Origin of the sequence: Brevibacterium mcbrellneri ATCC 49030, assembly GCF_000178455.1 — a bacterium.
Lineage (GTDB): Bacteria > Actinomycetota > Actinomycetes > Actinomycetales > Brevibacteriaceae > Brevibacterium > Brevibacterium mcbrellneri.
The window spans coordinates 1-57479 of sequence record NZ_ADNU01000022.1 but is presented as its reverse complement, the minus strand read 5'-3'; the positions used below and the strand labels follow the sequence as shown (position 1 = coordinate 57479).

Sequence of the window (57479 nt, the reverse complement as noted above, 5' to 3'; positions counted from 1 at the left end):
ACACACACGCCACCGCACTCTGACGCACTGTGGATGGTGGACGCCGGAATCAACCCCGAAGGCATCCAACACGCACTCACCCGGGCAACCGAAGAGCTGGGTCACTTCCACGTGCTCGCAGGGCTCCCAGACGTCAAGGACGTAGACGCGTGCCTGGAAGTGCTGGAGCCATTTCCCGTCACATTTGTTGGTGCGGGCCGCGACTACCTGGACTACACCCACTTGGCGGCACACGGGCCGGTGCTCAAGGTTGAAGACGCCTGTGAACAAGCGTTGGCGTCAGGGAAGAACATTCTGGCAGTAGGCACCATGTCCGTCGCCGGGGCAGTGCTTGAGCTCTTGGACGCCCCCACCCATTTCTGGTGGTAGGGGGCGGGGGTGGGACGGCCTGTTTTTGACGCTGCGTGACACACTGTTGCACGCATGTGACACCAAAAGACGCGGTGTGACAACACCACCCGCTTATGCACCCTACTGAACTTAGCGTGGGCTCCACAGTCACTCACCTCAGACCAAGGAGCACGCAATGTCACTGTCCAGCCTCCCAATCCTCGACCTCTCCCAGGCCGACGACCCCCAACACGCAGACGACTTCCGCCGCCAACTCCGCGGCGTCACCCACACAGTAGGGTTCTTCTACCTCACCGGGCACGGCATCCCCGCCTCGGACTTCAGCGAACTCCTGGAAACCGCCCAACGGTTCTTCGCCCTGCCCGAGGAAGACAAACTCAGCATCGAAAACACCAACTCCCCGCACTTCCGCGGCTACACCCGCGTGGGCGGAGAACGCACGCTGGGCAACGTGGACTGGCGCGAACAGATCGACATCGGCCCTCACCGTGAACCCGTGACGGAGCCCCTGCACACCTACGACCGACTCACCGGCCCCAACTTGTACCCAGAGGCCTTGCCGGAACTCAAGACCGTCACCGACTCCTGGCACGAAAAACTCACCGCCGTAGGCGAACGTCTGCTGTCAGAATGGGCTCTGAGCTTGGGGCAGCCCGCAGACGTTTTCGGCCCGGCTTTCGCCCACGACCCAGAGTCGTTCATCAAGATCATCCGCTACCCAGCACCTACCGTGACGCCTGCTGAAGACAACTCAGGGGAGGAAGACGCGATCACGCAAGGTGTGGGTGCGCACCGTGACGGCGGTGTGCTCACCTTGCTGTACCCTCAACCGGGCACTACTGGTTTGCAGGTGAACTACCAGGATGAGTGGATCGACGTTGAACCGATCGAAAACACGTTTGTGGTCAACATTGGCAAACTCCTCGAGGTGGCCACCGGTGGGTACTTGCGCGCGACCGTCCACCGCGTGCTGCCCACGCCTCCGGGCCAAGACCGGATCTCTGTTCCGTTCTTCTACAACCCGTCACTGCGCGCGAGCCTGCCAGAGCTCACACTTCCTCAAGAGCTCGCGGCCCAGGCACGTGGTGTGAGCGCTGACGAACGTGACGCACTCTTTGCCGTGTACGGAGAAAACGCGCTACAATCCCGGCTCCGTTCCCACCCCAACGTCGCCGCTATCCACCACGCCGATCTCCTCGAAACCACCGCAGGTACCCAAGCGAGCTGAGGTACCTGTGACCACACTCTCTGCATCAGCACCCCTCGATACCCACACCTCGGGACCGGTCACTGACACGAGCGGAAGGCGGGAAGACGGCACGCTGGCCGAGACCTGGGAAACCGGTACCTTGGCAGCCGGAACCTCTGAGCGGGAGCCCGGCCACCAACCGGAATCACGGCTCGCCCTGTCCTTCGAAGTCATGCCACCCAGGAGCGCGCAACAACAGGAACAGTCAGGAGAACTCCTGGACCTCCTAGCGTCCTATGACCCCGACTATGTGGCGGTCACCTCGGCGGTGCGTACAGGCTGGTCAGCAGGAACAGCTGCGTTTATTTCGCAACTGTCAGCCACCACCCGCCTGCGCCCGCTGGCCCACCTGGCGTGCACTGCAGCGCCGCGTGACGAACTGGTCACCTGGATTGAACGCTACATTGACTCCGGTGTGCGCGGGTTCCTGGCAATCCGCGGCGACCTGGCACCAGGGGCCACTGCGCCTCCCGCCGGGCACCTGGCCCACGCGGACGCACTGGTCACGCTGTTGCGCTCAGTCGAACGCAACCAAGTGGCCCGCTTGTGCGCTGGCCGGTTTGCCATAGGGGTGGCCGCGTACCCCAGCGGGCACCCCGAATCGAAACGGCCAGAAGAAGACATCGACGTGTTGGCCGCCAAACAACGCAACGGCGCCGACTTCGCTATCACCCAACTGTTCTTCAACCCCGCCCAGATCACCACAATGTCCCGTCGAGCTGACTTAGCCGGCGTCACATTGCCGATCATCCCCGGCATCATGCCCATCACGGGAAGCGCCCGGCTCAAACGCATGTGCCAGCTGTCAGGCCTCACCCCACCGGCGTACATCGCGCAGGCTTTGGCTGCGGCGGGTAGCCCCGCTGAAGAGTACGAAATCGGGTTGAGCCTGACAGCTGATTTCGTCGAAGCGTTAGTGGCTGTGGGCGTTCCTGGCCTGCACTTCTACACCTTCAACGACCCAACAACCATCACCGAACTACTGTCACGCCTGAGCCCCCAAACCCGCGCCAGACTGACCACCACCCGAAAGGACACACCATGACCACCTCTTCCCAGACCCCATTCCCCCACGCAACAGTGACCGGGTTGCCGCGGATTGGTCCGCGCCGTGAACTCAAACGCGCGCTCGAAGCGCTGTGGGCTGGCACGATCGATGAGTCCGAATACGCTGAAGCCGCCCACAGTCTGCGCCTGTCCTCGTATGACCGGCAACGTGACCTGGGGCTTGTGGCCGACTACGCGATCCCCGGCGACTTCTCCGCCTACGACCAGGTGTTGGACGCGGCACTGGCCGCTGGGCTCGTGGGGGAGGACACCACCGGCACCGACTTGGGGGAGTACTTTGCGCTGGCCCGTGGCACGGTTGACCGGGCGCCGTTGGAAATGACCAAGTGGTTCGACACGAACTACCACTACCTAGTGCCCGAGGTCGTTGACGACCGTCCGTTCACCGCCCGCCCCCAGCGGATCCTGGAACTCGTTGACGAAGCCCGCCAGGCAGGGCACACCATTCGCCCCGTCCTGTTGGGGCCGGTGACCTTGTTGGCCCTGTCGAAACCAGCTGAAGGTGCTGGCAGGCAGCCGCTTGACCGGCTCGATGAACTGGTCGACACCTACGCTGAACTGCTCACTGCCTTGCACGCCGCTGGGGTGGAATGGGTGCAACTGGACGAACCTACCCTAGTGACCGACCTTGACGCGGTTTCTGATGAGGAACTCGCTCAGCGCGCGGGCCAGGCGCACGCACGGCTGTTGGCTACTGCGGACCGCCCGCAAGTTCTTATTACCGCACCTTACGGCTCGCTGCGTGCAGGGCTGGACGCCCTGTTAGGGGCTGGGCCCGAGGCGCTTGGCGTTGACCTTTCCGCTGCCACCCGCACCATTGACCCTGAGTGGTTGGGCCGGTTGAAGGCAGCGGACTTTGGGGGTACTCGTCTGGTCGCCGGCGTGATTGACGGGCGCAATATTTGGGCCGCTGACCTTGAAGCCGAGCTCGCTGTGCTGACGTCTTTGCAGAGTGGCGGCCGCGAGGTGTCCGTGTCCACCTCGACCTCCCTGCTGCACGTGCCATACACGGTGAGCGCTGAAAAGCGACTCCCCGTGGACGTGGCCGGCTGGTTGTCATTTGCTGAAGAAAAAGTCACGGAAGTTGAGGCGCTCGCCGCGGCTTTGGACGCTCATGGTGAGGGTGCCGCGGACCCGGTCAGTGTCCGTGAGGCCGCTTTCAGCCGCTCAGCCCGGGCGGTGCGCACGCGCGCAGAATCAGATCGTGTGGTTGATGAGCAGGTGCGGGCGCGGGTGGCTGCGATTGGTGAGCGCCGCACTCGCGTTGGCAGTGTTGAGGAGCGCCGTGAGGCTCAGGAGTCCCTTGGTCTGCCGTTGTTGCCCACCACTACGATTGGGTCGTTCCCGCAAACGCCCGAGGTGCGCCAAGCTCGCGCTGCCCTGCGTGGTGGCCGTATTTCGGAGGACGAATATACGGAGACCATGCGTGCTGAAATCGCTCAGGTTGTGAAGTTGCAGGAAGAACTTGGGTTCGACGTGATTGTTCACGGTGAACCGGAGCGCAACGACATGGTGCAGTACTTCGCTGAAAACCTGGCTGGTTTCGCGGTGACTGATCATGGCTGGGTGCAGTCCTATGGAAGTCGCTGTACCCGCCCGCCGATCCTGTTTGGTGACGTTCACCGGCCAGAACCCATCACGGTGCCCTGGTCCACGTATGCTGCAAGCCTGACCGATAAACCGGTCAAGGGGATGTTGACCGGGCCGGTGACGATCCTGTCGTGGTCGTTCGTGCGTGATGACGTGCCACTGTCCACGGTGGCTGAGCAGATCGGGTTGGCATTGTCTGATGAGGTCGCTGAACTGGAATCGGCTGGAGTGCGGATCATTCAGATTGATGAACCGGCACTCCGTGAGCTGCTACCACTGCGGGCCGATAACCGTGCGGATTACATTGCCTGGGCCGTGGATGCGTTCCGCTTGTCGAGCATCAGTGTAGACCCAGGCACGCAGATCCACACGCACTTGTGCTATTCGGAGTTTGGCCAGGTGATCGCCGCGATCGACGCCCTGGACGCGGACGTCACCAGTATTGAAGCTGCTCGGTCACGCATGGAGCTGCTGGCCAGCTTGGACCCGGAGGAGTTCGACCGGAGCGTGGGGCCGGGTGTCTACGACATTCACTCGCCACGTGTGCCCACAGTGGAAGAACTCACTGGTTTGCTCGAGGCTGCGATCACGCATGTGCCACGTGAGAGCCTGTGGGTGAACCCGGACTGTGGCCTCAAGACTCGTAAGTATGAAGAAGTGCGCCCGGCTCTGGCGAACCTGGTTGAGGCTCGCAACGAGGTGCGCGCCAAACTTACGGTGTGATGTTGGTCATCGTTCCCTTTTTCGTTTGATGTGTTGGGTACGTCAGGTGGTTTTCTCTACAGTCCTGAGCTGCTGTTCGTCAGCTGTGTAGAGTAATGCGCCGATTTTGGGCCGAAAACGTGAACAAAACGAACAAAAAGGGTGTTTACTCTACACTCTGGTTCGAGGAGTGTAGAGTAAACGGCTTTGCGCCGTTTCTAACGCGAACCCAACGATGGTGACGTGCACGTTAGCGGCTGATCCCTGGTGGGGTGTCGTCGTTGCCCGTGTCTTCTACGGTGCCTTCGATGACGTCACCGCGGCCGTCGTTGCTGGGGTTAGAGTATGCGCGTTCACGGTCTGCCAAGGCTTGAGCGCTCTTGCCGAACTTGAAGCCCAACGCCAAACATGTAGCGCCCACAAAGATCAGCACCGTAGCGACCACAGTGAGCAACGCCAGAGTGCTTTCACGTGGGAACACCACGATCATGACCGAACCGGCGAACGCCAACACACCACAGACCACAAAAGCGACCCACGTGCGGTTCCCGGTGGGTTTGATGACCAAACCTGTCGTCAGAAGTCCCATACCAATGAGGAACACAGCCAGGGACACGATCACTAGAATGATCGATGCGAAAACACCAGGCAACATCGCGATGATGACGCCCAAGATGATCTGGATAAGTCCTTTACCCATGGACAGTTGGGCGCCTGGCACACGCCGAGCGCGCAACCAGAGGAAGCATGAAAAGACACCGTCAGCGATCAACCAACCGGCAAAAATGTATGCCACGATCACAAAAGACTGTCCCGGCCACACCAGGATTGCCAGTCCAGCTAGTACTGCGAAAATACCTTGAGCTAAGAAAAAGTTACGAGCCTGACGATAGATCAGCGATAACATTGCACTCCTTTAAGCGTGTACCTGTATAGCGCTTTATGACTCTGATTTATTCCGGTTTGTCCCGCAATGCCAACAGCTCACGTCCAACAGCATACGCCTCTACCGCGGCGGGTAAGCTCCCCGGTTTGCCTGATAAAAACACGTGCGTGAGACGGCCGGTGGGAGACGCGGAATCTTGCGGAGAAGCGGAAACTTGGGGCGGCTGCGGGGCTTGCGGTGACAGCGGTGCTGGAACGACCTCGGCGGGGTCCTCAGAAACCACCTGCGCGGCCAGCCTGCGCGCCAACTGACGGGCAACCGCCTGGGGCGAATCAAACAGGGTGACGGGCCGGTCAAACGCGGCCTCAATGCGGTCCGCCACCAGCCCGTAGTGCGTGCACCCCAGCACAATGGACTGGGCTTCCCGAGGTGTCGCAGTGACGGCGGCGGAAAGGGCGATGTCGATGGTTTCCGGGTCGGCGGAGTCGATTGCCTGGGCCAGTCCGGCACACGCGACTGGGTACACGTTGATGTCGCCCGCGTACATGCTGATGAGCGAACGCTGATACGCGCTCCCCGTGGTCGCTGTTGTGGCCCACACCGCGAACGGAGCGCCTGTGGCCGCCGCGGGCTTCACCGCTGGGACAGTGCCAATCACCGGGACGAGAGGTTCGAACCGTTCACGCACCGCCGAAAGCGCGTGCACACTGGCCGTATTGCACGCGATCACCAGGGCGCGGGCCCCAGCGTCCACCAACGTGCGGGCGGAAGCCAAGGCGCGTTGCTCAATCTGCGCCGAGGTGAGTGCGCCGTAAGGGGCAAAATCGGGGTCCATCGCAAGGGCCAGATTGGCATGAGGGAGTTCGTGGTGCACGGCAACCGCGAACGGCACCAAGCCCAGGCCCGAGTCAAGAAGGCCCACTGTGGGGGTGGAGCTGGTGGGGGCGGCTCCTGCGGGCGCAGAGTTGGCGTGCGGCTGCCCAGCGGCCGCGTTACTCATTGGAGCTCTGAGCGGTAGGGGTGTCCGGATCCGGTCCTGCGTGCGGGGTGGGCTCCGGGCTGAACGTGGGTTGGGCCGTGTCACACTCGCGTTCAGCGTCGGAGTCGCTGTCTGCGTCATGCGCCCGGGCAACCACGAAGTCACTGGTGTTCATGGGCTCCGAACCGCTGGGGCGCGGGTACGAAAAGTCTTCAATCGACGTGACCTGCTCCTCGGTTAAGCCGTACTTAAACTCCGGTGCAATTAGCAGCATCCGGTTGCGATACGTCTTCTCGAAATACTCGCGCGTGTTCTCATGCGCCAAGTCATCATCGACCCACACCGCGCGCTTGCCGGGATTGTCAGCCAGCCACTGCTTCATGGCAAGGGACTTCCACCACTTGGTGTGATCCCCGGCGTGACGGTTATACGTGGCGTCCGGCATCTCGATAATGGGGTAGGAACGTTCAAACTTGAGCTTGGGCTCAATTTCGGTGCGACACAGCGCCGACCACGTTGACAGCCACACAATGTCAGCATCGCGAGTCTTCACGATCTTCTCTAACGCCTTAATGATCTTGGGCCGAAAATGCAGAATGTAGTTCCACGCCTGCACTTCTTTACGGCCCTCTTTTTTGAACCGCTTGCCCTTGACGGGAAAAGAGTTCAGCACACCGTCCACATCAAGAAAAATTGTGATGTGACGCGCCCTGCGACGGGCAGAATCCTTCATGTGCGACTCCGAGCGAATTTGGCAGGCTTAGCTTCCAGTGTACGGGGGTAGTGCTTGGGCGACGAACGGATGTGCCACACTACGAGTATGAGTGACCTACATTACATGGGCGTAAAAGAAGTTCTCCAGGCATATCAGCAAGGACTGTCACCCGTTGAGCTCATCACGCACCTCCTTGAACGTATCAAACACGTCAACCCGCGTATCAACTGTGTCGTTGATACTCTGCCTGACCTGGCGCTCGAAGAAGCCCGCCGCGCCGAGGCGGTGCTGCGCGGGCAACAGTCGGGCACCTCGGGCGCGGGGGAAGCGGGAGTGGGGGACACCTCGGCGGTCTTTGCCCACAAACCCCTGCTGGGCGTGCCGTTCCTTTTGAAGGAACAGCACGACCTGGCCGGACACTCAGCAACGCGCGGGTCCCAGACGCTGGCGGGCGCAGTGGCGGAGGTCGACCACCCGATCGTGGCGCGACTGCGGGCCGCTGGGGCGATCCCCTTGGGCCGCACCACCACGCCGGAGTTTTCCTGCGCCACGTTTAGCCACACGCGCGAATGGGGAGTCAGCCGCAACCCGTTTAACCTCGATAAAACCCCGGGCGGTTCGTCCGGTGGGTCGGGAGGTGCGGTGGCCGCCGGGTTCGCGCCATTTGCCACAGCGTCAGATATCGCGGGGTCCACGCGAATCCCGGCCGCGTTCAACGGGTTGCCTGGGTTTAAGTCGCCGTTTGGGTCTACGCCCGGGACGCATCCTTCGAATAATGACTGGTACCGTGGCGACCACGTTTTGGCGCGCAGTGTTGCCGACACAGCGTACGTGTTCAACGCGATCACCGGAGTTGATCCGTACGACAACGCGACCGTTCCGGTGGAGGACTACCCGCACGAATTTGGGGAAGTTGGACAGCTGCTTGCCGGGAAGCGCGTGGCGGTGAGTGCTGACCTGGGGGCGTACGCGCTCGACCCTGCTGTGGCGGCGGGAGTTGACCGAGTGGCACAGGCGCTCGCGGGTGCGGGTGCGGTTGTTGAGACCGTGGACGTGGGGCTCGATTTGGCGACCATCACCCGGGCCTCGATGAGCCACTTTGGACACATTTTTGGGGCAAAACTGTTCCAGTCCGTGAATGGAGACTTGAGCGGTTTTGAGCCTTACACGCGCCTCATGGTCGAGTCGACCACGCAGGCCGCCCGTGAAACCAGCCTGGTGGACAGTCTTGAACTCGAGTCCCAGATCCAGGACACCCTCACCCGCGGCATGGAGGGGTACGACGTGTTGGTGACGGGCACCTCGGCGATTGAGGACCTGGACGCCGACTGCGACTACCTAGGCGAGGTGGAACGCGAGGCCGGGAACCTGGACTTCTACTGGGAAGGGCACATGACGGTGCCGTTCAACATTGCCAACCGCAGGCCAGTCATGGCCATGCCCAGCGGCGTGGGGAGCGCGGGAGTGCCCACCAGTGTGCAGATCGTGGGGCACCCGTATGACTGTGCGCCGGTGTTTGAGGTTTCGGCGGCACTTGAGCAGTTGGTGACGGTGCCGCGGCCTGAGCTGTAAACGGGGGAGCGTGGATACACGGCTGGTGTTACCGTGCATCCGCGCTTTTCGTTAGTGGTTTTTGCCCAGTTTGGTGAGCAGATCGTGCTCCGCGTTAGGACCCGGTGTTACACCGCCCGGGAGGCGGAACATCATCACGACTCCAGCAATGAGCCACAGGCCGAACATTGTCCACGACGGCCACGCCAGCTCAGCTGACCACGGTGTCACCGGGAGGTATAGGACAAACAAGAACAGGCACAGGACCGCAGCGATCGCACCCACCACGATTCCGACATTGCCTTTGCCTCCAACCCGCATGGGGCGTTCCATGTCAGGTTCACGCTTGCGGAGCAACACGAACGCGACTGACACCAGGAAGTACGTGATCACAATCATTGGTGAACCGGCATCCACAACCCAGCCCAGCATCTTCGAACCCAAGAACGGCGTCACAACCGACAATGCCCCGATAAACAGGAGCGCATTGACCGGTGTGCGGTAACGCGGGTGGATCTTGCCGAACCACTCAGGAATCATTCCCGAATTGGCCATTGCCCACATGAGTCGTGACGCACCCATCAGGAAGGCATTCCAGCTAGTAATAATGCCTGCGAGCCCTCCGGCGATCACGATCTTGCCCCAAATGGGGTGGCCCAACATCGCGGTGAGAGCGTCGGCTGTGACAAGACCGTCTTCTGCGTTGAGCGCAGCGATCTCGTCGTGGGGCATGGACACCGAGGTGGTGAAAATGATGACGACGTACCAGGCCACGGCCATGAGAACCGCGAACACCACGAGTTTGCCAATCTGGCGGGGTTTGACGTTGATCTCTTCTGCGGCTTGGGGGAGAACGTCAAAGCCCACGAAGAGGAATGGGACGGCTACGAGCACCGTGACAAACCCGCTGAAGCCACCAGAGTAGAGGGGTTCAACGTATTCCATCTCACCGCCGGTGAAGGACCCGAAAACCAGAAGCATACCTACAATCAGCAGGAACGAGACGACGAACGTCTGAACAAGTGAAGCGACTTTAACGCCTCTGATGTTGATGTACGTCAGCACAACGGCTGTGATGACACCCACCAGTGCCCACGTGAGGTAGACATCGAATCCCGCGACCGTCCACAGGTAGACCTTGTTGAGATCAGGAAATAAGTACAGAGCCGTTTTGGGTACGGCAACGGCTTCGAACATCACCACAGTGATGTACCCGCCCACGATGCACCACGAGCCGATCATGGCGATCTTTGGCCCCATGCTGCGCATCAAATAGTTGTGCTCTCCACCGGCTAGAGGCATGGCGGCGACGAGTTCGGAATACACGACACCAACAAATGCCATGATGACACCGCCACCCACAAACGCGAGCAGTGCACCAACAGTGCCCGCCTGCTCAATCCACCCTCCAGCTAGAACAATCCAGCCAAAGCCGATCATGGCGCCGAAGCCTACAAACAGCGCATCGAGACGACCCATCGCTTTGTTGAAAATCGAGTCGTGTGACTCATGCGTATAGCTACTGGGGTGTTGGTGTGGCTCACTCATGTCTATCTCCTTTGATACTGCAGTGGGGCACACACTAGTTCGCTTTACGCATGATGTGTGCAGTGGCTCACACGTTGATATCGAATTGTTTTGTTCAGTTCTGGCGCACGCCTGAGGTCAGTCCAGGCGCACATCGGTGATGGTCGCCGGGTCGCAACCCACGGCTTTCGCGGCGGCCACAACTCTTCGCCTCGCCAACTCACTGATGGTGATGGAGTCCGGGGTAACTTGGGAGTCCAATTTGCCTGTGGACGGTCGTAACACCTCGGGCTTTTGAACCAGGATGAACTCACGCCGCCCGCCGTCCTCAGCGTTGAGCTCCATGACAGCCTGGGCCGTCGTCCCGGAGCCGGCAAAGAAATCCAGGACTACCGCCTCGGGATCAAAGAACGTGCGCGAGCGCACCAACGTGCGCATGAGCGACACCGGTTTGGGGTACGTGAACAGGCCGCCCAACCCCAGGGCCTCCAGGTCATTGCGCCCCTCATGCCCCAGCGCGCGCACGATCGAATACATTTTGGACGCCACCTTTTCCGCGGGAGTGAGCCGCGCGACCGCATGCTTGCCGCCACCCCACGGCCGCAAAATGTGAGTGCCGGCTGCCAGCCACGCATCGACCTGCGCCTTCTTCGCCGAGCCGCGAACAGCCTCGATGTCTTCGTACATGAGGCGCCGTTCCGTGCCGCGCTCATACCGGCCAAAAGTGGTGCGCAAAACGTCGTCCTCAACCAGGTAGCGCTTGCCGTCGATGGTTTCGTACTTGGCGGGCGGGCGCTTTTCCTGCCAAAACCCGTCGACAAGTGACGCGTCCTTGGCCCACACCGCGATGTAATCGTGTCCGCGAATCCACGTTCGAGCCTGGCCGCCGCCCCTCGCACGTTGATGCACAAACGACCCCAAGAAGTTCTCTTCCCCAAACACTTGGTGGCCCACCAGCGTCAAGAATGCGTGCTCGCGGTCGTCGATAGACACGAAAATGACCCCGTCAAGGCGCATGAGCTCGCGGGCAACGATGAGCCTGGGCAGCATCATCGACATCCACCCCGCGTGCCCAGCCGCCCCGAAAGTATCGCGGTACGGCAACGCATTCCCCGTGTTGTACGGCGGGTCGATGTACACCACTGATACGCGGTGTTTGTGGGTCTGTTGCAGGTGCTTGAGTGCGTCCAAGTTATCGCCCTCGATCACCATGGAACCTGTGGACGGAAGTGTGGGGGTGGTTGCCGCCTCGGCCGAGGTGCCCCCCAACACCCCCACATACCCCACCTGCGCGCGGGGAGGGGTGTGGGCGGCCGCTTCTGCGTCAGCGCGGCCGGTCCAGTCGAGTTCGTAGGTGCTCACGCCCCAAAGTCTATTCAGTCGGCGTTGAGCTGGGCCAAAAGGTGGTCGAAGCTGGCACACTGGAACCATGGAGCTAAAGCGCATTGCAGTTGTTGGCGGCGGAATCATCGGAACGGCAGTTGCGCGTGAACTCACGCGCAAACAACCACAAGCACACATCACCCTGATCGAAAAAGAGTCGCTGTTGGCGCAGCATCAGTCGGGCCACAATTCGGGCGTGGTTCACGCGGGGCTGGACTGCGAACCAGGCAGCTCGAACGCCAAGCTACACCGGCGCGGCGTTGAACTCCTCACCGCGTACACCACTCAGAACGGCTTGCCCTTCAACGAGTGCGGAAAGCTGGTCGTCGCGCAAGACGTGGACGAACTTGAACGGCTGGAAACCCTGCTTGAACGCGCGCAAGCTGCCGACGTGCCAGGTGTGCGCATGCTTGACCGCACCCAGATGCGCGAAGTCGAACCCGGCGTGCGCGGGATCGCGGCCCTGCATTCGCCCCACACGGCTATCACCGACTACAGCAAAATCACTGACGCGTTTGCCCGCGACGTTGAAGCCGCCGGCGGCCGCATCATGTACGACTCTGAAGTCAAACGCGTAGATGCCATGGGTAATGAGGTGCGCGTTCGCCTGGCCTTGCCCGGTGCCCAGGATTCGACCATGACCGCTGACGGTGGCACATATGACCTGGTCATCACGTGTGCCGGACTGCAGGCCGACCGCTTAGCTGACAACAGCGGGCAGGACCCGCACCCCAAGGTCGTTCCGTTCACCCGCGACTACTTTGAGATCAACGGCGAGTCCGCCCAAGCCGTGCGTGGCCTCATTACCGCAGTGCCCGGCACCCCCAACCCGGTCCACCTGAGTACGACCACGCGCGGCGCACTCTTGGTTGGCCCGTACGCGTCCTTGTCCCTTGGCCGAGAAGACTATTCGCGCGGGCTGTCCGGCTTCAAGTTGGACGATGTCGCCTCCACGCTGGGCTTCGGTGGGTTCTGGAAGTACGCGTCTAAGAATATTCAGAGCGCGGCCCGCGAAGCGCGCACGGCCGTTTCGCCTAGTTCTTATTTGGAAAGCGCGCGCAAGTATGTGCCGGACCTGAACGTGTCGGCCGCGCGCCCCGGCCCCCGAGGTGTCCACGCCCAAGCCATGAACTCGGACGGCTCGCTGGTGGATGATTTGGTGTTATCTGCCCGAGGTCGCCTCACCCAAGTGCGGAGTGTTCCGGCTGCAGGGGCCACGTGCTCCATGGCGATCGCCGAGCACGTTGTGGACCAGGCTTTGGCGCAGGTTTCGTGAGGTCTGGAACGCGTTTGGATACAGTCCAGAAAATGGACTGTATCCAAAATCGCCAGATTCAAGCCATTTAGTGACCTAGATCACTGTTTTGGGGTCTTTTGGATACAGTCGACGCGCAAGATCGAGCTCGACTGTATCCAAATGACTCGGTCCCCACCCGCCGAGGTGTGAAGATGCGACTGCGAATTGTCGCCCACCTCAAGTTCCCCAAAAGTTAAACCGGGACCCACGTTGAGCACGCTAAGCGAGAAGCATGCCGTCGATATACTGAATCCATGACTGTTCTCATCGGCTATCTCCCGGCTCCTGAAGGCAAAGCTGCTCTCGAAGTGGGTTTCCGCGAAGCGCACGTGCGCGGTACTGACGCGATCGTCATAACGTCTCCCCGCAAAGGAGCCCCAGACGTCATCACGAAGTTGAACGAACAAGCTCGTGAAGACATCCTCGCAGTGGCCGAGAAGCACAACGTGCAAGCACGAATCGAACAACCCACACACGAAGACGACCTCGTGGGAACATTCAACGAATTCGCTGCTGAACACGGATGCGACCTGATTGTCATCGGACTGCGCAAACGCTCAGCAATCGGCAAGTTCATCCTGGGTTCACAAGCCCAAAGGATCCTCCTCGAAGCCGACGTTCCAGTCCTCACCGCCAAGGCATGAACAAGGCACCGGTAGCAACCCCGATCCGCCTGTCTCAACGTGAGTCTCGCATCTCGTGCACCACGTGTAACCGCACATTTATATGCAATAGTGATTCTTTGAGGGCGCCTTACGCTTGAGTAATCTCAAACCGCAGACGCTCAACGATGTCAGCAACAAAGAAGCACATGGAAACCGCATAGGCGCGGGCCGCTGAAGCTTCATCATGGAGAAACGGGAGTGTGAAGAAAGATGCCACGCCGTTCACAACCACTGTCCACTGAACAAAACGCTCTGGTGTCTTCAGTGCGACGCATTGCAAAACAACGCATGCGCATCAACGCTTCCTACATTGATGCCGTTGTGAAAGCCCGAGAAGCCGGCGTAACTTTCTCAGCCATCGCTGAAGCTGCAGGCATGTCATCGCAAGCAGCGCAGGAGATCTTCCGCCGCCACGGTTCGGCAGCCACGACTTCGCCGGCCAAGACCTCGGACGCCAAAGTCACCCCGCTCCAACCCAAGAGCAACGACACGGATACCACACAAGACGCAACCGCCAGCGCAACTGCAGGCTCAAGTGGCGTGCACAGTGGCGTGCCCCAAGGCGCCGCAGCTGTTACACAAGAAGTAGGAACCCAAGACCCTACCGAATAGGAGCGCTCGTGCACGCCACCCCCAACCCCAACCCGTACGCCCCGCTCCTCATGATCGCCCGCAACGCGGCAGTCATGGCGTGGGAGCGGATGGCGCACTGGTCGGCCCAGCTTAGCGACGCAACCGTCGAAGCAAAAGACAACCCAAATAACCTGGTCACCGTGGCCGACGCTCAAATCGAAAGCATCGTCACCGGCTACCTCAACTACGTTCGCCCAGATGACACGGTCGTTGGCGAAGAAGAGGTGCAACCCACCCCGTTCGACCCGTCCGCACGGCCCGGCCTCCTCGACATACCCGACCACGCGCACATCCCGGCCTGCGAATGGCACATCGACCCCATCGACGGAACCGTGAACTTTGTCCGCGGCATCGAACACTACTGCTTCTCTGCAGGCGTGCGACTGGCCAGCCCTGACCACCCGGCCCAGGGCACGTGGCTCGCCGGCCTCGTCGCCGCGCCGGTCATGAACACCACCTGGTTTGCCACCTCGGGAGCGGGCGCGTGGATGACCGCCGGTCTGCCTGACATGGAACGGATTCTCACCCCCGCCGAGGTGGGAGCAGCCCGCCTGTCCGGCACCCCCGCGGGGAGGCGGGGCAGTGTGGTGGCCACCGGATTCGGTTACGGCAAGGAGAGGCGTGACCGGCAGTTCCGTGCGCTGATCGACATTATGGAACGGTTCGACGATGTTCGGCGCATGGGTTCAGCCGCGATTGACCTGTGCCAAGTAGCGCAAGGGCGCGTCAACGCGTACTACGAACGTGGCCTGGGCGTGTACGACTGGGCCGGGGGAGCGGTGATAGCCCGCGAAGCCGGTTGCCACGTCCACATACCCACGGAACGGGACATGCCAGTGGTGGCGGCTGACACCGCGGACCTTTTGGAGTTCCTCACCAGCACGGCGTAAGGCCGTTGCCAATTCACCTTAGTGGTACACCGCGATCTTGCCGCGCGGCCCGTCCAACACCTGGATGGGGGTGTTGAAAACGCCGGTGAGGATGTCGTCGCGCATGATCTGTTCCGGTGTCCCAAACTCCACCACTTGGCCGTCTTTCATGGCGCAAATGTGGTCCGCGTACGTGGCGGCGAAGTTGATGTCGTGCAGGACAATCACCACGGTGCGACCCAGCTCGTGCGCAGCCTGGCGCAAGTGCTTCATCATGGTCACCGAGTGCTGCATGTCCAGGTTGTTCAGCGGTTCGTCCAACAGGACGTAGTCGGTGTCCTGCGCCAACACCATGGCCACGTACGCGCGCTGGCGCTGACCACCGGACAGTTCGTCCAGGTAGCGACCTTCAAGTTCGGTGAGGCTCAAGAAGTCGATGGCGTCGCTGATGATCTTTTCATCGTGTTCGGTGAGGCGGCCCTTTGAGTGGGGGAAGCGCCCAAAGCCCACCAGCTGCCGCACGGTTAGGCGAGTGACGAAGTGGTTTTCCTGACGCAGGATCGACACCACCTTGGCCAGCTCTTTAGACGGAGTTGAGGTCACGTCGAAGCCACCCATAGAAATGGTGCCCGTGTCCATGCCCATGAGACGGCCCATCATGGTGAGTAGCGTGGACTTGCCGGCCCCGTTGGGTCCCACCAGCGCGGTCACACCGCACCCGGGGATCACCTGGGACACCGGGCCAATCGCCACCGAATCGGAATACCGGCGCGTGACATTCTCAATCCGAATCGCCAAACTGGGGTCCGGGCCGCCAAACTCACACGTGTCGCACCCGTCACCAGCGCACGCCCCAGGCTTGGCCAGGGACCCCGAGGACTCCCTGTGCTCCCTGGGCTGGAGTGACAGGATTGTGCGACCCTGCGGAGGTGTCACGGCCTCGCTCTCGTGCCCAGTCTCCCGCGCACCCGCACCGGGGCCGGCCTTCCCGGCCACCACCTCGGCATCAGTCGCAACCCCACCTCGGTTCGCCTGTTTGCTTAATGTCACAGTCGCCCCCTCTTGAGAATGTATGCCAGGAAGAACGTGCCTCCCACCAGCTCAATGATGATGCCCACGGATCCTTGGGCGTAGAAAATGTTTTTCAAAATAAAGTGCGCTCCTCCCAAAATCACAAAACCGGTGAGCCATGAAATTGGGAAGACTCGGTAGTGATCGTAGGTGTCAGCAAGTTGATACGAAATCATGGCCACCAGGAACCCAAAGAACGTCAGTGGCCCAACAAGTGCCGTGGTCATGGCCATGAGCACACTGACTAGGCCAAGCACCATGATCAAGTTGGTTTTGTAGTTCAACCCCAGGTTCACGGCAGTGTCGCGCCCCAGGGCAAGCAGGTTCAACCGCCCGCTCATCAGCACAAGCAGCGCCACTGCCACCACACATACGGGCAAGGCGACGGTCAGGTACTCAACGTGAGCAGACGCAATCGACCCCACCAAACGGGCCGTCAACACGTCGAACTCGCTGGGGGTGAGCAGCCTTTGCATGAACGTTGAGCCGGCCCCTAAGCCGCCCCCAATGACCAGCCCAATGAGCAGCGTTGTCTGGAGGTCACCTCGGCGGCCGGACAACAACCACGAATACAGCAACACGGCAAAAGCCACCATCACCGCGGCCTGCAGAACGAACTGCGGAGTGCCACGCAGAATCGACCCGCCAGCGATTCCAAACAGGAATACCGCACCGGTTTGGATGAGCGTGTACAAGGACTCGAACCCCATGATCGACGGGGTCAAAATACGGTTGCCGGTCACGGTCTGAAACGCCACGGTGGCCGTCGAGTGGCACAGCGCCACCAACGCGATCACCAGCAGGTTTTGGACGCGCAACTGCGCGATCAGCCGGAACCCTTCCGATCCAAACGGCATGGGGTTGTCCCATGACAGCGTGCCAAATGCGATCCCTGTGGCCAGCGCAATCAAGACCCCAACGATGAGGGCGTACCGGCGCCGTGCCCGCGGGGTGGGAAGTGGGTGGGTGGAACGCGCCGAGGTGGTAGCCGCCTGCGTAGTTGCGCTCATTGTCCGCGCCTCCTTTGGAGGAGAAGGGCCACGAACACGATCGACCCGATGACGCCCAGAATGAGCGAAACGGGAACTTCGAACGGTGCGATAATGGTGCGTCCTACCAGGTCACATATGGTGACCAAGCTGATTCCTGCCAGGCACACCCACGGAAGGTTGGAACGCAGGTCATCACCACGGAACATTGACACAACATTGGGGACTACCAGCCCCAGGAACGGAAGGTTCCCCACGACCACGGTCACCAGTCCCGAGGCGAGCGCAACTAACCCGGTTCCTAACAGGATGATGCGGTTGTAGTTCAGTCCCACGTTGGTGGCGATGTCTTTGCCCAAGCCGGCAACGGTGAAGCGGTCGGCTGCAATGAAAATAGCGATGACCACGACAACCACGATCCACAGCGGTTCGTACTGTCCGCGTAAGACCGAGGTGAACGACCCCGCGAACCAAATCCCTAAGCTTTGGAGCAAGTTGGTTTGGAGCGCGATGAAGTTTGAAAGCGCACCCACCACTGCACCCAGCATGAGCCCCACGATGGGCACAATGACTGAACTGCGCAACTGGATACGGCTTAAGAATGCGAAGAAGATCAGCGTTCCCACAAAAGCAAATACCACCGCTACCACCATGCGCGTGAGAACACTGGCGTCCGGGGCTACCACCATGGTGAGCAGTAGCCCCAGGCCGGCCCATTCGGTAGTTCCGGTGGTGGTGGGTTCCACGAATCGGTTCTGAGTGAGCATCTGCATGACCAGTCCGCACATGGCCATCGCCGCCCCAGCTAACACCAGGGCGATCGTGCGGGGGATGCGGGTGATCTGGAAGATCGCTGCACCGTCTTCACCGGAAAAAATGTCATATTCGCCCACAAACAGGCTCACCGTCACCAAGCCGGCGGTGACAATGACACCAATGATGAGCGGCCAGGTGAAGAGCCGCCCCGCTGGGGCGCGGGTGCCCTCAGCTGCGCGACTCCCCTCGTCAGCTCGGGTGCCTGCACCACCTCGGGCTGCACCACCTCGGGCGTCTTCAGAAACGCGACTACCCGCGGGAGGAGTCGTGCTCCTTTCCGCGGGCGTCGCTGAACTGTTATGAGACTTCACGTAAAGTCTCCGCAGTCTGTGTGCATTACTTCTTTTCCAAAGCGTCTGCCAGTGAGTTGAAGAACTCGGTGTAGGTCTGCAAGCCTTCGTTGAGATAGGTGTCCTGCGGCATGTACACAATGCGCTGGTTCTTCACCGCATTCACGTTCTTCAACGCCTCCGACTGTGCGATCAGTTCATTTGCAGGCGTGTACTTCTCGCCGTTGTTCGCGCTCACCGAGGCGTCGCGGTCCATAACCAGAATCCAGTCTGGGTTGGACTTAGCGATCGCTTCAACCGAAATGTCATCACCCTGGTGGTCACTCGACGAGTCTTTCACTTCCAGGGACGGAGTCAGGCCCAGCATGTCATAAACCGGTCCCAGTGTGCGACCTTCGTGCGGAGCCGCGAAGTTGATGTTGCCACCAGAAGTGATGACAGACATAACCTTCTCGTCCTTGTTGTATGCGTCTTTCACGCGCTTCACGGACGCATCGAAGTCGTCATTGAGCTTCTTGGCTTCGTCCTGCTTACCAAAGATCTCACCCAAAGTGGTGGTCTGGCGCTTGAGCTCTTCGCCCAGGTCCTCGCCTTCGCGGGGCTCAAGGTTCACAATTGGGGCGTCGCCCGAGTACTTCTTGATCTCTTCACCGTGGTCACGGAAACGCTGTCCAGTAATCACCAGATCAGGCTTAGCAGCCACGATCACTTCGAAGTCGGGTTCACGGTGGTTTCCCACATCCTGAATGGAGTCGTCTTTTTTCTGTGGGTTGTCCGCCGGCATGAGCTTCTTTGCGGCAGCGACAGGCTTGATTCCCCAGCTTTCGAGCGTTTCAAATGAGCGGTTATCCAAAGTAACCACGCGCTGAGGGTCTTTGGGGACCTCAACAGTTCCTGAATTGTCCTCAATTGAGATGGTGTCCCCGGATTTGTTTTCGTCGCCCGAGGTGCCCGAGCTACACGCGCTCATCGTGAGGGTGAGCGCCATGGCAGTCGCGAGTGCCGCTGTGAGCCGGCGAAGTTTCATATCGTCTCCTGAGTTTCTGTCCTATAAGTAAGGTTAGGTTATCCAAACATCAGTGAATATGGAAATCCTTTTGTGGGCTAATTCGCGTTTTGGGTTGTGTGATGTGGTGGCTTCGGGGCATTTGGATACAGTCCAGCCTGGTTTTGCGCGTCGACTGTAGCGAAAAGTGTCCAAAACAGTGGTGTAGGTCACAAAATGGGGTGAAATGACGTCATTTGGATACAGTCCGATTTCTGGACTGTATCCAAACGGCTTTCCGGACCAAGCAAGCAGCCAGACCAACTAGTAGACCGCCCGGCCAGCAAAGCACACGGGAGTCCTACACTGGCTCCATGCCTCAACTTTTTGTCAACGCGAACATCCACACGTTCGACCCCGCCAACCCGCACGCCACCGCCATCCTCACCGACGGCGAAACCATCACAGCGGTGGGTGACGCGGAGGAGCTGCGGGCGAACACCTCGGGCGTGGAAACCGTTGACTTAGGTGCCGCCACCGTCATTCCCGGGTTCGTGGACGCCCACCTGCACGCGCTCGCCCACGCGGAATCCCTGGCGGAACTCAACATTTCTAAAACCACCTCCCTGCCCGAGGCGGTCGAAGCTATCCGCGCATTCGCCGCGATCCTGCCGGAAGGTCAGTGGGTGACCGGCGGACGTTGGGATTACAGCAAGTGGGGTCTGCGCCACCAACCCGATAGGTCGCTTTTGGATGTGGCGTTGCCGGATCGGCCCGTGGCGCTGTGGTCGATCGACTTCCACACGCTGTGGTGCAACGGCGCGGCCCTGCGTGCCGCCGGAATCGACCGCAACACCCCGGACCCCCGAGGTGGAAAAATCGTGCGCGATGCCCACGGCGAGCCCACCGGGATTCTGCGCGAGGATGCGGCAACCCTGGTGGAGCGCGTTATTCCTCACCTGCCAGAAGAGACCCTGGGTGAGCTCATGCGTCACGCACAAAAACAGTGGCTGCAAGAAGGTCTGACTGGGCTGCACGACATCGACGGTGAGTTCTCCAAGCGCGCGTGGAACCAGTTGCGCGCAAGCGGTGACCTGAACATGCGCGTTGTGAAGTACTTGCGACTGGACGAATACGACTGGGCCAAAGACACGAGGTGGACCACCGGATCAGGCGACGACTGGTACCGCCACGGCGGGCTCAAACTGTTTTCTGACGGGGCGCTGGGGTCACGCTCCAGCTACATGTCCTCGCCATACCCAGCCGAAGGTGAACTGTATGAGACCGGAAGTGAGGCCGAACAGAACTTCGGTATGCAGATCACCACGGAACAGGTGCTGGTTGAGCAAATGCGGGACGCGTATGCGCACGGGATTGTGCCAATAGTCCACGCGATTGGCGACCAGGCTAACCACCACGTCCTCAACGCATTCGAGCAGACTCAAGCTGACCGCCAAGCCGCTGAAGCGCGCCTGGGATATCCGTTGCGCGCCAGGATCGAACACGCCCAGTTCGTGCAACCACAAGACGTCGCCCGGTTTGCGCAGCTCGACGTCATTGCCTCCATGCAGCCACGCCACTGCATCTCTGACCTGCACCTGCTGAACGCGCTACGCCCGGACCCCAACCTGGCCGCATACGCCTGGACTGCACTCCTGGATGCAGGTGCGCACGTGGCGTTCGGTTCAGACGGGCCGGTGGAACCCACCACCCCATTCGCGGCGATCTACGCCGCGATGACACGTGCTGACATCGCCGGTGACCCCACCACGACATTCCAAGCTCAAAACCGCATGGATGCCTACCAAGCGATCAGGTGCCATGCAGCGGGACCGGCGTTCGCCTCGGGCATGGAAACCCGGGCCGGCGCACTCAAAGCCGGTATGAACGCAGACTTCATCGCCATCAACCACGACCCCTTAAGCGTGACCGAATTTGGCGACGACGACGCCCTCTTTGAACACGCTACCGCGATCCGCGACACCGTCGTCAACACCACCGTGGTGGGCGGGCGCATCAAGTTCCGGAGGTAAAGGGTGGAAGGCGCGGCCCGGAAAGGTTCCGTAGATAAAGCACTCAGAACTTGTTGAAGAACTCGATTAAGATAGACCGCAACTAAGATAAGTGAACAACTGACAACTCAATATCCCAATTCAATAGCCGTTTTAACGTGTTTGGGGAGAGGCGCACATGTTGCGTCGCCGAAGGTGCAATTCCCTCCCCCGGAAACTCTCAGGCCGACACACTCAAACACGAAGGCACTCTGAAGCCCGATCCACCACACACGTCATAGAAGCGCGTGTGCGGATCAGGTGACAGTGCGGGGAGGAAACCGATGTAATCGTTCCTACGTAAGGACTTATATGACCACCGGTTCCCACCAACCTGCAACATCGATGGCCGTCACTTCCGCCGTAACAGGCGACGCACCTCGGCCATTTTCTGACCGCCACATTGGCGCTCGCGCCCACGAAACCCAGCAGATGCTCGACGCGATTGGCGTGGACACGCTGGAAGATCTGGTTCGTCAGGCGTTGCCACAAAACGTTCAGTTCGAAGGCGAACTGGACCTGGAGCAGGGCCTGGATGAGCACATCGTCTTGGACCAGCTACGCGAAATCGCGGGCAAGAACCAGACGCGTGTGCAGATGATCGGACAGGGCTACTACGACACCATCACGCCTGCCGTGATTCGTCGTAACGTCGTCGAAAACCCAGCGTGGTACACCGCTTACACCCCGTACCAGGCTGAAATCTCGCAGGGTCGCCTGGAAGCGCTCATGAACTTCCAGCAAGTCGTCATCGACATGACCGGCCTGCCCATCGCCAACGCTTCGCTTTTGGATGAAGCCACCGCAACCGCAGAAGCTGTTCTGCTCATGCGCCGCGCCAACAAGAAGGGATCCACGGTCGTTCTGGACTCCGAGCTGCACCCGCAGGTCATCTCGGTTGTCCGCACTCGCGCGCACGCCATGGACTTCCAGGTGCAGGTCGCTGACCTGTCCCAGGGCCTTGTGGGCGACGACGTGTTTGGAATCGTGTGCGCCCAGGCGGGTACCTCCGGTGAAATCCGCAACCTTGACGACGCTGTGCGCGGCGCCAAGGAACGCAACGCGCTGGTGGTATTCGCGACCGACCTGCTGGCCCTCACCCTCATGAAGTCCCCTGGCGAACAGGGCGCCGACATCGCCGTGGGCTCCTCCCAGCGTCTGGGTGTCCCACTGTTCTTCGGTGGTCCGCACGCCGGTTTTATCTCCGTGACCAGCAAGCTGCGCCGCCAGCTACCCGGCCGTCTGGTTGGTGTGTCAACCGACCCTGAAGGCAAGGCCGCTTACCGCCTCGCTTTGCAGACGCGCGAACAGCACATCCGCCGCGAAAAGGCCACCTCAAACATCACCACTGCACAGGCTCTGCTCGCTGACATGGCCGGGTTTTACGCGGTTTACCACGGACCGGCGGGGCTGACGCGCATTGCCAGCCGCATCCACCGTTTGGCGCACGCGTTCGCTCAGTGCGCGGCAAGTATCTCCGGCGCCGAGGTGGTAACAGAAACGTTCTTCGACACCGTGACGCTCAAGGTTGCTGACGCCGCGGCCGCTGTCGCAGCCGCGGATGAAGCAGGCATCAACATTCGTCACATCGATGACGCGCACGTGGGTGTGTCCTTTGGCGAATCACACGATGTGGCCGTAGCAAACACCCTGCTTGAAGCACTGGGAGCCAGCGAAACCATTGACGCTGACGAGTTTGAAAAGGCCGGTGAAGGAACCTTTGGACCGGGTCACGTGGCAGCGCCACAGTTGCCCGAGAACCTGGTACGCACCTCGGAGTTCCTCACCCACCCAACCTTCAACTCCTACGGTTCCGAATCCGACATGATGCGCTACATGCGCGAACTCGCCGACCGTGACTTGGCACTGGACCGCACCATGATCCCGTTGGGCTCGTGCACTATGAAGCTCAACGCGGCAGTTGAGATGGAAGCCATCACGTGGCCTGAGTTCGCGTCCATCCACCCGTTCGCACCTGCCCAGCAGACTCAAGGCTGGAACCAGTTGCTCACGGAACTGGAAGAGATGCTGGCCGAAATCACCGGGTACGACAAGGTATCCCTGCAGCCGAACGCGGGCTCACAGGGTGAGCTGGCTGGTCTGCTTGCGTTCAAGGCGTACCACGAAGCAAACGGGCAGTCGCAGCGTGACAAGATCCTCATCCCAGCCTCCGCCCACGGAACCAACGCGAGCTCCGGTGCGTTGGCAGGGTTCGACGTTGTCACGATCGCGTCAGCCGACGACGGTTCGATCGACGTGGACGACCTGGGTGCCAAGATCGCTGAACACGGTGATCGGGTAGCAGGAATCATGATTACTTACCCGTCCACGCACGGAGTATTCGAAGCCGACGTTCGCAAAGTGTGTGACATGGTGCACGAAGCCGGTGGCCAGGTCTACATCGACGGGGCGAACCTCAACGCCACGATCGGGTGGGCCAAACTGGGCCAGATCGGTGGAGACGCCTCGCACCTGAACCTGCACAAGACATTCGCCATCCCACACGGCGGTGGTGGACCCGGTGTTGGGCCTATTGCAGTAGGCGCTCACCTGGCTGAATACCTGCCAGGTAACCCACTGGACGAACAGTACGTGGACGGAAGCAACGCGGACGGACTGCCTGTCTCCGGTGCTTTCCAGGGATCAGCTGGTGTGACCCCAATTTCGTGGGCATACATCAAACTCATGGGTCAGCAGGGTCTGCGCGTAGCAACCGAGCACTCGCTGCTCACCGCTAACTACGTGTCCCGTGAACTCCAGGACTACTTCCCAACCCTGTACACCGGCACCACCGGGTACGTGGCACACGAATGCATCCTGGACTTGAAAGACATCACCGCACAGTACGGGGTGACCGCTGAAGACCTGTGTAAGCGCCTCATGGACTTTGGTTTCCACGCACCAACTTTGGCGTTTCCCGTTGCGGGCACCGTGATGTTCGAGCCAACCGAGTCTGAATCCAAGACCGAACTGGACCGCTTCATCGTCGCGATGAAGAAGATCCACCAAGAGATCACGGCAATTGGGACGGACTACAGCTACGAAGAGTCGCCACTGGCACACGCCCCACACACCGCAACCGTGGTACTGGGCGAAGAGTGGGACCGCAAGTACAGCCGCGAACAGGCCGTGTACCCAGTGTCCAGCCTCAAGCGCAACAAGTACTTCCCACCTGTGGGACGTATCAACAACGCGCTGGGTGACCGCAAGCTGGTGCCTTTCTGCCCACCACTGGAAGCGTTCGACGTCGACGCGAACTTCGACCTCGTAGCAATCTCGATCTAATCAACCTCACACTCAAAGGAGTCGACGATGACTAAACACACTCCGCTGTACGACATTCACGAACAGTTGGGCGCTTCGTTCACCGACTTTGGTGGCTGGGAAATGCCGCTGAAGTACCAGAACGAACTGGACGAACACCGCGCTGTGCGTGGCGCGGCCGGTCTGTTCGACCTCTCCCACATGGGCGAAGTGCGCGTGAAAGGTGCTCAAGCAGGCGACTACTTGGACTACGCAATGCTGTCCAAGTACTCGACCATGAAGGTGGGCAAGGCTAAGTACGGTCTGCTCATTGATGAAAACGGGCACTTGATTGACGACCTCATCACGTACCGCCTGGCAGACGACGAATACCTGATCGTGCCTAACGCCTCGAACACGCCTGCTGACGTGGAAGCGTTCACGAAACGGGTAGAAGCTTTCCTGGCTGCCAACCCCGGCGCAGATGTCACGGTAACCGACGAATCCGCTGACACCGCGCTGATTGCGGTCCAGGGTCCTGCGTCGGAAGACATTCTTCTGTCCACGCAGGACACTGAGGAAGGCCGCAACGCCATCAAGGAACTTGCCTACTACGCGTGGGCACCGCTGAAGGTGGGAGGCCTGGACATCCTGCTGGCTCGCACCGGGTACACAGGAGAAGACGGGTTCGAACTGTACCTGCCCAACGCAGGAGCCCAGGAACTGTGGAACGTGCTGACTAAGGCCGGTGCGGACTTTGACCTGAAACCAGCTGGTCTGGCTGCACGCGACTCCTTGCGGCTGGAAGCCGGAATGCCTCTGTTTGGTAACGAACTCACCAACGACATCACGCCTGTCGAAGCAGGAATGGGCGGCATGGTCGCAGGTGCGTTGAAGAATAAGACCGAATTTGTGGGACGCGAAGCACTCGAAAAACTGGACACGTCGAAGGTCGACCGCACCCTGGTGGGCCTCAGCTCGTCCGGCCGTCGCGCAGCCCGCAGCGGTGCCGAACTCAAAGCCGGCGAACAGACGGTAGGTGTTATCACCTCGGGACAGCCTTCCCCAACCCTGGGACACCCCATTGCCCTTGCATATGTGGACGTGGACCAGGCAGAAGCGGGAACCGAACTGGAAGCCGACATCCGTGGCAAGCGCTACCCGTTCACCGTGGTAGAAACACCGTTCTACCGTCGCGAATCCTGAGGTAAAAGTTCCAACTTTTTCCACTGAACTACCCATACATGAGGCACACTTGAAGTGACGCCCCCTTTGCCCGGCACGGGCACCACGAAAGGAACACACATGGTTAACCTTCCAAAAGAACTGTCCTACTCCGCAGACCACGAATGGGTCAACGCAGCTCCTGACGCAATCGCTGGAGCTACCGTGCGCGTTGGTATCACCGAAGTTGCATCGGACGCGCTTGGTGAAGTCGTGTTCGTCGACGCACCCCAGGTGGGTGACACCATCACCGCTGGTGAAGCATGTGGTGAAATCGAATCCACCAAGTCGGTGTCCGACCTCATCTCACCAGTCTCTGGTGAAGTTGTCGCCGTCAACGAAGCACTCGAAGACAACCCCACCCTGGTGAACGACGACACCTACGGGGAAGGCTGGATCTTCGAGGTCGCCGCAACTGAAGCCGGCGAACTCATGGACGCAGACGCATACGCAGAACAGAACAAGATCTAAAAAGTTCACAGGGGGTGCGAGACTCTCGTGGAGAGTCCCGTGCCCCCTTTTTGGTGCTTGTTTTGAGAGCCTGGATTTGGATTCGCAGGCACAAGGACGTGCCAACACAGCAGCGGGAAGCTGCAATCGACGTGGAGCAGGGAGGACAGCGATGCCAGTAAGTGTGTTTGAACTTTTCTCAATTGGAGTAGGGCCATCGTCGTCACACACGGTAGGGCCCATGCGCGCGGCCGCCAGTTTCGTTGAGCTGGTAGGGGACCGGGTAAGTGAACTCGATTCTTTGCGCGTGGATGTGTTTGGGTCATTGGCTGCAACGGGGCGCGGCCACGGAACATTCGACGCGATCTTGCTGGGGCTCGAAGGGTGTAAACCTGAAGAGATCGAAGCCAACGACATGGACCAGCGCAAAGCACGCATGGCCCAGACGGGTGCTATCCGTTTTGGCGACGTGCGTGACATCAAGCTCACAGAAGAAGACATGGTGAAACGTCCACTCACCGTGCTTGAACGCCACACCAACGCCATGACGCTCACCGCGTACAACGCCGCGGGGGAAGAACTAGCGAAAGAAACGTACTACTCCGTTGGTGGCGGGTTCGTGGTCGCAGAGTCGGTTGAAAACGAACCTATCGGTGGTGAACTCCACACCCCGGACGTCATCCACGAAACCCACGACCACCTCGCCGGAACCACCGTCCTGGGTGAAGACCTTTCAGAGCTCACGGAGGTAGGGGAGGCTCAGGAGGCCGAGGCGGCAGCGGGCGGCGCTGCGGCAACGGGCGTCGCGGGCACCTCGGCCTCCGAACCCACCACCGCGGAAACTGGGGGAGCGGGGTCAGAGGGAACGACCTCGGGGCCGGTGTACGAATACTCTTCCGCAGCTGACCTTTTGCGCATTGCCAAGGAAAATGACCTGGCGTTGTGGGAGATCGTAATGGCCAACGAACTTCAGGAGCGCACGGAGGAGGAGATCCGCGAAGGGCTGCTGCACATTTACTCCGTGATGGACGAATGTGCGATGTCGTCGCTGGACCGTACCGGGTACCTGCCGGGCGGGCTGAAGGTGAAGCGGCGCGCCCACGACTGGTTCTTACGGCTGAAGGCCGAAGACCCCCACAACGACCCCAAGTTCTACCAGGAGTGGGTCAACCTGATCGCGCTGGCGGTGAACGAGGAGAATGCGTCCGGCGGGCGGGTCGTGACCGCGCCTACCAATGGAGCGGCGGGCATCATTCCTGCCGTGATGTACTACGCACTGCACTTTGTGGACCGGGTCGTGGACGCCGGGCCGCAGGGGCGCGCGGACGCGATCGTGGAGTTCCTGCTGACCGCGGCCGCGATTGGCGGGTTGTACAAGGAGAAGGCTTCGATTTCCGGCGCCGAGGTGGGTTGCCAGGGTGAGGTTGGCTCTGCTTCGTCGATGGCGGCTGGGGCGTTGGCACAGGTCATGGGTGGCACCCCTGAGCAGGTGGAAAACGCGGCCGAGATCGCCATGGAGCACAACCTGGGGCTCACATGCGACCCGATCGCCGGGCTGGTGCAGGTGCCGTGCATTGAGCGCAACGCAATTGCTGCGGGCAAGGCGATTAACGCGGCCAAGATGGCGATGTGGGGCGACGGGACGCACCGGGTTAGCCTCGACGAAGTGATCGAAACCATGCGTTCCACCGGTGAAGACATGAGCCACAAGTACAAAGAAACCGCGATGGGTGGTCTGGCGGTCAACGTCGTCGAATGCTGATGGACGGGTCTGGCGGTACTGCGGGGAGCGGGCCGGACGGTCGTGGCGCCGGGAGCGGGCTGGTGGGAGGGTGCGATTGGCTCAGCCCCGAGGCGCGGACCAGTGCGCGTGTGTTGCTCGGGTGCTTTTTGGCCACCCCAGATGTGACGGTTCGGATCACCGAAGTCGAAGCGTACGCGGGCACCGACGATCCCGCGTCTCACGCGTACAAGGGCCCGACTGCGCGTAACGCTGTCATGTTTGGGCCTGCTGGGCACCTGTACACGTACACCATGCATGGGCACACGTGTTGCAATGTGGTGTGTTCCCCAGCGGGTGTGGCTCAGGCGGTGTTGATCCGGGCCGGTGAGGTGGTTGACGGGGCCGAGGTGGCGTACAGTCGGCGTCGGCCTGGAGTCAGTGCCGCGCACCTTGCGCGGGGGCCGGGGAACCTGACCCGTGCGCTGGGCGTGACCATGCATCACTCCGGGGTTGATCTGTGTGATCGTGGCTCTGAGGTGCGGCTTCTGCGTGGCGAGTTGCGCGCAGGTGAGTCCGTGGCCGTGGGGCCGCGTGTGGGAGTGAGCAAAGCCGCCGATGACCCCATGCGTTTCTGGATTCAGGGCGATCCAACGGTTTCGGCGTACAGGCGCTCGCCCCGGGCGCCTAAGGTAATGACCTAGCCGCTACGCCACCGCCCCGGCGATTAGGATCCCTCCGCCGAACGTGAAGAACGTCAGGATCAGCACCATGATGGTGTAACCCATGATTTTGCGAACGTGGATTCCGGCCACGGCTAGCAGTGGTACCGCGAAGAACGGCTGTGCCATGTTGGTCCACTGGTCACCGTAGGCAACACCCATGACGACGGTTGACGGGTTGACTCCCAGGTTCTTCGCCGCCTCGATGAAGATGGGCCCTTGGATTGCCCACTGCCCACCGCCGGATGGAACGAACATGTTAAGCACTCCAGCAGATAGGAATGCCCAGAAGCCCAGTGTGAGCGGGGTGGAGATTGCCGTGAACCAGTCAGAGATCACTGTGATGAACCCGGTGCCCACCATCATGCCCATGATCCCGGCGTAGAACGGGTACTGCACGATGAGCTGCCCCACGGAGCCCGAGGCGTTGGCCACCAGTTTGATGTACTCCAGGATCGACCGTGACATGAGTAACCCCAGACACAAGAACGACCAGTTCACAATGTCCAAGTTGAGCGCCAGGCCGTTCTGCACAAAGTAACTGATGAGATATACCAAGAGCGCCAAGCCGGGGATCAGAACAAGGATGCGAGTACCGTCCAGTCGTTGTGCAATGGTGGGTCCGGCCGAGGTGGTTTGGGTTTCGTCGCTTCCGGTTGCGTTGGCGCGGAGCTCAGACTCTAGCTTTTCCTGTTCGTTTTGGTAATCGGCGATCGCTTCGTCGTTGATTTCGATGAGTTCTTCACGCTTGTCTTTAGGGTGCATGAGTGGCAGGAGGACAACGATTGCTGCCAGGGTAACGGCTGCAGTGATGACGTTCCAGGGCGCGAAAATTGTTTCAGATACGGGAATCAGTCCACCAATCGCTTCCTGCATTTTGTTGCCTTCAGTTGCAACGAACAGGGGTGCTGAACCGGAGTAGCCCATGTGCCACACTACGAATCCGGCGTATGCACTGGCCACAAGTAGTGGGTAGTGCACGCGGATGCCTTTTTCGCGCATTTCAATGGCCACTTGGCGGGCCACTAGAGCTCCTGCAACCAGCCCAAATGCCCATGCGAAAAGCGAGCCGATACCAGCAGTAAGTACGACCAAGCTGTACGCTTGCCACTCTTTACGAGGCAGGCGACCAAGTGCGGAGAGGAACCGGCGCACCGGGCGAGTGTGAGCCAGTGCGTGCGCGCACAGAACTGTTAAGGAAATCTGTGCCATGAATGACAGAAGGTCGGCTAAGCCAGTTCCCCACGCGTCGATGATTTGCATGGGCCCGGAGTCAGTAAGACCCCAACAAGCGAAAAAGACCACGATGCTGAGTCCAATGGCAAAGACAAACGATTCGGGAAACAACTTTTCGACCATGATCACAAACGGTCGCGCTAACTTGTTCATGCTCCTCCTTGAGCGTGAGTCCAGGCACTTCGCCTTTGCTTTCTGCGAGTTTCATGTAGCTGTCAGCGCAGTGTCAAGAGTGTGTCAAATTGTGAGGCGGAACATACTTTGTTTGGGTCTGGCCTGGATTTTAAGTTTCGCATTGAGCAGGTGCGTGAAAGCGTTTACTCTACACACTACCTCGAGGAGTGTAGAGTAAACGCCCTTTTTGTTCGTTTTGTTCACGTTTTTGGGCCAAAATCGACCCGTTACTCTACACTGCAAGTTCAAAACAGCTCAGAAGTGTAGAGTAACTCGCCTCGAGCCCAGCCCCACCGCTACGCCACTGCCGCCGGGCCTCAAACGCGCACCCGATCCATAGGCGGGTTCGTGGTCGCAGAGTCGGACGAAAACGAACCCATCGGTGGTGAACTCCACACCCCGGACGTCATCCACGAAACCCACGACCACCTCGCCGGAACCACAGTCCTGGGTGAAGACCTCTCAGAGCTCACGGAGGTAGGGGAAACTCAAACTACCAACGCGATTGCCGCAGGCAAGGCGATTAACGCAGCCAAGATGGCGATGTGGGGCGACGGGACGCACCGCGTGAGCCTCGACGAAGTGATCGAAACCATGTGGTCCACCGGTGAAGACATGAGCCACAAGTACAAAGAAACCGCGATGGGAGGTCTGGCGGTCAACGTTGTCGAATGCTGAGGTTCTGGGACTGTGCCTTGAGTGAGCTCGCGAAGCGGCCTGCGCGGGCCCGGCGCAGCTGGTCGAAGATCGGTCGGCCCTCCGGCTCCAGGCTGATCTCTTCGCAGTACTCCCGGTAGATCCGCTCCCAGATGGTGACGAAGTCGCCGGCGGTGGGTAAGCCCGGACTGCGGGCGCCGACGACCTCGGTTGGAGGGCCAGTGCGGGCAACCAACTGCGACCAGAGTTCCAGGAGGCATGACTCCGCGTTGCTGATCCGGTATCCGCGCTCCTCATCGGTCATCTGACCGAATGCCTGAACATCATTAGTCACGAGCATGTCGAGCCCGAAACCGCGGCAGGCCGTGTCGAGGAAGGCATCGTCCGGGTCGCGGACGAAGGAACGGCGCTCGGCCTTCAGCGCTGAGGGCAGCTCGGCGGTGTCGAGCACAGTCGCTGTGGCTCGGCGGTGGCGCACGACTCCGGCGAGGACAGGCGGCGGGCGCCGACCGAGGACCCGCTTGACGACATAGCGGAGCTCATCGAGCGCCTCGGTCGTCGTGCACAGCTCGATGGCCGCGCCCTCCCGGCTTCCGGCGATCTCCCGCACGGTCAGCAGCGAGCACCACAGGGCGTCGGAGACGAGGACATTCGTGTCGATGAGCAGCCTCACCATGCCAGTGCCCCCGTCGACGGGTGAGTTCGGAACTGGTCAGCGGCATGCGCGAACGCCTCGCGCACCGCGACCAGGGCGGGGTGCCGGTCCCGGCCGGCTCGCACCTCGGTGTAGAGGTTGCGCGTAGGATTGCCCGGCAGGTCGAAGAGCGCGACCCCGGACAGGTATTCGGCGCCCAGGACGCCGGGGATGATCGAGACTGACTGCCCGGTGCGAGCCATCTGCACGAGGAGCAGCGGGTCGAGGGTCTCGCAGATGATCCGCGGGGCGATATTAGCGCGCCCGTGGAGCCGGGACACCCAGCGGCCCATGCGGGAGTCCTTGGGCTCGGCCGACCACGGAACCTCGTGGAACTCACTCAGGTGCTCAGGCTCCGGCAGCCCGTCGATGCTGGTGGGAGCGACGAGGCGCAGAGGATCGGAGTAGAGGTCCTCACGCTGCAGGCCTGCAGGCGAGGGCATGGGCTCGCCGGGGAATTCCTCGCCCAGCACTAGGTCGAAGGCGTGGGAGAGCAGCCCTTCCTGCGCTTCGTCGACCTCCCTCTGGATGAGCTGAACCTCGAGATCCGGGAAGCTGCTTGACAGATGGGTGAGCGCCTGTGGGGCGAGCGAGAGCAGCACCGAGCTGAAGGAGGCGACCCGCACGGAACCCTGGACCGGCCCCTGCAGGCTCGCGAGGTCCGATTCCGCTTCGTCGACGGCGGCGAAGATCGCGGCGCCGTGACGGGTCAGCGTGACCGCCGCGTCTGTGAGCCTGACGTTGCGGCCGACCCGCTCGAGCAGCCGAGTGCCCACTTCCCGTTCGAGTGCGTTGAGCTGCTGGGAGATGGCCGAAGGCGTGTAGCCGAGCTCTGCGGCGACCTCTGCCAGCGTGCCCTGCCGCTGGAGCTCCATGAGGATGCGGAGGCGGTGGAGGTTGATCATGGTCTCCCACGTTCGAATGCGGATCTGTGCGGCCGAGACAGGCGGTGCCGGCCGCACTCAATAATTAAGACTATCTTAACTCTATTGGGTAGAAAGAGTTAGTAGACGTGAAGCTATGGTTGCCCCCAGAATTGACTTCAGAGCACCTGTCCGCAACCCATGAAGGAGACTCTGTTGACTGTCCAAAGTCCCGATACCGGCATGGTTCCCGTCGTCACGTCGCACGAACCGTCGCAGAGCACTCCTGCCGCCGTCCACCCCGAGGTGGGAACCGGTGTGATGCTCATGATCGGCTCGTGCCTGTCGCTCCAGTTCGGCGCCGCCTTGGCCGTGTCCGTATTCCCCGTCATGGGGCCGCTGGGGACGACCTCGTTCCGCTTCGCCTTCGCCGCGCTCGTCGTCGTGGCTCTCTTCCGGCCCAAGTTCTGGACCTGGGACGGGAAGCAGTGGCTGTCCGTCGTCTGCTTCGGGGCGGTGCTCTCATGCATGAACGCGTTCTTCTACCTGGCGATCGACCGGCTGCCCATGGGCATTGCGGTCAGTTTGGAGTTCTTAGGCCCGCTGCTCCTGGCCGGCATCCTGTCGCGTAAGCTCCGGGACTTCGGGTGGATCGCTCTCGCCCTGGGAGGCATCAGCCTCTTCTTCTTCGACGACTTCAGCGGCGACACCCGGCTCGATCCTCTGGGTGTGGGGTTCGTCCTCGTCGCGGCCTTCTGCTGGGCCCTTTACATCCTGTGCGGCTCGTGGGTCGCCCAGCGGGTGCCGGGCACGGGCGGCATCGCCGGGGCTCTCGTCATCGGCACTGTCTGCCTCATGCCCTTCGGAGTGCAGTCGGCCCATTTCATCGTCGACGACCCCATGCTCCTCCTCTTCTGCTTGGGCAGCGGGCTGCTGTCCTTGGCGGTCCCCTACAGCTTGCAGTTCATGGCGATGTGCAGGATCCCCAAGTCGGTCTTTGGAGTGCTGCTGAGCCTCGAGCCGGTCTTTGCTGCCCTGGTGGGGTGGCTCATCCTGGGGCAGAGCCTCAGCGTCGTGGCAGTGCTGGCGATCGTGCTGGTAGTGACGGCCTCCGCCGGCTCGACCCTGGGTGCCCGCGCAAAGGCCAGCTGAGGTGGGCGACTGAGTCCGCGAAGAAGAATGTAGCAGACAGTCGGCCCGGGGCTTCTCAGCCCCGGGCTGCAGTCGCGCAAGCCGGATCAGAAGATCGTGCCGAGTCTGCGCACGCCTTCTTCAATGACGTCCGGTTCCGCAGAAACGAACGTCAAGCGCATGGACTGGTGGTTGGGGTTCTCCATGTAGAACGGTGCGCCCGGCACAAAGATGACGCCAGCGTCAATCGCTTTGTACACCAGTTCAGACGTGTCATAGCGCTCCGGTAGGTACACCCACACGAACATGCCACCTGAGGGTTCGGCAATGTATGAGCCAGCCGGCAGCACCTGGTTCAGAGCATCGACCTGGGTGCGCATGCGTTGGCGGTAGGTTTCACGTACCGGTTCCAGTTTTTTGTCCAGGTTAGTCGTCTCCAAGTAGTGCGCGACTGCAAGCTGGTCAATGGTCGAGGACTGGATGACGGTACCCTGCTTGGTCACCGTGACGCGTTCCAGGATTTCGTCGGGCCCGTGGATCCACCCGATGCGCACTCCGGGCGACAGCACCTTGGACAAGGACCCCAGGTAGAACGCGCGGTCCGCAACCCGGGGGTCTGCACTGATGGGCTGCATGCGCTCCTCGGTGAACCGTAGCTCCGAATACGGGTCGTCCTCGATGAGCCACATGTCCGACTCAGACAGCACCTGTGCAATCTGTTCGCGCCTGGAGGCAGGCATGGTGATCCCGGTGGGGTTTTGAAACGTGGGGATCGTGTATAGCGCTTTGGGGCGGTAGTACTGGATCGCCGCTTCAAGGGCTTCGGGTACTAAGCCACCTTCGTCGGTGTCGATCGCAACGAATTCGATCCCGTGCATCCCAAACGCCTGCAGGGCAGACATGAACGTGGGGTTTTCGCACAAGAGAACATCACCCGGGTTAAACAGGGTGTGAGCCAGCAGGGAGATTCCCTGCTGGGAGCCCGAGGTGATCAGGACGTTGCTCGCTTCTGCACTGATCCCGGTTCCGCGAATCCGCTGCGCTGCGGCTTGGCGAAGTTCCCATTCCCCGTCTGTGACACCGTACTGCATGGCACGCCCACCTTGCGTGTCGAACACGTGCGTGTAAGCGGCCTTGAGCCCTTCAACGTCGAAGAGCTTTTCGTCTGGGTGCCCACCGGCGAAACTAATGATGGCCGGGTCGTGCGCGATCTTAAACAGTTCCCGAATAGGGGACGGTGGCATCTGTGAAATGCAGTCATTTAGACGCGCTCGAATTGGTTCCATGAGAGTCATGGTAAACCGAAATTCCGGGGTGTAAAGAATCCGCTAAGGGCAGCTAAAAACTACTGTCTGAAGTAGCTAAATACGTCCTCAATTTTTGTACCCGACTCTAGCGCCAGAATGGTGAGAATCCGGGCTTTGCGAGCGTCCAACCAGCCGGCTGGAATCATCCCCGCGGCCTGCAAATCGAGTTCCGCCCCGGGGTATCCGTAGGTCGCTTCCAAAGTGCGCCCCGCGCCGGTGCGCGCGCAGTACACCACCGGCATTTGTGAGGCGAGCGCCGTGACCCGCTCAAGCACGTTGACAGGAACGTGCCCGCCACCCACACCCGCGAGCACGGCTGCACTGTATCCGGCCTGTTTGAGGAAGTCGACGTAGGCCAGCGAGTCGTCCAGCGTGACTTCCACGAGTGCCACCTGCGCTTTTTGAGCCGAGGCTTCGCGAGTGAGCGTGCCCGGCAGGGTGGCGGGCATGTGCAGGAACACCAGGCGGTCTTCGCTCACCCAGCCCAGCGGGCCCGCCCCAGGGCCGGAAGAAAATGTGGAGACCGAGGTGGTGTGAGTTTTGCGTACGAGCGACGGATCGTGCACCTCGTCTGCGAAAACGAGAACAGCGGGCAGCATCTGAATGCGCGGGTCGGCTGCCGTGATGATGGCCGAACGCACGTTCGCCGGGCCATCAGTGCCGGGAAGCGTGGGGTTACGCATCGCGCCGGTGGTCACGATGGGAATACCCGAATCGTTCATGAGCGACAGCGCGAACGTGGTCTCTTCCAACGTGTCAGTGCCCTGCGTGAGAACGACCGCCGTGGCGCCTTCTTCGCGCGCTTTCTTAGCCGATTCGACAACCTGGCTCACGTGGTCCAGCGTGATGGACCCGGACCCCACCTGCGCCACCTGCTCATATGTGACGTCAACAGGGAACGGGAGCGTATCGATCCGAGCCGTTTCGACGATCGCCTGCGCGGTTGCACTGGGCGCGACCCCGCCAGAGTCGCTGGCCGTTGACGCGATGGTCCCACCAAGAGCAACAATGTGAATCCTCATGCTCTCACCATACTGCTCCAGATCATGAGCATGGTGACGAAAAATCCCACGGCGTAGTTGAGTGGAATGAACAGCTTCCAGCCCGCATTGGCCGCCCCCGAGGTGGTATCAGTGATCTGCCAAAACCGTCCCGTGTTCGCAATGTACGGAACGGCGAGTAGCGCGCCCAACCAGACGGGGAACGGCGTGAACAACACCAGCCCACCAGCCACAACGTAGAGCACAACCGCTAACCGGACCGTGGCACGAGCCCCCAACACAGTGGCAATAGAGGCTAAACCTCCCTCACGGTCAGGTACCACGTCTTGAACCGCGCCGAACGCATGGCTGGCACATCCCCACAGGAAGAAAGCAACCAAGATGAGAACGACCTCGGCGGTGGGGGTGGACCCCACCAGCGCCAGACCAAACCATGCGGGGGACGAAAAGTGGGTAGACGAGGTGAGCGAGTCCAGGAATGGGACCTCTTTAAACCGCAGGCCCGCCACCGAATACGCGACCACCGCGAACATGCTCAACGCGAACACGCCCAGCGCCCACCAGTTCCCCGGGCCCAGGCCCACTATCACGGACCTGACCAGGAAATACGCAACGAACGGCAGGGCGCTCAAAGTTGCTGAGGCCAGGATGAAACGGTGCCTTGCAGGGTCGGCGAGCGCGCCTTCGACTCCGCCTTTGCGCGGGTTGTGGACATCGGAGGCGTAGTCGAACACGTCGTTGACCCCGTACATCACTAGGTTGTACGGGATTAAGAAGAACAGGCACCCCAACCACAGGTCCAGCCCTAAGGCCCCGCCGGCCAATACGTACGCGGCGCCGAACGGGAAAGCGGTGTTGATCCACGAAATCGGGCGGCTGACCTCGAGCAGCGTGCGCACTATGAGTCCTTCCGGTCGTGGTGGGCTGTGGTGCTGTTGGGGGTGCTTGCGCGGTCGCCACCTGTGCCCAGCAACTCCCACAGGGCGGGTAGCGCCAGCGCGGTGAACACCACGTAGGCCAGGTCTTCGACCGGCATGAGGCCAAGGCGGATCCCAAGGGTGTGTTCATTGGCGTAGAAGAACAGGCCCGCGGCGATCATGAGGTTGTCGAAGATGACCGTGAGGATCACCAACCCCACCAGGCACACCCAAAAACCGGTCCGCGAGAAGCCTGGGGTGCGTGCCCTGGCCAGTATCAGGAGCGCGGCCGCGGGAATGAGGAAGAACAGGTTGAACAGGGTGTACGTCATCGCCGGGCCACCAACTTTGCTAAACCGTAGAGGTTCATGGTGAGCCAGCACAAGAAAAACAAGAAGAACAGTTCTTCGACAGGCAAGTGCGGGGCCAGGTTCAGCCCGGTCATGTAGGGGGAGTCGCCTCGGTGGAAAACACCTGCGCCAATGCCCACGAAATCCCACGCCAACAGGCTGAAAAACCCTGCCGCGTGCACCACGGCGGCCCGGCCAGGGTGTGCGAACCAAAAGAGCTTAAATCGTGCATCCAGGATCGCCATACCAGCAATGGAAAACAGCAGGAAGCCCAGATATGCCCAGCTCACAGCGCCTCCACCGCGTTGTGCGCGCTGATCAGACACATGGGCAGGCCAACCCCGGGGGCTGCGAACGCGCCAGCGTGAACTAGGTTGTCCACGTGCGGTGCGCGCACGGGGTACCGGAACATCGCCGACTGGAACAGCGTGTTCGCAGGCCCCAGCGCTGTTCCTCGCCACGCGTTGAACTGCGTGGTGAAGTCCCCGGGGCCCGTCACCTTCTTCACCAGCAAGTGCGACTGCAGGTGCGGCACACCCACCCGTTCACCAAGCGACTCGATCACCCGGCTGGCATAATCACCCAGCCTGGCGCCCGTGAGGTGTGCGCTCGCCGGTGCGGGGATGAGCACGAACAGGTTTTCACACCCCGGCGGCGCCACCGTGTCGTCCGTGCGACTGGGCGCACACACATACGCCGAGGCCGGCTCCGGCAACCGCCCATCAACAAAAATCTGATCGAAGTTCGCGTCCCAGTCGCGCGTGAAAAACAGATTGTGATGCTCTAACGCATCCAGTTTGCGGTCCACGCCCAAAAGCAGCGTCACAGCGCCAATTCCCGGGTCGCGCCTGCCCCAGCCGCGGACGCTTCGAGTGCGCCTACCGGGTGGCAAGAGCGCGGTATCCAGGTGGTGGAGATCGCACGCCGCGATCACGTTCTCAGCCGGGAAAACCTCCAGCCCAGCCCCGCCCGAGGTGGTATTCGGCACGGTCCTGGCGACCACCTCGGCGATGGTGCGGCCTTCCAACGAAAGCGAGACCACCTGGGTTGACGTGCGAATATCCACCCCGCGGGCCCTGGCCAGGCGAGTGAGCGCACGCACAATTTCATACATGCCGCCGCGGGGGTACCGCACGCCGTCCACCACGTCCAGATAACTCATGAGGTGAAAAAGCGAGGGGGCGCGGCGCGGTTCGGTCCCCAAGAACACTGCCGGATACCCCAAAATCTGGCGCAAAAGCGGGTGGGTCACGGTGTGCGAAACCATCGTGTCCAGCGGGGAGGCCAGGAACCTCGGCAACCGGTGGGCATGCCTTGCCACCTGGGGTGACACGAACTCCCGCAACGACGAAAACCGGGTGTAGAGGAAGTGTTCAAGCGCTAAGTCATGGGTATCGCGCGCGGACTCAACGTAGGCATCCAAAGCCGGACCCACGCCCGGCTCCAACCGCTCAAACAGCGCGCGCACGCCCGCGTAGCCGTGCGGAACATCCACGGTGAGTTGGGGCGCGGAATCCAGGAGACCTCGGTCGCACACCCGGTAACCCGGGTCCAGCGTGACCAAGTCAAGGTGCATGTCCTCACCCACCGAGGCAAAAAACCGCTCAAACACCTGCGGCATGAGATACCAACTGGGGCCGGTATCAAACACGAACCCGGCCACTTCATGTAGCCCAGCGCGGCCACCCACCTGCGGATTCATCTCCAGGAGCGTGACCTGATGCCCCCGGTCAGCAGCCAGGATTGCGCTCGCCAGCCCGGCAACCCCGCCACCAATGACCACAGTCTCACTCATGTGCCCGCTCCCGCCGAGGTGTCGCCTGGCTCATCGCTTTCGCGGCCAGCGCCGCTTTTTTGGTAGGCGGGACTGAGATGCGCGTGCGCATGAGTTCGCTGGCGGGCACTTGTTCGATGCGGTCGGTGAGTTCAGCGAAAAGGTCGTGTGCGATGAGCACGCCCAAACGGGCGCGACCGGGGAGTAAGTCAATTGCGGGGCGGGCCACCGCGAGTTTCTGCCGGATGCGCGCGATCTCTTCGCGTTTCACCTGGTCAGTGAGTTCTTGAGCCACATAGGTGCGGTTGAGCACGCGGGCGTCATGCCCGTAGTCGCGCAGGAAATTAATCCGCTGGAACGCGTTACCCAACGCCCGCGCACCTTCTTCCACCTGTAGCGATGCTGGAGGTGCCCCGCGGAAAAATATCCGGACGCACATGAGGCCAACGACCTCGGCGGACCCATGAATATACGCGTCCAAATCCAAGGGTGGCTGACCTGCGATGTCAGAACGCATGGCGTCAAAGAACGGGGCCCACAGTTCGCGGGTGATGCCGCACTGCCGGGCGGTGTGGGCGAACGCGTGAACCGGCATGTCTGTGGAGAAGCCGGTGCGTGTTGCGGACTCGAGGCGGTCCTGAAAGTCGTTCACCAGGGTGAGCTGATCCTGTGGAGGCGCGGGGGCTGCGCCGTCGACGATCTCATCGGTGATGCGCACGATTGCGTATAGGGCGCGGATGCGGTCGCGGTCTGGGTTTTTCAATGCCGAGGTGGCTAATGAGAAAGACGTGGAATAGCCACGGATCACGCGGCTGGCGACCGAATAGCTCACCCGCGTGTATGTGTCGAACCCGGAACCGAAACTCATGGCCCCATCTTTTCATGTGCCCGTACAGTAGAACCGGAGCACTACCGAAAGGACATGGAATGCGCTTGGCCGGAAAGATCATCTTCTTCGTAGGAATTATTGGATTCGTGCTTGTGCTTGGTGGTGCGATCCTCATGGGCGTGTTCAGTTTTGGCAAGATCGCCTCAACGACTGACAGTCTCAAGAGGTTCAGTGCAACGACGAGTATTGATCACGATGGCGAGTCGAACCTCACGGTCTACGCGCGGTCATCTGGGGCAGCGGCTTCAGTGTCGACAGATTGCACGGTCGAAGGGCCTGGTGGCGAAGCCATGTACAAGGGTGGTTCGTCAGGGTATTGGTCCAGTGGTTCGGATGAAAAGTGGCACTACGCCGGTTCGTTCGAAGCGAAAACTGCGGGGAAATACACCGTCACGTGTGGTGGAGCGCTGAGCGATGAACAGCTTATGGTGGGGCCTCCGGTAGGGATTGGGTCCATCTTTGGTTTAACAGGATCCATTCTTATTGGAGTCTTTGGTGGCTTTGGTTTTGCTGGGCTGACCATCCTGGGACTCATCCTGTGGTTGGTGGGGCGTAACAAGCAGAAGAAGCAGGCTGGCTTTGCCTAAAGTACAGCGCTTCTTCATGCGCGGTCACGCGGGCACAAGTTTGAAAGGAAAACTGTGGAAAAAGCCGGACGGATCTTCCTCTTCGCAGGAATCATTGGGCTTCTGCATGTGTTTGCTGGCGCGAACACGTGGGCGGTTTCTGCGGTGTGGTGTTAGCGGCGCCCGGTGCCCAATTGAAGCCGTTCACCAACCAGATGACCTTTGAATATGAGGGCGAATCATCCTTTGCAGTTTACGGGTCATCGCGTGCTGCAGCAAAAGCGGTGCCACGGGAATGTAAGGTCGAAGGACCAATCGAAAAAGCCTGGTACCGGGGTTTTGGGTCAGGCACAGTCATTAGTGTTCGTGGACAAGGGTGGCACTATGACGGCAGTTTCTCTAATAGTACTCCTGGAACATACACCATCACGTGCGGTGGGGAACTGAAAGATCAGCAACTCATGCTGGGTCCCCCGATGCATTGGGCAGCCAAAGTGGGACGAGTGATGAACATAGTGATCGCCGTGTCGGGTGTCGTACTGTTCACCGGGGTCACCGCCCTGGGGTTCATCATGTGGATTAGAGGGCGCGAAGAACTGGATCAACCGTCACGGTTATTTGGGTAGCGTTCAGCGCTTGTTCTTGCGGGGTCGCTTAGGCGTTTCACCAACGATACGGGCGGCCGTCGATCCACCAGTTTGCTCTTTGCCGACTTTTGCCTCACCAGCTTGAGCTTCACGGGCAAGCCGGGCTTCACGCCGGGACATGAACTGCCCGGTCCGTTGTTCGCCCGAGGTCGCTTGCACTCCCGGCACAATGCGGGGGCCACGGTTTGACGGAGTGCGGCGCGGGTCCGCCCTACGGTCCGCCGCAAGGTCCCCGTTTCGCTCAGAGCCACGCTCGGCCCCAGCACGGCCCGCCCCACGTTCCGCGTCGCGGCGAGCGTCGGTGACGAGCCTGGCTTGGCCACCGCTGTGCGGGTGGAGCGCCGGATGGGCCTTGAACACGATGAGGATGCCTTCTGTGACAACCAAAAGAACAGCCAAGATAATCGCTTCAACCGGCAAGCCCGCTACCACGAGCCCAACAACAGCTAACGCGTAGAGCACCGCGCGTGACGCCACGACCGCAATAGGGCTACGGAAGAAAGCGCGCGAGGACGCAAACAGGGACCACACTGAAATCGTGGCGATCAGCGCTAGCGCTCCACACAGAATGCCTAACCATCCGCGCCCAAAAATGAGGAAAACAGAATATGCGATGGCTCCCCAACTGAGCGCTTCGGCAAAGTAGTGGAATGTGTGAATCACCTTGATGAACTGCGCCATATCGCGAATTCTACGCCCTCACATGTTCTTAAGCACGGCCAGGGTATTCAGCGCTGCGGTCATGGCTTCGTGACCCTTATCCTCAGACGCGCCCGGACCACCGGCGCGGTCGATCGCCTGTTGTTCGGTGTCACACGTGAGCAGACCAAACCCAACCGGCACGCGCGCGTCCAAGGACACGTGGTTCAGACCATCAGTGACAGCCGAACACACGTAGTCAAAGTGCGGAGTCTCACCACGGATCACCACACCCAACGCCACCACCGCATCAAACTGCGCGGCCGCTGCTTGGGCCACAACCGGCAGTTCGAAACTCCCCGGAACACGGAAAAGCTCCACTTCCACCTCGGCCTCTTCAGCGGCCCTGACCGCGCCCGCAATCAGCCCATCCATGATCTGGTGGTGCCACTGCGCTGCCACGACGGCTACGCGCGCTGACTGCTTAACGACGTCGATCACTGGTCCACCTGTTTTCATGCCCCTACCCTTTCGTGAGTGTTCAAAATGTGTCCCATACGCTGAGCCTTGGTCCATAAATAGCGGGCGTTGTGCGCAGTCGCCGGCACCTCAACCGGCACTCGCTCCACCACCGAAACCCCGTGTTCTTGCAGCCCAGCGACCTTGTCAGGATTGTTCGTCACAAGCCGCACCCGGGTCAGTCCGCAGGCGCGCACAACTGCGGCCACCTCGGCGTAGGAACGCGCGTCAGCAGGCAGCCCCAGCCGAGTGTTCGCATCCAACGTGTCCAGTCCCTCATCTTGGAGGGCGTACGCGCGAACCTTGTTCGCCAGCCCAATGCCACGACCCTCGTGACCACCCACGTACACCAGCAGGCCGCCGTGGTCGCTGATCAGGCGCAAGGATTCGTGGAGCTGTTCACCGCAGTCGCAGCGCATGGACCCGAACACATCGCCGGTCACGCACTCCGAATGCACCCGGACGAGTGGCGTGTCCTGGTGGTCGCCTGGGTGCCCAGCCGCTTCAGCTGGCCCGGGCCGTTCCAAGGTCACGTGTTCCGCGCCGCTGGGCCCGGTCCATGCGCGCATGGAGAACGTGCCCCACGGGGTGGGTAGGTCAACCGCCGAGGTGCCAGTCACCTGGCACTGCCCGGCACGAGGGTGCGGGGTTGCGTCGTGGGCATTGAGCCAAATCGCCAGGTCGTGGATGGACACGAGTGCAAGTTCGTGCTGGTCAGCGAACCGGCGCAGGTCTGGCGTGCGCATCATGGAGCCGTCGTCGTGAATGATTTCGGCGATCACCGCAACGGGTTCGAACCCGGCCAGGCGCGCAAATTCGACCCCGGCTTCCGTGTGCCCGTCGCGCTCACGCACCCCGCCGGGCTTGGCGATGAGTGGGAACATGTGGCCGGGACGGGTGAAGTCTGAGGTGTTAGAGCCCGGATTGGCCAGCAGGTTGGCGGTGTGTGCGCGGTCGGCGGCGCTGATGCCGGTCGAAACCCCGGCAGCCGCGTCACAGGACACCGTGTAGGCGGTACCTTTGGGGTCCTGGTTGTTGGCCACCATGGGGCGCAGGTCCAGTTCCGCTGCCCGTTCCGGCAGCATGGGCACGCAAATAACGCCCGAGGTGTGCCTCACCATGAACCCCATCCACTCCGGTGTGACGGTGTGGGCGGGCATGATGAGATCGCCTTCGTTTTCGCGGTCTTCATCGTCGACCACCACGATGGGGCGGCCCCGTTTGAGTTCGGCGATTGCGAGGTCGATTGAGTCAAGTTCAACCGGATTGGAAGCGTTGGTGTTGAGAGCAGCATCGAGCACAGTCATGAGTTTTCCTTTGTCGTACCAAACTGATTGAGGCGGGCGGTGTAGCGGGCGACCACATCGGCTTCGATGTTGACCAGGTCGCCCACTTGGGCTGTTCCGAAGGTCGTGTTTTCGCACGTGGCGGGTATCAGGGACACTTCAACCCAGTGGGCAGGTCCCACCCCGGCCCCAGGTCTTGCATCACTGACCGCGGTGACCGTGAGGCTCACCCCGTTGAGCGCAACGGACCCTTTCACCGCCATGAGTGGTGCTAAGTGTTCGGGAACAGACACGCGCACAATCCGAGACCCAGCCAGTTCAGTCACCGCGAGCACTTCGCCCACAGCGTCCACGTGCCCTTGCACAATGTGGCCGTCCAACCGGTCCGTCATAGCCAGGCATCGCTCAACGTTGACGAACGAACCAGCGCCCAAAGCCCCTAAATTAGTGAGTCGCAGGGTTTCTTCCATGACGTGAGCCGTGAAACGGCCGGCGCTCGCAGGCGATTCGGTTTCCGTGAGGCACACGCCGTTCACCGCAAGAGAGCCACCCGGCGGCAGGTCCGCAGTGAGCTCCCCGGTTTCTAGCACGATCCGCGCGTAACCGTCACGGTGCTCCGCCGCATGAACCGGTACCACTTTTTGCACAATTCCTGTAAACATCACACCTCTTTCATGAAGCGAGTAAAGGTATCGGAGCCCAGCGCTTCAGGCGGGGCATCGGGAACAAACCTGAGGCCTTGAGCCAGCGTGTCCACGCTGAGAGGCGCGCGGATCCCGTCACCTAACAGCAGAGGTGCGGTGTACACGTGGAGCTCATCGACAAGATCGTGTTGCAGAAAGTGAGCCATCAGCGTGGGGCCGCCTTCCAGGAGAAGGTGGGAAACACCTCGGCGGCGGAGGTCACGCAATCCCGCACCCACCTCCGAGTACGTGAGGGTGCGCGGGTTGCGCCCGAGGTGCGAATCCCCAGGCAGCGCAGTGGTTCCGAACACCACGGGGATGGGTTGGTGAGGAGAGTCACCAGTCCGGGCGGTCAGCCGCGGGTTGTCGGCGTGGGCGGTGCCGGTGCCCACCGCGATCGCGTCAACCCGGGCGCGCGTCAGGTGCGCGTGTGCCCGCGACTCCGCTCCCGTAATCCACTGACTCGTGCGGTCGCGAGCAGCCACACACCCGTCCAGACTTTGCGCAATTTTCGCGGTGATGAACGGCCGGTCGTGGGTGACGGCGGTGAACCAGCGGGCGTTGAGGCGGTGAGCTTGGGTGGCCACTTCGTGCGCCCATGACTGCCCGAGGTCGTTGAGGAACAGGACTTCCACGCCCGCCTCGGTGAGGGTCTGGGCGCCGCCGGAAGCTTGAGGGTTAGGATCACGGCTGGCGATAACGACCCGTGTGATGCCAGCGTCGATGATGGCTTGGGTACACGGGCCGGTACGTCCGGTGTGGGAGCAGGGTTCGAGCGTGACAACCAGGGTGGCCCCGGTTGTTGAGCGGGGAGAAGCGTTGCGGATCGCGTCAGGTTCAGCGTGTGGGGTGCCTGCGCCTTGGTGGTAGCCGGTGGTGAACGTGCCGTCGTCCCACAGCACTGCTGCGCCTACCAGCGGATTTGCGCCACGCACGCCACGGGTCGCGGCACCAAGAGCCGCGCGTGTGGCTGAGTGAAGAGCTTCCATCTGACCTCCCGTTTACACCGGGATGATGGAAGGCCGAGGTGTCCCCAAGTATCCACTGACCGCAGGGGTCACGTGGGTACGGGTACCCGAAAAGGGGTGCTAAGCACCCACAAGTTCCTCCCATCCAGACTGTAACTGTCGGTCTCGGAATTTCACCGAGTCAGCCGAAACATATGTTTCAGGTCGCGGACTGTAACCGCCGGTACGGACTTTCACCGTCCCCGGAACTTGTGGATAAACATAACCCTGTAGCCAGAGGAAAGCAATTCGTAGGCAAGAACTACATCGAATTGACTGGCCTGCCAAGTGCTGAAAGGACACTTTCGTGAACAGATTCAGCAAGCGACGGGTGCGGAATGATCGCGTGGGTGAACTCTTCCGCATCAGCGCCTGTCGCGTGTGCGACTGACAGGAGCGAAATCAGCTCCGTCGCGTCATGTCCCACGATGCTGCCACCCAGGATTTCACCAGAGGCTTCATCGACGAGCACTTGTGCGAAACCGTCGGTTTCCGTGGTGCCCAAGGCGCGTCCGTTCTCTGCAAAGCGGATCGGGCGAGCAACAGGGGAGTAGCCCTGTTCGGTTGCCTGTTGGGCGCTCAAACCGATCGACGCGACCTCCGGATACGTGTACGTACACCGCGGGACCCACGCCCGCCAATCCTTGGCAGGTGGAGTCCGGTCGAAGCCCGCAAGCGCGTTAATGCACACGAGCGCTTCATGTGAGGCCTTGTGCGCCAACATAGGGCCACCGGCAACGTCTCCGATCGCGTACAGCCCCCACGCCTCGGTCTTGCCAAACGCGTCGGTCCTGATGAAGCCACGCTCATCGCACACGTCGAACTCTTCAAGCCCCAGCCCCGCAGAGTTCGGCTGCACACCAACGGCCAACAGAACACGTTCTGCGGTGATGGTTTCACCGTCGACCTCGACGTCCACACCGTCTGCATGGGCGTTCACACCGTTGACGGTCACACCCGTGCGAACGTCGATCCCTTTGGCTTCAAAGGCCTTTTGCACCTGGGATGACGCAGCCTTCTCTTCAGCTGGCAAGAAGTCATCCGCCGCTTCAAGAAGGGTGACGTCCGAACCCATGTCGGCAAACAGCGAAGCGAACTCAGACCCGATCGCACCAGACCCAACGACCACCAGGGATGACGGGATCTCGGTTGTGGCCAGTGCGTCCCGGTACGTCCAAATACGGTCACCGTCAGGTTCAATCCCTGGCAAAGACCGAGGTGACGCCCCAGTTGCAATGACAACGTGCGTGGCGCGCAAATGCCGAGTTTCGCTTTCCATCTCAACGTCGACCTGACCCTTGCCAGCCACGGTTGCGGTACCGGCAAGGACCGTCACACCTCGCGCGTTCATGAGCCCAGCAATCCCGCTGGTGAGCGTCTGAGACGTCTGGCGTGAGTGGGCGACCAGCGCTGAATAGTCGATGTCAACCTCGCCCACGGCCACACCAACCTGGGCGGACGTCCGCAAGGTGCGGGCCACCTCGGCGCCGTGGAGCAACGCCTTGGTGGGGATACAGCCCCAGTTGAGGCAGATCCCGCCCAGTTCCGCGCGTTCGATCACCGCGGTGCGCAACCCCAGCTGGGCGGCCCTCCCGGCCGCCACATACCCACCGGGGCCCGCACCAATGACGATGACGTCGAACGAATCGTTTTCGGAATGCATGAAACGTTCTCCTTACACGACGATGAGGCTGGGGCTTTCCAGAAGCCTCTTGAGTTCAGCCGCGAAACGAGCGTTTGTCGCCCCGTCGATCACGCGGTGGTCAGCTGAAACGGTCAGCGGCAGAAGGTTTGCTGCCACTGGTTCACCGTTGTCATCGGGCACAAACTGGCGGCTTGCCGATCCGACTGCCAGGATCGCGACCTGTGGCGGGTTGATGATCGCGTCGAAGTGCGAAACTCCAAACATGCCCAGGTTCGACACGCTGAACGTGCCACCCTGGAACTCGTCAGGTTTCAGCTGACCAGCTTTTGCGCGCGTGGCCAGGTCCACCATGATGCTCGAGATGTCGCTGATGGTGCGCGTGTCCGCGTGGGTGACAATCGGGGTGATGAGGCCCTCTTCTGTTGCGACAGCCACCGAGATGTCCGCGTGTTCGAACTGGCGAATGACGTTTTCTTCCGCATCGAACTGCGCGTTCATCTCAGGGACTGCAACCAGCGCACGGGCAACAGCCGCAACGACCAGGTCGTTGACGCTGACCTTGAGATCACGGCGCTGAGCGTTTACCTCGCGTCGGAACTCGAGGAGCTTGTCGATGTTGGCGTGTGCCGTCACCCGGAAGTGAGGCGACTCCAAGTACGACTCTTTCAAACGCCCAGCAATGACCTGCCGCATTTGGCTCATGGGGACCTCTTGGGCGGAGTTTGAGACCGCCGAGGTGGTTTTCGGGTCCGCTGTCGAGTCAGCGGACGTATCCTGCGAGCCCCCGCTGAGGCGGCTGTGTGCAGCGACAACGTCTTCAACGGTGATGCGCCCAGCGCGTCCCGTTGGGCGACAGTCGCGCAGATTTACGCCCAACTCTTCTGCCTTGTCCCTGGCGTGTTCCGTGGCCGGAACATCCGCGTCGTCACCCACGTGCGGAACAAAGTTCACGCGCTCACGGTCGTTGCCGAACGTCAGCGAGCCACCTGCCTGTTTGACAGCCTCAACGAGGTCAGCAACCGTGACACGGTCAGCGCGACCGGTTGGGGTCACGGAGGACAGCTTGATGTCGTGTTTACGAGACAGGTCCAGAGCGTGCTCGGTTGCCGGAGCGGAGTCAAAGCCACGCAGTTCTTGCGGAATGTTCACCTTTCCAGCAGAGGCTTTGGAAGGCTTCTTCGCTTTGGGAGCAGGTGCAGGTTTTTCTGCCTTGGGGGCAGGTTCCTGTTTCTTCGTGGACTCTTTGGCTGGTTCGTTCGAAGACGGTTCAGGTGCCTCTTCGGGTGCAGCGCTCGAGTGTTCGGAGACAAACTTGTCGATGTCCTCAGCGGGTGTGTCCGCACCACCGATGACACCAATAAGCGCACCAACTGGGGCGGTTTCGCCAATTGAGAGTACCTGCTTGGCCAGGACACCAGCCTCGTCTGCTTCGATCTCGCCGGAAATCTTGCTCGACTCCATTGAGGCGATCGCGGTACCGGCAGAAACCTCGTCACCTTCGTTGACGAGCCATTCGGTGAGGGTTCCCTCGTCCATTGTCATGCCCCATTTAGGGACAAACAGTCCTGTAATCGTCGACATTTTTACGCCTCCACTACAGCGCGTACAGCGGCCTCAATCTTGCTGGGGCCGGGGATCCAAGCCTGTTCCAGAGGAGCGGAGAATGGCACTGGTGTGTGAGGTGGGGTGACGAGTTGCACCGGCGCCTTGAGTGAACTGAATCCCTTGTTAGCTACGAGAGCAGCGATATCGTGGGCGAATCCGCACCGGTTAGCTGACTCATCTGCAACGACTAGACGACCGGTCGCCGCGACCGATTCGAGGATGCTGTCTTCATCCAGCGGTGACGTGGTGCGTGGGTCAACAACTTCCACGCTAATTCCCTCTGATGCCAGTTTGTCGGCAACTTGGGTCGCATAGTTCACGCACTGGGCCAGAGCGACCACGGTGACATCGGTTCCACGGCGAGGGTATGAAGCGACACCCAGTGGGATCGTGTACGGGTCGTCAGGGACTTCCGTCTTCATGTCGTAGATCATCTTGTGTTCGCAGAAAATGACCGGGTCATCGTCGCGAATCGACTCCAGGAGCAGCCCACGAGCGTCGTACGCGTTAGACGGCACTACGCACTTCACACCCGCTGTTGACGTGAACAGGTGGTACGGAGAGTTGGAGTGCTGAGCGGCAGCACCAACTCCAGCACCAATAATTCCCCGGATCACCAGTGGAGTTGTTGCTTTACCGCCGAACATGTAGCGGAACTTGGCGGCTTGGTTATAGATGAGGTCGTAGCACACGCCAAAAAAGTCCATGAACATCAGTTCAGCTACTGGGCGTAGACCCGTCAGGGCTGATCCTGCGGCCAACCCCATGATCGCGCTTTCGGTGATAGGAGTGTCGATCACGCGGTCATCGCCAAATTCGGTCCACAGGCCTTCGGTCACACCAAAGACTCCTCCGAAGGCTTCGACATCAGGGTCAGGGTTGGTTCCCCCTTTACCCCCGCGCAAGTCTTCACCCATAAGAACGACATCGTTGTCTTCTCGCATGGCGTCAGCCATTGCGTTGCGAATTGCTTCGCGGAAACTCATTTCAGCCATTGGTGACTCCTAGGTCAGTATGAAACGTAAACGTCCGTGTGGACTTCTGACGGATCTGGTTGCTTAGCTGCGCGGGCTTTTTTGACCGCCTCGTCGACCAGCTCAATGTTTGACTCATCGATCTTGTCGAGCTCTTCTGCAGAAATTTGGCCTTCTACCTGAGCACGGAAGATCTGCAACGGGTCGTTTTTGGCCTTGTATTGGGCGACCTGATCTTGTTCGCGGTACAGTCCCGGGTCTCCTTCGAAGTGGCCGTAGTAGCGGTAGGAAACAGCTTCGATCACCGTCGGGCCACCTCCGTTGCGCGCACGGTGTACGGCTTCACGGGACGCCTGGTACATGTCGAAGAAGTTGTTGCCGTCCACGGTGACTGCAGGAAGTCCAAAACCTGCTGCGCGGGATGCGATGTCCTTTGAACCTACGGCGAACTCTGCGCCCGTAGCTTCACCCATTCCGTTGTTTTCGAAAACGAAAATGACGGGAAGTTGAAGGACAACCGCCATGTTGATGGCTTCAAAAGTGGTGCCTTGGTTCGAACCACCGTCACCAGTGAACGACACGGCGACATGGCCTTCGCCCCGATACTTAGCCGTCAATCCAGCACCCACGGTGATGGGTGGTCCACCACCGACGATTCCGTTGGCACCCAGCATTCCGGTGTCCAGGTCTGCGATGTGCATGGATCCGCCCTTGCCGTGGCACAGACCATCTTGGGCTCCAAAAATTTCGAGCATCATCTTGGTGACATCGCTACCTTTTGCGATGCAGTGGCCGTGACCACGGTGGGTTGACGCGATCTTGTCAGCAGGGGTGAGATTTTCACACATCCCCACCGCAATCGCTTCTTCACCTGCGTACAGGTGGATAAAACCGGGAATGTCGCCGGTGAGATTTTCCTTGTGTAAACGATCCTCAAACGCGCGAATTTTCGACATCTTGTCGTAAGCGCCAATGAGTTGTTCCTTTGTGGGCTCCATTGCCTGCCTCAATTCTTTTGAGTAGTGCTCCCTATGAACGATTCACACGTTAAGGACCAGGTGTGACGTGGGCAACGCTACGGCGGCGTGAGACATGCGGTTTTCGCATAAACACTGGGTAAGAGAGCGTTTGCAACATGTTGCAACTGTGGTGGACATAGGTTGTTTTGAGACACGTGGGGTGCGTATCCTATGTGGAATCCTGGTTGGAGGTCTTATGGTGAAATACCCGTGGGCGGAACCTGCGTTCGGATTCGATGACGATCCCAAAGAACGTGCCGACCAGCTCCGGCCGATCCATACATCGGCCGTGCGCCACGGCGCGCATGGGCGTGCCAACGGGCCACGACCTCGGCCGGTCATTGAAGCATCGTGGCAACGCGTGCGGAAAGCCGGAGTGCGGCAGGGCACGCCGGACCCGCAGATTAACCCGGACTCGGTTCCAGAAGCGTTTGACGGCATCCAGGAGACGCACGCGATTGATGCGAAAGCGCTCATTGACTTCATCACTCACGCGTTTGCGCCTGCGTTAGCGAACTCGCAACTGGTAGGGGTTCTTGCTCTGGAAGGCTCGCACGTTGCCATGCGGTTTGGAAGCAGAAGCGCGATTGCGCACGCCGACTCGATTGGAATGGTTCCAGGGGCACTGTGGTCAGAAACCGGAGTGGGGACGAACGCGATTGGAATTACTGCTCTGACCGGACGGCCTACGCAAGTGCATGGGCCGGAACACTGGTGCGTTGATCAACATGACTGGTCATGTAGTGCGGCCCCGGTTCGTAACCCGGCCACAGGACGGCCGATCGCCGTGCTCGACGTTTCTGGTCCAGTGTCACAGAGCCACCCAGCAGTTCTTGGGCTCGTGCAGTCCGTTGCATCACAGGTTGAACTGATGATGGAAGTGGAACACCGACGCAGGCTAGACGCACTCCGTGTCAAAGTCTTGCCTCAATTCCAGCACAGCGGTGGCCCGCTCATTCTGTGCGACCGCAACGGGTGGGTCCTGGGCGCGATTGGGGTTGAAGCACCTGACAAATTGGATCTTAATGCAGTGAATGACGAAGCGGTTCACCTGGTTCCTGGAATAGGGCCAGCCTCCTTGACCGTCAACGATGATGTGGTCGTTGTTACTCCTCTTGAACAAGCAGTTAACCGTGCGGAATATGTGCTCAACCCGGTGACGAACGAACTGCGATTTGTCGACAACAACGGTGAAAGTGTGTTCTCGCTGTCACCCCGCCATTGTGCGATTCTGCTTTGCCTCATGCACGCCACGCGCCCGCTGGACGTTCACGACATCGCCCGCGAGGTGTGGAGGTCCGCCGAGGTATCGCCAGTGACCGTGCGGGCCGAAATGAGTCGGTTGCGCAAACGGTTCCCTCACTTGGTGTCAGAGGCCCCGTATAGAGTGCTGTCAACAGTACACATTGGGTAGGGAGTAATGAGGGCTCGCGAAATCCTGACCGAACTCACGGGCAACCCTGATGCCCAGTTCCGGGACGGCCAATTTGAGGCGATCGAATCCCTGGTGGAGCAGCGTTCCCGCGTGCTGGTGGTACAACGCACCGGGTGGGGTAAATCTGCCGTCTACTTTGTGGCCGCTCGCCTGTTACGCGAACAAGGGGAAGGCCCCACGCTCATCATCTCCCCGTTGATTGCGCTCATGCGCGACCAAGTAGCTGCCGCCACGCGGGCTGGGGTAAAGGCGTTGACTATTAATTCGGCCAACGCCACCGAATGGGACGAGGTGGTAGAGCAGGTGCGAGCCGGCGACGTGGACGTGCTCCTCATATCGCCCGAACGCCTCACCAACCCCACGTTCGTCAACACGGTGCTCACCCCGCTAGAAAACACGCTAGGCATGATCGTGGTGGACGAAGCACACTGCATTTCAGACTGGGGGCACGACTTCAGGCCCGACTACCGCAGGATTGGCGCCCTCCTTGAACACCTGCCAGCCAACACCCCCGTGCTCGCCACCACCGCCACGGCTAACTCCCGTGTTGTGGACGACGTCGCCGCCCAATTGGGCCACAACACCCGCGTCATCCGCGGGCCCCTATCCCGCGCAAGCCTGCGCTTAGGGGTAGCCCAGACCACCTCGGCGGCCCACCGAATCGCGTGGCTCACCGAACACCTCAACGACTTCACCGGCAGTGGAATCATCTACACGCTCACCAAATCCGCGGCCCAAGACATCGCCACGGCGCTCAGCCACGCGGGCCACACGGTCGCCGCCTACACCGGCGGGACCGACCCGGAAGAACGGATCGAACTTGAGGACGCACTCAAGGGGAACGCCCTGAAGGCGCTGGTGGCGACCTCGGCGCTGGGGATGGGATTCGACAAACCAGACCTGGGGTTCGTTATCCACGTGGGTGCGCCCAGCTCAGCCGTCGCGTACTACCAGCAGGTGGGGCGTGCGGGGCGCGCGACCGACTCCGCGGACGCGCTCCTGCTGCCCGGGCACGACGACGAAAACGTGTGGGAATACTTCGCCAACGCCACCATGCCTAACGAGCAGGACGCCACCGCAGTGCTTGACGCGTTGGGGGATGAGCCACGGTCAGTCCCCGCGCTGGAACCACTGGTGGGCATCAAGCGTAACCGGTTGGAACTGCTGCTGAAAGTGCTCACGGTTGACGGGGCCGCCCAGCGGGTGCGCGGGGGATACGTGCGCACCGGGGTGCCGTGGACCTATGACGCTGAGCGTTACGCGGCCGTGGCCCAGACCAGGGCTGACGAGGCCCGCGAAATGCTCGCCTACGAAAAGACCACGCAGTGCCGCATGGTGTTCTTAGCCGGGACGTTGGACGACGGGACGGCTACGGCGTGTGGGCGGTGTGACACGTGCGCTGGTGTGTGGTGGAACGAATCCGTGAGCGCGCAAGCACAAACCGTGGCCCGGAGTGAGCTCGACCGGGTGGGCCTCATTATTGAACCGCGTAAACAGTGGCCGGCGCACTTGAACCGGATCGGCGTGAACCTCAGTGGGAAAATCCCCGCTGACCAGCAGTGTGAGCCGGGGCGCGCTGTTGCTCGGCTCAGTGACCTGGGGCCTGGGCAGGTGTTGCGCGAATTCCTGGCCCCCGGCGCGCCCGACCAACCGATCCCAAACCACATCGGCCAGCTGGTCACCCAAGTCCTCGCGCAGTGGGGGTGGAAGGCCGATGGTGGCGAGGGAAGCGGCAACGGAAGTGGCCTGGAAGGCAGTGCCCCACCTCGGCCGCAGGTTGTTGTGGCCGTGCCTGGTTTCACCCGCCCCAACGCGGTCGAATCCCTGGCCCGAGGCATCGCCACCACCGGGCGCATGGAGTACGCGGGGGCCCTGGACGCGCTGAAAGACCCCGGTAGCCCCGACGTCAACTCGCCGTTCCGGGTCAAGAACCTGCATGACGCCTTTGCTGTGAGCCCGGAGCTGGCGGCGCGCGTGAAGGGGCGGGCGGTGTTGCTGGTGGACGCCGAGGTCGTTTCCCGCTGGACCTTCGCCATCACCGGACGCTTGCTACGGGAGGCGGGAGCCACCTCGGTGTTGCCGTTCGCTTTGGCCCAAAGAGGGTAGGGCTTCCCAGCAGGCAGGCGTCAGGAGGGCGCGGGCAGGAAGGTGCGCCAACGCTCACACCGGCGCGTTTAGGAAGCCTGGCGTTTTTTGTTGCTGCGGAAGCTGGACCAGCCAACGAGCCCAAAGATCAGCGCAAAGGAAATAAAGATCGCGTACTTGTCGACGACTTTGAGCACGTCGACGGCAGGTTGGCCAATAACGTAGCCCAATGTGGCGAGCGCGATGGACATGACAAGTGCCCCAGCGGCCGTGACAAGGAAATACGGCAGAAACCGCACGCGGCTCCAACCCGCGATGAGCGCGACGATGGGGCCGGGAACACCGGGGAAACGGCTGAAGAACAGCATGAGGTAAAGCAGCCACCGGGGCATGCGCTTGATTTTCTCGAACTGACGCCTCTGTGCAGGGGTCGTCGCGTACAGCCTGAGTACACCTTCGCCCCACATTTTGCCGGCCAGCCAGAACAGCCAGTCAAACTTCAGCATGCCAAAGAGCCCCGCCAGGATCACCAGGGTGAGTGAACGGCTTTCAACTGCGGCGAAGGCTCCGGCGCCTGCGATGACCGTGCGGGCACCGGTAATAAGGGCGAGAACGGTGGGAATTTTCGCAATGAGGAAGGGGCGAAGAGGCAACAGCACCATGTAGAACGCCGGCACGCCAAAGAGGAACCAGAGGAGAACCTTGTCACCCGTGCGGGCCTCGCCTTCCCAGGGTTTCAAGTCTTTGAACGACTGCGGGCGTGGGTCAGTCCCTTGCGCCTGTGAGTCCGCCTGCGCCCGCGACTGCGAGCTTGGCTGTTCGTTTGGGGATGCGTTGTTGGGTTCGGTCATGAGGCCCTCTCGTTACTACCCAGTAAGGGTAAAGCGCGGGAAGGAGCATGGTCAAAGGCTGTGAACCGATCCATGAACGGGTGAGGGCACGTGCGGTCCTCGTAGCCAAAGACTCGGGTTGTGGGGTGTTCCCGTGTCCACGGCTCCCAACCCGGGTTGCCGGTGCGCGCGAACTGGACCCACGCCTCGCGCATACGCTGGCCAAGCGCGTGGTCCGCCTCTGTTGGGTTGGGGTACAGCATGTGGCCGTGGAAGGAACGGAACGAGTCGAACAGCGGCGGAAGGTCAGCCACGTGAGGCGAACCCATACCACCGTCCGGGTCGACAGCCAGCAGATACGAGTACGCGGGTGTGCCACGTTTTTGCGCGGCATCTGCGACTAAAAGAGTGGGCACGGTAAACATGTAGTCGGTTTGGACCCACTCAAACAGCTGTTCAGGTGTGACATCGCCCAGAGCCTTGACGTACTTCATGCTCAGTTCACGTGCCTGTGACTGGGCTGCCTCAAGGTCCCCGGTGCCACTCTGCGCGTTTTCCAGGAGTTGCGAGCCAGGCCCCACCATGCCCACCCGCTCATACGCGCGTTGCTGCGTCACCTCGGCGTTCATCAGGTTAGTGAACAGCCTGAACTCGTCGCGCGTGTGTCCAACCAGAACATCCACCCCGTCTGGGAGCGGTAAAGACCATGGGTCGGCAGGCAACACAGTGCCGTCGACCGCCGGAATCAAAGGTGGGGTGAACGCGGCCGCCTTGCCCCACCTAGGGAAATACCGGCCCTGCCCCTGCGAAAACGCCACCATGAGTTCTTCGCCCTGCTCGGGGGTGAGGTTGGTAAAGGACTGCGCGGTGGGTTCCGTGACGGGCAGGCCCATCTGGGCGGCGTGGGCTGCGAATTCCGCGGTCACGTCCTGGGCCAATTCTTTTTCCAGCACCATGGCGGGTGGGCTTTGGAGGATCGCGCGGTCACACAGCCCCTGGGCTTCTGGCATGACCAGCAGGCAGTGGATGGAGCCCGCGCCGGCGGATTCCCCAAAGACCGTCACGTTCGCAGGGTCCCCGCCAAAGGCCTGCGCGTTCTCCCGCACCCACCTGAGCGCCTGCGCCTGATCGAGCAGGCCACGGTTGGATGGCGCGTCCGGGAACTCCATGAAACCTTCGATGCCCAGCCGGTAGTTCACCGACACGAACACCACGCTCATCTGCGCAAACACCGCACCTATGTACAGCGGGTTCGCCGCCGAGCCTTCCACATACGCACCCCCATGGATCCACACCATGACCGGGGCGTTTTCAACCGGTTCGAGCGGCGCCCACACGTTGACGGTGAGCCAGTTGGGGTCTTCGGTCCGCTTGGGTCCGTCGCCCATGGGGTTGAACTGGGGGACGGGGTTTGAGAATCGCGTTGCGGGGAGGGGCGCCGTGTTTGGGGCGGCTTCAAACGGCCGAGGTGCCTGAAACCGATCTGCTCCCACCGGCGGGTGCGCGTAGGGGATTCCAGTCCAGCGTCGGGTGTCGCGTGAGGTAGTTCCTTCGAAAGTGCCCGAGGTCGTTGTCACGGTGAGGTTCATGTGTCCAAGCCTACGTGGGTGAGGGGTTCATTGAAGGTGAGGGCAATTTTCAGGTGAGAGTCAGGGATTGTCTCAGAATGCGATGGCCTTTCTTGCGTGTTCCGCATGTGAGAGCCGTTCGTGGTGGTGGTTCGGGTTTCGCACGGTCATTAATTGGCCAAGAAACGGTGAGATTCCTTTGATGAAAAAACGGTTGTTGAGGTCTCTGACCTGTGTGAACGTAGATATTGGCTCCGAGATTCGGTTCCTCGACTTCCCCGGCAGTTCAGCATGAGAGTATTTCGCATGAAGAGCACTGCAGATGACGCGAACTGGGGCCAAGGAAACGAGAACAATCCATGACAGGAGCGAACATCGTGAAGACAATTACCCGCATCACAACGAGCACCGCTATTGCAACCGGAATTCTCGCTGCAGGTGTCCTGGCAACAGGCCCAGCTATGGCAACTGAAGGCACCAAGCCAGCTTTCCCCGACGCGCAGGCTGTTGCCGCTGCTGATCTCAGCCCAGAGCAGGTTGAGAACGCAAAGACCATCATTCAGGTGGGTAAGGACAACGGCATTAGCCGCCAGGGCATCAAGATTGCTCTCATGACTGCATCACAGGAGTCCAACCTCATCAACGTCAACTACGGTGACCGTGACTCCTTGGGTCTGTTCCAGCAGCGCCCATCGGCAGGGTGGGGAACCCCTGAGCAGGTTCAGGACCCAGTGTTCGCTGCCAAGTCGTTCTACGGAGTGAACCCCGAGGTGTCCCCAAACGGTCTCCTTCAGATCCAGGGTTGGGAACAGATGGCGCCAGGTGACGCCGCTCAGGCCGTTCAGGTTTCTGCCTTCCCAGACGCTTACGCCAAGTGGGAAGGCCAGGCTGACGAACTTCTTAACCAGTACTTCTAGTCTTTGGTTAAAGGCGGGCGGCCCTGCGCAGAGTG

At 60.9% G+C, this 57479-nt stretch carries 52 protein-coding genes, 1 pseudogene and 2 riboswitches (1 of these 55 running past the window's edge); of the genes and pseudogenes, 22 read left to right on the top strand and 31 right to left on the bottom strand.

The window, feature by feature from the left end; translation table 11 throughout:
- From HMPREF0183_RS04010 to metE, 4 genes are all read left to right on the top strand, one after another.
- On the top strand, positions 1-369 hold the end of the coding sequence (locus tag HMPREF0183_RS04010; RefSeq protein WP_005883046.1) for a folylpolyglutamate synthase/dihydrofolate synthase family protein. The gene continues 810 nt to the left of window position 1, outside the view; 369 of the gene's 1179 nt are visible here — the last part of the coding sequence; the start codon falls outside the window, past its left edge; its stop codon occupies positions 367-369.
- A gap of 157 nt (positions 370-526) precedes the next feature.
- Entirely contained in the window at positions 527-1579 is a 1053-nt protein-coding gene (locus HMPREF0183_RS04005; protein ID WP_005883044.1) for an isopenicillin N synthase family dioxygenase, read from the top strand.
- Between the two features lie 7 nt (positions 1580-1586).
- Positions 1587-2645, top strand: coding sequence for a methylenetetrahydrofolate reductase (locus HMPREF0183_RS04000; RefSeq protein WP_005883042.1), 1059 nt, complete (start codon positions 1587-1589; stop codon positions 2643-2645).
- Positions 2642-4981, top strand: a complete 2340-nt coding sequence (gene metE / locus HMPREF0183_RS03995; RefSeq protein WP_005883040.1) for a 5-methyltetrahydropteroyltriglutamate--homocysteine S-methyltransferase — start codon at positions 2642-2644, stop codon at positions 4979-4981. The genes HMPREF0183_RS04000 and metE overlap by 4 nt, the downstream gene beginning before the upstream one ends.
- Before the next feature lie 229 nt (positions 4982-5210).
- On the opposite strand, the gene HMPREF0183_RS03990 is transcribed toward metE, so the two are convergent.
- The 3 genes from HMPREF0183_RS03990 to HMPREF0183_RS03980 are packed head-to-tail and all read right to left on the bottom strand — an operon-like array spanning position 5211 to position 7558.
- On the bottom strand, positions 5211-5867 hold the full coding sequence (locus HMPREF0183_RS03990; RefSeq protein ID WP_005883038.1) for an HdeD family acid-resistance protein: 657 nt from the start codon (positions 5865-5867) through the stop codon (positions 5211-5213).
- A gap of 46 nt (positions 5868-5913) precedes the next feature.
- Entirely contained in the window at positions 5914-6846 is a 933-nt protein-coding gene (locus HMPREF0183_RS03985; RefSeq protein WP_005883036.1) for a glutamate racemase, read from the bottom strand.
- Positions 6839-7558 carry an HAD domain-containing protein gene (locus tag HMPREF0183_RS03980; protein WP_005883034.1) on the bottom strand — a complete coding sequence of 240 codons (720 nt, stop codon included), beginning with the start codon at positions 7556-7558 and terminating at the stop codon, positions 6839-6841. The genes HMPREF0183_RS03985 and HMPREF0183_RS03980 overlap by 8 nt, the downstream gene beginning before the upstream one ends.
- Before the next feature lie 87 nt (positions 7559-7645).
- Here HMPREF0183_RS03980 and HMPREF0183_RS03975 point away from each other — a divergent pair, with 87 nt between their 5' ends.
- A complete protein-coding gene (locus HMPREF0183_RS03975; protein ID WP_005883032.1) occupies positions 7646-9112 on the top strand; it encodes an amidase in 1467 nt (488 codons plus the stop codon).
- A 51-nt stretch (positions 9113-9163) separates the two neighbouring features.
- On the opposite strand, the gene HMPREF0183_RS03970 is transcribed toward HMPREF0183_RS03975, so the two are convergent.
- Both HMPREF0183_RS03970 and HMPREF0183_RS03965 read right to left on the bottom strand, forming a co-directional pair.
- Complete coding sequence (locus HMPREF0183_RS03970; protein ID WP_005883030.1) at positions 9164-10639, bottom strand: APC family permease; 1476 nt, start codon at positions 10637-10639, stop codon at positions 9164-9166.
- Between the two features lie 117 nt (positions 10640-10756).
- Entirely contained in the window at positions 10757-11980 is a 1224-nt protein-coding gene (locus HMPREF0183_RS03965) for a site-specific DNA-methyltransferase (protein WP_005883028.1), read from the bottom strand.
- Between the two features lie 67 nt (positions 11981-12047).
- On the opposite strand from HMPREF0183_RS03965, the gene lhgO reads away from it, so the two are divergent.
- Positions 12048-13277 (top strand): L-2-hydroxyglutarate oxidase, encoded by a 1230-nt coding sequence (gene lhgO / locus HMPREF0183_RS03960; RefSeq protein ID WP_005883026.1) that lies wholly within the window; start codon positions 12048-12050, stop codon positions 13275-13277.
- 275 nt (positions 13278-13552) lie between these two features.
- The gene (locus HMPREF0183_RS03955) at positions 13553-13942 is read left to right on the top strand and encodes a universal stress protein (RefSeq protein WP_005883023.1); all 390 of its coding nucleotides are present in this window, start codon (positions 13553-13555) and stop codon (positions 13940-13942) included.
- 109 nt (positions 13943-14051) lie between these two features.
- Here the strand turns inward: HMPREF0183_RS03955 and HMPREF0183_RS13375 are convergent, their stop codons facing one another.
- Positions 14052-14180, bottom strand: coding sequence for a hypothetical protein (locus HMPREF0183_RS13375; protein WP_280990786.1), 129 nt, complete (start codon positions 14178-14180; stop codon positions 14052-14054).
- 47 nt (positions 14181-14227) lie between these two features.
- Between HMPREF0183_RS13375 and HMPREF0183_RS03950 the strand changes: the two genes are divergently transcribed.
- Together HMPREF0183_RS03950 and HMPREF0183_RS03945 are read left to right on the top strand one after the other, a co-directional pair.
- A complete protein-coding gene (locus tag HMPREF0183_RS03950; RefSeq protein WP_156798111.1) occupies positions 14228-14575 on the top strand; it encodes a hypothetical protein in 348 nt (115 codons plus the stop codon).
- A gap of 8 nt (positions 14576-14583) precedes the next feature.
- Positions 14584-15486, top strand: a complete 903-nt coding sequence (locus HMPREF0183_RS03945; RefSeq protein WP_005883017.1) for an inositol monophosphatase family protein — start codon at positions 14584-14586, stop codon at positions 15484-15486.
- 18 nt (positions 15487-15504) lie between these two features.
- Here HMPREF0183_RS03945 and HMPREF0183_RS03940 read toward each other — a convergent pair whose 3' ends face one another.
- The 4 genes from HMPREF0183_RS03940 to HMPREF0183_RS03925 all read right to left on the bottom strand — a co-directional run bounded on the left by HMPREF0183_RS03940 (position 15505) and on the right by HMPREF0183_RS03925 (position 19658).
- Positions 15505-16257, bottom strand: coding sequence for an iron ABC transporter ATP-binding protein (locus HMPREF0183_RS03940; protein WP_040347990.1), 753 nt, complete (start codon positions 16255-16257; stop codon positions 15505-15507).
- Between the two features lie 254 nt (positions 16258-16511).
- On the bottom strand, positions 16512-17546 hold the full coding sequence (locus tag HMPREF0183_RS03935; RefSeq protein ID WP_005883014.1) for an iron chelate uptake ABC transporter family permease subunit: 1035 nt from the start codon (positions 17544-17546) through the stop codon (positions 16512-16514).
- Positions 17543-18652: an ABC transporter permease gene (locus HMPREF0183_RS03930; RefSeq protein ID WP_005883011.1), complete on the bottom strand. Its 1110-nt coding sequence runs from the start codon at positions 18650-18652 to the stop codon at positions 17543-17545. The genes HMPREF0183_RS03935 and HMPREF0183_RS03930 overlap by 4 nt, the downstream gene beginning before the upstream one ends.
- A gap of 25 nt (positions 18653-18677) precedes the next feature.
- Positions 18678-19658, bottom strand: a complete 981-nt coding sequence (locus HMPREF0183_RS03925; RefSeq protein WP_005883009.1) for a siderophore ABC transporter substrate-binding protein — start codon at positions 19656-19658, stop codon at positions 18678-18680.
- Positions 19659-19990: 332 nt separating this feature from the next.
- On the opposite strand from HMPREF0183_RS03925, the gene HMPREF0183_RS03920 reads away from it, so the two are divergent.
- The 6 genes from HMPREF0183_RS03920 to HMPREF0183_RS03895 all read left to right on the top strand — a co-directional run bounded on the left by HMPREF0183_RS03920 (position 19991) and on the right by HMPREF0183_RS03895 (position 29008).
- Entirely contained in the window at positions 19991-21649 is a 1659-nt protein-coding gene (locus tag HMPREF0183_RS03920; protein ID WP_005883007.1) for an amidohydrolase, read from the top strand.
- A gap of 133 nt (positions 21650-21782) precedes the next feature.
- Positions 21783-21874, top strand: a riboswitch (glycine riboswitch).
- Between the two features lie 105 nt (positions 21875-21979).
- The gene (gene gcvP, locus HMPREF0183_RS03915; protein ID WP_005883005.1) at positions 21980-24952 is read left to right on the top strand and encodes an aminomethyl-transferring glycine dehydrogenase; all 2973 of its coding nucleotides are present in this window, start codon (positions 21980-21982) and stop codon (positions 24950-24952) included.
- A gap of 27 nt (positions 24953-24979) precedes the next feature.
- On the top strand, positions 24980-26116 hold the full coding sequence (gene gcvT, locus HMPREF0183_RS03910) for a glycine cleavage system aminomethyltransferase GcvT (protein ID WP_005883003.1): 1137 nt from the start codon (positions 24980-24982) through the stop codon (positions 26114-26116).
- 99 nt (positions 26117-26215) lie between these two features.
- Positions 26216-26605 (top strand): glycine cleavage system protein GcvH, encoded by a 390-nt coding sequence (gcvH, locus tag HMPREF0183_RS03905; protein WP_005883001.1) that lies wholly within the window; start codon positions 26216-26218, stop codon positions 26603-26605.
- A gap of 151 nt (positions 26606-26756) precedes the next feature.
- Positions 26757-28346: an L-serine ammonia-lyase gene (locus HMPREF0183_RS03900; RefSeq protein WP_005882999.1), complete on the top strand. Its 1590-nt coding sequence runs from the start codon at positions 26757-26759 to the stop codon at positions 28344-28346.
- Complete coding sequence (locus HMPREF0183_RS03895) at positions 28340-29008, top strand: DNA-3-methyladenine glycosylase (RefSeq protein WP_005882998.1); 669 nt, start codon at positions 28340-28342, stop codon at positions 29006-29008. Before HMPREF0183_RS03900 ends, HMPREF0183_RS03895 begins: the two co-directional genes overlap by 7 nt.
- Before the next feature lie 3 nt (positions 29009-29011).
- Here HMPREF0183_RS03895 and HMPREF0183_RS03890 read toward each other — a convergent pair whose 3' ends face one another.
- On the bottom strand, positions 29012-30415 hold the full coding sequence (locus HMPREF0183_RS03890; RefSeq protein WP_005882996.1) for a short-chain fatty acid transporter: 1404 nt from the start codon (positions 30413-30415) through the stop codon (positions 29012-29014).
- A 519-nt stretch (positions 30416-30934) separates the two neighbouring features.
- Between HMPREF0183_RS03890 and HMPREF0183_RS12775 the strand changes: the two are divergent.
- Positions 30935-31114, top strand: a pseudogene (locus tag HMPREF0183_RS12775) (L-serine ammonia-lyase, iron-sulfur-dependent, subunit alpha); the annotation flags it as partial.
- Here HMPREF0183_RS12775 and HMPREF0183_RS03880 read toward each other — a convergent pair.
- Positions 31095-31766, bottom strand: coding sequence for a PIN domain-containing protein (locus HMPREF0183_RS03880; RefSeq protein WP_211205313.1), 672 nt, complete (start codon positions 31764-31766; stop codon positions 31095-31097). The pseudogene HMPREF0183_RS12775 and the gene HMPREF0183_RS03880 sit on opposite strands and share 20 nt — an antisense overlap.
- The gene (locus HMPREF0183_RS03875) at positions 31763-32692 is read right to left on the bottom strand and encodes a LysR family transcriptional regulator (RefSeq protein WP_005882990.1); all 930 of its coding nucleotides are present in this window, start codon (positions 32690-32692) and stop codon (positions 31763-31765) included. Before HMPREF0183_RS03875 ends, HMPREF0183_RS03880 begins: the two co-directional genes overlap by 4 nt.
- Before the next feature lie 174 nt (positions 32693-32866).
- On the opposite strand from HMPREF0183_RS03875, the gene HMPREF0183_RS03870 reads away from it, so the two are divergent.
- Positions 32867-33802 carry an EamA family transporter gene (locus HMPREF0183_RS03870; RefSeq protein ID WP_245527103.1) on the top strand — a complete coding sequence of 312 codons (936 nt, stop codon included), beginning with the start codon at positions 32867-32869 and terminating at the stop codon, positions 33800-33802.
- Between the two features lie 86 nt (positions 33803-33888).
- On the opposite strand, the gene HMPREF0183_RS03865 is transcribed toward HMPREF0183_RS03870, so the two are convergent.
- From HMPREF0183_RS03865 to HMPREF0183_RS03835, 7 genes are read right to left on the bottom strand one after another with little or no spacing between them, the layout of a single operon-like run.
- Positions 33889-35067, bottom strand: coding sequence for an aminotransferase-like domain-containing protein (locus tag HMPREF0183_RS03865; RefSeq protein WP_245527102.1), 1179 nt, complete (start codon positions 35065-35067; stop codon positions 33889-33891).
- Between the two features lie 59 nt (positions 35068-35126).
- Positions 35127-36110: an asparaginase gene (locus HMPREF0183_RS03860; RefSeq protein WP_005882983.1), complete on the bottom strand. Its 984-nt coding sequence runs from the start codon at positions 36108-36110 to the stop codon at positions 35127-35129.
- The gene (locus HMPREF0183_RS03855) at positions 36107-36991 is read right to left on the bottom strand and encodes a prenyltransferase (RefSeq protein WP_040347984.1); all 885 of its coding nucleotides are present in this window, start codon (positions 36989-36991) and stop codon (positions 36107-36109) included. Before HMPREF0183_RS03855 ends, HMPREF0183_RS03860 begins: the two co-directional genes overlap by 4 nt.
- Positions 36988-37338, bottom strand: coding sequence for a lycopene cyclase domain-containing protein (locus tag HMPREF0183_RS03850; RefSeq protein WP_005882979.1), 351 nt, complete (start codon positions 37336-37338; stop codon positions 36988-36990). Before HMPREF0183_RS03850 ends, HMPREF0183_RS03855 begins: the two co-directional genes overlap by 4 nt.
- Positions 37335-37646: a lycopene cyclase domain-containing protein gene (locus HMPREF0183_RS03845; protein WP_005882977.1), complete on the bottom strand. Its 312-nt coding sequence runs from the start codon at positions 37644-37646 to the stop codon at positions 37335-37337. The genes HMPREF0183_RS03850 and HMPREF0183_RS03845 overlap by 4 nt, the downstream gene beginning before the upstream one ends.
- Positions 37643-39151 (bottom strand): phytoene desaturase family protein, encoded by a 1509-nt coding sequence (gene crtI, locus HMPREF0183_RS03840; protein WP_005882975.1) that lies wholly within the window; start codon positions 39149-39151, stop codon positions 37643-37645. Before crtI ends, HMPREF0183_RS03845 begins: the two co-directional genes overlap by 4 nt.
- Entirely contained in the window at positions 39144-39998 is an 855-nt protein-coding gene (locus HMPREF0183_RS03835) for a phytoene/squalene synthase family protein (protein ID WP_005882973.1), read from the bottom strand. Before HMPREF0183_RS03835 ends, crtI begins: the two co-directional genes overlap by 8 nt.
- 59 nt (positions 39999-40057) lie before the next feature.
- Between HMPREF0183_RS03835 and HMPREF0183_RS03830 the strand changes: the two genes are divergently transcribed.
- Both HMPREF0183_RS03830 and HMPREF0183_RS03825 read left to right on the top strand, forming a co-directional pair.
- Positions 40058-40606 carry a hypothetical protein gene (locus tag HMPREF0183_RS03830; protein WP_005882971.1) on the top strand — a complete coding sequence of 183 codons (549 nt, stop codon included), beginning with the start codon at positions 40058-40060 and terminating at the stop codon, positions 40604-40606.
- A gap of 194 nt (positions 40607-40800) precedes the next feature.
- Positions 40801-41211: a hypothetical protein gene (locus HMPREF0183_RS03825; RefSeq protein ID WP_156798108.1), complete on the top strand. Its 411-nt coding sequence runs from the start codon at positions 40801-40803 to the stop codon at positions 41209-41211.
- 3 nt (positions 41212-41214) lie between these two features.
- On the opposite strand, the gene HMPREF0183_RS03820 is transcribed toward HMPREF0183_RS03825, so the two are convergent.
- From HMPREF0183_RS03820 to HMPREF0183_RS03780, 9 genes are all read right to left on the bottom strand, one after another.
- On the bottom strand, positions 41215-41913 hold the full coding sequence (locus HMPREF0183_RS03820; protein ID WP_005882967.1) for a DUF2568 domain-containing protein: 699 nt from the start codon (positions 41911-41913) through the stop codon (positions 41215-41217).
- Between the two features lie 18 nt (positions 41914-41931).
- Positions 41932-42390, bottom strand: a complete 459-nt coding sequence (ribH, locus tag HMPREF0183_RS03815) for a 6,7-dimethyl-8-ribityllumazine synthase (protein ID WP_005882965.1) — start codon at positions 42388-42390, stop codon at positions 41932-41934.
- The gene (ribB, locus tag HMPREF0183_RS03810; protein WP_005882963.1) at positions 42387-43697 is read right to left on the bottom strand and encodes a 3,4-dihydroxy-2-butanone-4-phosphate synthase; all 1311 of its coding nucleotides are present in this window, start codon (positions 43695-43697) and stop codon (positions 42387-42389) included. The genes ribH and ribB overlap by 4 nt, the downstream gene beginning before the upstream one ends.
- Positions 43694-44338: a riboflavin synthase gene (locus HMPREF0183_RS03805; RefSeq protein WP_005882961.1), complete on the bottom strand. Its 645-nt coding sequence runs from the start codon at positions 44336-44338 to the stop codon at positions 43694-43696. Before HMPREF0183_RS03805 ends, ribB begins: the two co-directional genes overlap by 4 nt.
- Positions 44338-45348 (bottom strand): bifunctional diaminohydroxyphosphoribosylaminopyrimidine deaminase/5-amino-6-(5-phosphoribosylamino)uracil reductase RibD, encoded by a 1011-nt coding sequence (ribD, locus tag HMPREF0183_RS03800; protein WP_005882959.1) that lies wholly within the window; start codon positions 45346-45348, stop codon positions 44338-44340. Before ribD ends, HMPREF0183_RS03805 begins: the two co-directional genes overlap by 1 nt.
- Before the next feature lie 108 nt (positions 45349-45456).
- Positions 45457-45581: riboswitch (FMN riboswitch) on the bottom strand.
- Positions 45582-45628: 47 nt separating this feature from the next.
- Entirely contained in the window at positions 45629-47029 is a 1401-nt protein-coding gene (gene lpdA, locus HMPREF0183_RS03795; protein WP_005882957.1) for a dihydrolipoyl dehydrogenase, read from the bottom strand.
- 12 nt (positions 47030-47041) lie between these two features.
- Positions 47042-48592, bottom strand: coding sequence for a dihydrolipoamide acetyltransferase family protein (locus HMPREF0183_RS03790; protein WP_005882956.1), 1551 nt, complete (start codon positions 48590-48592; stop codon positions 47042-47044).
- Positions 48593-48594: 2 nt separating this feature from the next.
- The gene (locus HMPREF0183_RS03785; protein ID WP_005882954.1) at positions 48595-49611 is read right to left on the bottom strand and encodes an alpha-ketoacid dehydrogenase subunit beta; all 1017 of its coding nucleotides are present in this window, start codon (positions 49609-49611) and stop codon (positions 48595-48597) included.
- Between the two features lie 14 nt (positions 49612-49625).
- Entirely contained in the window at positions 49626-50588 is a 963-nt protein-coding gene (locus HMPREF0183_RS03780; protein ID WP_005882952.1) for a thiamine pyrophosphate-dependent dehydrogenase E1 component subunit alpha, read from the bottom strand.
- Positions 50589-50769: 181 nt separating this feature from the next.
- Here HMPREF0183_RS03780 and HMPREF0183_RS03775 point away from each other — a divergent pair, with 181 nt between their 5' ends.
- Both HMPREF0183_RS03775 and HMPREF0183_RS03770 read left to right on the top strand, forming a co-directional pair.
- Positions 50770-52023 carry a GAF domain-containing protein gene (locus HMPREF0183_RS03775; RefSeq protein WP_169309658.1) on the top strand — a complete coding sequence of 418 codons (1254 nt, stop codon included), beginning with the start codon at positions 50770-50772 and terminating at the stop codon, positions 52021-52023.
- 6 nt (positions 52024-52029) lie between these two features.
- Entirely contained in the window at positions 52030-54150 is a 2121-nt protein-coding gene (locus HMPREF0183_RS03770) for a RecQ family ATP-dependent DNA helicase (protein ID WP_005882948.1), read from the top strand.
- 68 nt (positions 54151-54218) lie between these two features.
- On the opposite strand, the gene HMPREF0183_RS03765 is transcribed toward HMPREF0183_RS03770, so the two are convergent.
- Both HMPREF0183_RS03765 and HMPREF0183_RS03760 read right to left on the bottom strand, forming a co-directional pair.
- On the bottom strand, positions 54219-54980 hold the full coding sequence (locus HMPREF0183_RS03765; protein ID WP_005882946.1) for a DedA family protein: 762 nt from the start codon (positions 54978-54980) through the stop codon (positions 54219-54221).
- Entirely contained in the window at positions 54977-56548 is a 1572-nt protein-coding gene (locus HMPREF0183_RS03760) for a carboxylesterase/lipase family protein (protein ID WP_005882944.1), read from the bottom strand. Before HMPREF0183_RS03760 ends, HMPREF0183_RS03765 begins: the two co-directional genes overlap by 4 nt.
- Positions 56549-56904: 356 nt before the next feature.
- Between HMPREF0183_RS03760 and HMPREF0183_RS03755 the strand changes: the two genes are divergently transcribed.
- Positions 56905-57444 (top strand): peptidoglycan-binding protein, encoded by a 540-nt coding sequence (locus HMPREF0183_RS03755; RefSeq protein ID WP_156798106.1) that lies wholly within the window; start codon positions 56905-56907, stop codon positions 57442-57444.
- Positions 57445-57479: the final 35 nt, after the last annotated feature.

Bases quoted from the DNA above. Each gene is read 5' to 3' on its own strand.
- HMPREF0183_RS04005 (WP_005883044.1), top strand. From the start codon at position 527: ATGTCACTGTCCAGCCTCCCAATCCTCGACCTCTCCCAGGCCGACGAC.
- metE (WP_005883040.1), top strand. From the start codon at position 2,642: ATGACCACCTCTTCCCAGACCCCATTCCCCCACGCAACAGTGACCGGG.
- HMPREF0183_RS03990 (WP_005883038.1), bottom strand. From the start codon at position 5,867: ATGTTATCGCTGATCTATCGTCAGGCTCGTAACTTTTTCTTAGCTCAA.
- HMPREF0183_RS03985 (WP_005883036.1), bottom strand. From the start codon at position 6,846: ATGAGTAACGCGGCCGCTGGGCAGCCGCACGCCAACTCTGCGCCCGCA.
- HMPREF0183_RS03980 (WP_005883034.1), bottom strand. From the start codon at position 7,558: ATGAAGGATTCTGCCCGTCGCAGGGCGCGTCACATCACAATTTTTCTT.
- HMPREF0183_RS03975 (WP_005883032.1), top strand. From the start codon at position 7,646: ATGAGTGACCTACATTACATGGGCGTAAAAGAAGTTCTCCAGGCATAT.
- HMPREF0183_RS03970 (WP_005883030.1), bottom strand. From the start codon at position 10,639: ATGAGTGAGCCACACCAACACCCCAGTAGCTATACGCATGAGTCACAC.
- lhgO (WP_005883026.1), top strand. From the start codon at position 12,048: ATGGAGCTAAAGCGCATTGCAGTTGTTGGCGGCGGAATCATCGGAACG.
- HMPREF0183_RS03955 (WP_005883023.1), top strand. From the start codon at position 13,553: ATGACTGTTCTCATCGGCTATCTCCCGGCTCCTGAAGGCAAAGCTGCT.
- HMPREF0183_RS03935 (WP_005883014.1), bottom strand. From the start codon at position 17,546: ATGAGCGCAACTACGCAGGCGGCTACCACCTCGGCGCGTTCCACCCAC.
- HMPREF0183_RS03925 (WP_005883009.1), bottom strand. From the start codon at position 19,658: ATGAAACTTCGCCGGCTCACAGCGGCACTCGCGACTGCCATGGCGCTC.
- HMPREF0183_RS03920 (WP_005883007.1), top strand. From the start codon at position 19,991: ATGCCTCAACTTTTTGTCAACGCGAACATCCACACGTTCGACCCCGCC.
- gcvP (WP_005883005.1), top strand. From the start codon at position 21,980: ATGACCACCGGTTCCCACCAACCTGCAACATCGATGGCCGTCACTTCC.
- gcvT (WP_005883003.1), top strand. From the start codon at position 24,980: ATGACTAAACACACTCCGCTGTACGACATTCACGAACAGTTGGGCGCT.
- gcvH (WP_005883001.1), top strand. From the start codon at position 26,216: ATGGTTAACCTTCCAAAAGAACTGTCCTACTCCGCAGACCACGAATGG.
- HMPREF0183_RS03900 (WP_005882999.1), top strand. From the start codon at position 26,757: ATGCCAGTAAGTGTGTTTGAACTTTTCTCAATTGGAGTAGGGCCATCG.
- HMPREF0183_RS03895 (WP_005882998.1), top strand. From the start codon at position 28,340: ATGCTGATGGACGGGTCTGGCGGTACTGCGGGGAGCGGGCCGGACGGT.
- HMPREF0183_RS03890 (WP_005882996.1), bottom strand. From the start codon at position 30,415: ATGAACAAGTTAGCGCGACCGTTTGTGATCATGGTCGAAAAGTTGTTT.
- HMPREF0183_RS03875 (WP_005882990.1), bottom strand. From the start codon at position 32,692: ATGATCAACCTCCACCGCCTCCGCATCCTCATGGAGCTCCAGCGGCAG.
- HMPREF0183_RS03865 (WP_245527102.1), bottom strand. From the start codon at position 35,067: ATGGAACCAATTCGAGCGCGTCTAAATGACTGCATTTCACAGATGCCA.
- HMPREF0183_RS03860 (WP_005882983.1), bottom strand. From the start codon at position 36,110: ATGAGGATTCACATTGTTGCTCTTGGTGGGACCATCGCGTCAACGGCC.
- HMPREF0183_RS03850 (WP_005882979.1), bottom strand. From the start codon at position 37,338: ATGACGTACACCCTGTTCAACCTGTTCTTCCTCATTCCCGCGGCCGCG.
- crtI (WP_005882975.1), bottom strand. From the start codon at position 39,151: ATGAGTGAGACTGTGGTCATTGGTGGCGGGGTTGCCGGGCTGGCGAGC.
- HMPREF0183_RS03835 (WP_005882973.1), bottom strand. From the start codon at position 39,998: ATGAGTTTCGGTTCCGGGTTCGACACATACACGCGGGTGAGCTATTCG.
- HMPREF0183_RS03830 (WP_005882971.1), top strand. From the start codon at position 40,058: ATGCGCTTGGCCGGAAAGATCATCTTCTTCGTAGGAATTATTGGATTC.
- HMPREF0183_RS03825 (WP_156798108.1), top strand. From the start codon at position 40,801: ATGACCTTTGAATATGAGGGCGAATCATCCTTTGCAGTTTACGGGTCA.
- HMPREF0183_RS03820 (WP_005882967.1), bottom strand. From the start codon at position 41,913: ATGGCGCAGTTCATCAAGGTGATTCACACATTCCACTACTTTGCCGAA.
- ribH (WP_005882965.1), bottom strand. From the start codon at position 42,390: ATGAAAACAGGTGGACCAGTGATCGACGTCGTTAAGCAGTCAGCGCGC.
- ribB (WP_005882963.1), bottom strand. From the start codon at position 43,697: ATGACTGTGCTCGATGCTGCTCTCAACACCAACGCTTCCAATCCGGTT.
- HMPREF0183_RS03805 (WP_005882961.1), bottom strand. From the start codon at position 44,338: ATGTTTACAGGAATTGTGCAAAAAGTGGTACCGGTTCATGCGGCGGAG.
- ribD (WP_005882959.1), bottom strand. From the start codon at position 45,348: ATGGAAGCTCTTCACTCAGCCACACGCGCGGCTCTTGGTGCCGCGACC.
- lpdA (WP_005882957.1), bottom strand. From the start codon at position 47,029: ATGCATTCCGAAAACGATTCGTTCGACGTCATCGTCATTGGTGCGGGC.
- HMPREF0183_RS03790 (WP_005882956.1), bottom strand. From the start codon at position 48,592: ATGTCGACGATTACAGGACTGTTTGTCCCTAAATGGGGCATGACAATG.
- HMPREF0183_RS03785 (WP_005882954.1), bottom strand. From the start codon at position 49,611: ATGGCTGAAATGAGTTTCCGCGAAGCAATTCGCAACGCAATGGCTGAC.
- HMPREF0183_RS03780 (WP_005882952.1), bottom strand. From the start codon at position 50,588: ATGGAGCCCACAAAGGAACAACTCATTGGCGCTTACGACAAGATGTCG.
- HMPREF0183_RS03770 (WP_005882948.1), top strand. From the start codon at position 52,030: ATGAGGGCTCGCGAAATCCTGACCGAACTCACGGGCAACCCTGATGCC.
- HMPREF0183_RS03765 (WP_005882946.1), bottom strand. From the start codon at position 54,980: ATGACCGAACCCAACAACGCATCCCCAAACGAACAGCCAAGCTCGCAG.
- HMPREF0183_RS03760 (WP_005882944.1), bottom strand. From the start codon at position 56,548: ATGAACCTCACCGTGACAACGACCTCGGGCACTTTCGAAGGAACTACC.